Below are 57671 nucleotides of genomic sequence, written 5' to 3'. Positions count from 1 at the left end.
GTAGGATATTCTAAATGGAGAATATCATTCTCATTTATTGACTCGGGTGTGGCGCTGTGGAATTGACAGTCAACACCTTTGGCGGCGCACCAGACGCCAGTCTCCACAAAGGGAGGATAATTTGAACACATCTTCACGGATTCGCGGCGGAATTGGCGCGGATGAAGGCTATTGGGCAGCGCTGGAGCGCGGCGAGTTTGCGATTTCGCGGTGCAGTGGGTGCAACCGCTGGATGTGGCCTGCTCATTGGCGCTGCGGCGACTGCGGATCATGGGGCATCGTGTGGGAAGCGATCGAGCCGGTCGGCCGGATCTACACTTGGACGCGCAACCATGCGGTATCCGATGTTGTGCGCGAGCGCCGGGTGGATGTTCCGTTCGTCACGCTGCTGGTCGAACTGCCTCAGGCAGATGGCGCGCGCGTTGCCGGCATCCTGCATGGTGATGAATCGGGCTTGCGCATCGGCGCCCCGGTAAGCGGGATCATTCTTCCAGCAGACGAACGATCCAAGGGTTATGTCACCATGGCCTGGCAGATAATCGGAGACGCTGCATGAGCACCCCCAACCCGATGCGAGGATCGACGGCGATCGTCGGCATCGCCCAGACGCCCTATTACAAAAGGGGGACGTCGCCTGATCCCGAAATGAAGCTGGCACTGCGCGCAATCGTCGCTGCGTGTGATGATGCGGGCATCGATCCGGCCGATATCGATGGCTTCGTTTCCTATGGATCGGAACGCAATACCGCCCAGCAACTGCTGCCTGCCCTTGGCACGAAGTCGCTAAAATATGCAGCGCTTGCCTGGACACATGGTGGAGGCATTCCGGCTGCAATCGGCATCGCTGCACAGGCAATCATCGCTGGCCAAGCCGAAATTGTGGTTGTCTACCGGGCCATGGCCGAGGCGAGCAACCAGCGGTTGCAGGTCGCAGTGACGCAGGGCGATACGCCTGCACAGTTTCTGGTCAACGGCATCGACATGGTGCTGCAACGCTCTGCGATGCGCAGCCAGCGGATGATCGAGCATGACGGGGTGCCGCGCGAGACGCTGGAAGCGGTCGTCCGCGCCGGATATCACCATGCGCAGAACAACCCTGGTGCCGCAGGCTACGGCCAGCCGGTGGATCACGCAGCTTACGAAGCGTCACGCTGGATTTCCGAGCCATACCACCTGTTCGACTGCAGCCGGGAAAGCGACGGCGCAGCAGCGGTCATCCTGGTATCGGCAGAGCGGGCCAAGACGTTGCGACAGAAGCCCGCCTATCTGTTGGCGAGCGCCATGGGCGCATCGCGGACCGCCGGATCGCGCGAGGACAATCACGAGCCCTATACAAGCGTCGGCTTTATCGAGCTTGCCGAGCGGCTGTGGGCGCAGTCGGGCTACGGGCCTCAAGATGTCGATGTTGCGCAGATCTACGAAAACTTCAGCGGCATGGCCGTCGCCGCACTGATCGATCACGGCTTTTGTACGGCGGAGACCGCAGGGACGTTCATCCGGTTGGAAAATCTGATTGCGCCCAACGGCACGCTGCCGATCAATACGTCTGGCGGGAACATCGCCGATGGCTTCATCCACGGCATGGGTCTGGTGGTTGAGGCGGTTCGGCAGCTTCGGGGCACATCATGCAATCAGGTACCGGGCGCCAGGCTTTCGCTGATGGCAGGCGGCCCCGGCGATTCTGTCACCAGCACCGCACTTTTCGGCTCGGCCGACACTCTTTGACATGTCCGGGAACAAGACGATGGATGCAGAACATACCCCGATCACTCAGGTCCCTTCTCGGCGCATGCATACGCTGGAATCCCTGAATGAAAGCCAGATAGAAGCTATCCGCAAGATTCCGCCTTATGGAACCCAGCCACCGCCGGTTATGACGGTCCGCTATCCGGCTGCGCATTTTACGGAACGTGCGCGCTTCGAGCAGGAGCGCGACACAGTGTTTCGCAAGATGGCTGTGCCCATCATGCCATCAGCCAGAATCAGCCAGCCGGGCACCGCGATCACCCATCATGGCTATGGCATGGCACTGCTGCTGGTGCGTGACAAAGCGGGCACGCTGCGGGTGTTTTTGAACGCCTGCCAGCACAAGGGCGCAAAGCTGGTCGAAGGGTGCGCGCTGCAGAAGCTTTCGCGGATCACGTGCCCCTATCATTCCTGGACCTATGGGCTCGACGGCTCACTGATTGCCATTGCACGGCAGGATGCGTTCGAAGCGGTAAACAAGGCGGACTTCAACCTCGCCGAATTGCCGTCGCGTGAGTTCGGAGGGCTGATCTGGGCCTGTCTCGACCGTGACGCGGAGCCGGATTTTTCCGCTCTGGTGCCGGAGATCGAAGCCGATCTTGTCAGCCTCGATATCCCCACCGCTCATGTATACGGACATCGCGCCTTCAACCTCAAGGCAAACTGGAAGCTGGTGCTTGAGCCGTTCATGGAAAGCTACCACGTGCCGCGCCTGCACGCTGCGTCGATCGGATCACTGTTCGGCGACGTGACCCGCGTGATCGATCTGCTGGGGCCTCACCAGCGCAAGACCGCAGGCAAGGTCAACTTCCAGCCCGACATGGTCGACATACCAGGCGAGAACATCCACAAGACGGTCACTTTCGCCTATCAGCTGTTTCCCAATGCGGTGCTGATCACCAGCCCCTATTATATCAGCCTTATGATCCTGATGCCTGTCAGCGAGCGTGAAACAAATGTCGACTATTACATGCTGACGCTGGAGGCCCCGCAAACCGAAAAGGCCGAAGAAGTGGCTGCACGATCTTTGGAGCTGATTCTCAAGGTCTTTGGCGAAGAGGACTTCCGCGCTGCAGAGATTTCGCAGGAAGGCCTGGAGTCGAAGGCCCTGCGCTACATGACCTATGGCGGAATGGAGAACACCATCCCCATGTACTATAAGCAGCTCGATTCCTGTGTGGAGGCTTCATGACCAGCAATGGGCTGATGCATGACGGGCTGGCCTATTGGGCCAGGCGAGCCCCAGACAAGCCGGTCGCCATGTTCAACCAGACCGAGGCCATCGGATATGGTGACATGGCGCGCTGGAGCGACGGCATAGCGGAACATCTGGCAGAACTGGGGATCGCGGCCGGGGACGTCGTGGCCTTGGCTGGTGCAAATTCTATCGCTTGGATCGCGGGTGCCTTTGGCATCCTGAAGGCTGGTGGCATAATCGCGCCCTTCAATGACCGGCTGCTTGGCGAAGAGATGGCCTATCTTGCCAATCACAGCCAGGCACGACTGATTATCGCCGATGCGGATCGCACCGCGCGGCTTGCTGATGCCGGAGTGCAAACGCCGACACTCGCCATTGAAGGCCTTGACCGATTCCAACAGGGGGCTGCGCTTGGCTGGCGAGAGGTGCGCGTGACCTCCGATGATCCGGCCATGATCATCTTCACAAGCGGCAGTACTGCCCGTCCAAAAGGGGCGATGATGGGACATGGCAACTATCTCGCAAAGTTCATGGAGATGATGCTGCTGGATTCCCGGTTGGGCGCAGACACCCGCGCCATGATGCCGCTGGGGCTGCATTCCTCGCCCGGCCTTCCATGGGGAATCTTGTTCACCAGCACTCTGGGGGGGACACTGCATTTCACCAGCAAATATGATGCCGAGAACACGCTCAAGACGCTGGCAGAGCACAAGATCAACTTTTTCATCGGCGTGCCGATGATTTATGATCAGATTTCGAAACTCGAAGCGTTTGAGAAGGCAGACCTGTCTGCCCTTACCTTCGCACGCATAGGTGGCGCGACACCAGCAATTGAAACGCTGGAACGTTGGCGCGCCGCCGGCGTGATTGTCCGCCAGCTTTATGGCATGACCGAAGTGGGCGGAGGCGCCATCATTGCCAGTGAAGACGAGGCGCTAATCAACCCCTACTCTTGTGGGAGAGGCCTGGCCTTTTCCCGCTTCAGGATCGTGCGCAATGACGGAACCGAATGTGATCCGGGCGAGCCTGGACATATCCTGCTGCAGGGGCCTGGCCTGATGCTGGGCTACTGGCGCGATCCTGATGCTACAGCAGAGGCTTTGGCGGGGGGATGGATGCACACCGGCGATATCGGCACTGTAGACGCGGACGGTTATTTCAAATTTGTCGATCGTGCCAAAGAGATGATCAAGTCGGGCGGCTTCAATGTGTCGCCAGCCGAGATTGAATCGGTCCTGCTGACGCATCCGTCCGTCACCGAGGCGGCGGTCTTCGGCATCAAGGATCCCAAGTTTACGGAGGCCCCCTGCGCCTGCGTTTATCTATCCGAACCTGTCACCCCGAAAGACCTAATCGACCATTGCGCAACGCGGTTGGCTGGGTTCAAGCTGCCGCAGCACATCATCATGCTTGACGGTCCCTTGCCGCGGCTGGCGAATGAAAAGGTAGACAGGGTGCGCATCAAATCCCTTTATGGCGGCGGGCCGCCTTCGTCCGGAAGCGCTGGGTGATATCACTGCACTAAGGCGTCGATTGACCCTGCAAGGCACAATGGGCTAGCAACCGACTATGGCGAATGACACTGGCACTGAGAAACCGGTCAAAATGGTTGGTGCGGTGGTGCAGGCTTTCCGGGTTTTACGACTGCTTTCAACAAGCAATGTGCCCTTGGGGGTGACCGCTATTGCCCGCGATGCAAAAGTAAACCCTTCCACGGCATTCAATATACTGCGCACGCTTGTGGCAGAGAATGCCGTCGAGTTTGACGAGTTGAGCAAAACCTACAAAATCGGCAGAGGCCTGCTGGCCCTCAGCAGCAAACTCCTGGAAGAATCTATCGTTGACGAGATCCGTACGGAGCTAAATCGCCTGGCAACCGAGACAAATTGTCTGGTTGGGCTCTGGAAAGCTCATGATGGCAGGATGACATTGCTGGAACGCGCTGTGGGAGGACGCGCCATCCGGTTGGACATGGAGATCAAACAACGCCTTCCTTTCATGGCAGGCGCGGTTGGTCGGGCCTATGCTGCGCGGCTGAAAATGTCCGATTCTGAACTACGAAAACATTTCAACCAGTTGCGCTGGGAAGGCAATTTGGACGCAGACACTTACGTTAGCGAGGTCCGCTATGCAGAACGAACCGGGTATGCCATTGATAGGGAAGCCCTGTATCCCGGCGTAGTCACTGTGGCTACGGTACTGACAAACCACGAGGGCAAAGTAGTATTTGGTCTTACCGCAAGTGATATTGCTCATAACCTTGACGAAGCCAAGATCTGTGCGCTTGGCGAGGAAATGGCTGGGATTGGCCGTACCTTCTCGCTGATTTAACGGTCGCGTCCATCGCGAATCGCCTGCTGCTCGAACAACGTCGGCCAAGGTTTTTCAACGTTCTGTTTTTCCAACCTCGATGTTGCATCCAACACTTCTGAGTCCCCTTTCGGAAGCCCGGTTTGCGCATTTGTTGATCGCCTCGTTGTTTTTCTCTGAAAGCTGAGCAGCAGCTTGCAGGTTGCTCCACCGGCCAGGGTTGGCAACTGACATGAGCCGCTCCCCTGCGTCCCAGCCGTTGCGGCGCAATGCCGACATTGCCCGCTTTTCAGGCCACAGCCATCCTTCTGGCACAACCCAGTCGATCGCAGGCAGGATGATCGCCCCGCCCATCGTACCCATTACAAGAGCTAAGCCAGCAGCGCCGGCAAGCCATTGGTTCTGCCGCCGGACCGTTCGCACCGAACCGGTTATCCTGGTGAGCGCGCTGATCGCATTCTGGAGATTATTGTGGACGGCAGCCCGAGCCAGATCGGCATCCTTGCGCACCTGCCGACCCGCCGCCTCGATCTGCCGACCAATTATCTCGGGTGTCAGCGCCAGCGCGGGCTTCTGCGCCAACGCATCGATCGTCTCACGCAGGTCTTCGCAGCTCTGATGGATCAAGGCGAGGTCTTCGCTGTAATCGCGCCCAAGCAGATCCTGCTGCCGCTCAGCAAAGCCATCGACGGCAGCCGTGACGCCCGCCAACCGCCGGGCTACAGCGTCCAGCGCCTGCTCAATCGGGAATTCGTCGGGATTGGGATCAATATCGGCATCGTCCATCCCGCATGGCTACATCCCCATGCCGAGCCCGCGCGAGAGCCCGAGCGATTTCTGGAGGTCCTGAGACAGCGTTTTCGTGCTCATGGCGTCCAGCCCAAGTTGCGGACGCCGATTTGCCAGCACCGACTCAAGCTGAGGATCACGCTCCAACCCCTTCGCCATTCCGACCAGCGAGGCCCGCACCTTGTCCGAAGCAGCCGCGCTGCCACTCTTGCGAAACGCCCGGTACTGCTCGGACCGCCGCTGCCACTGATCGACAAAACTATCGGCCCGCCGCTCATTGGCGGCGGCAACGCGCTGCACCTCGATGCGCAACCGTGCCTGCTGCTCCATCGCCTGGATGGCACGGTCCGTGCGGCCCTTCACCACTTCGGGGATCAGGCTGAGATCCCGGTTCACCGCCTTGCGCAGATCGCCAAAGCTGTCCGGCCTCAACGCATTGAGCTCCGCCCCGGCTTTGTCCAGCGCTGTCCGCTGCGAGGCCAGCGGCTGAAGCCCCTTGTCGCGCATGGCGACAATGTCCTGCGCCACCCGCGCAAACCGCTGCACGGCCTTGTCGAACGCCTGACGATCATTGGGCATTTCCGGCAAGGCAACTTTCGTTCTTGCTTGCACGACCGGCACACGCTGCTCGGCGACTGATGCACCCTTGAGCAAATCGGCCAGATGGCCACTGCGGCTGACCTTCAGACCGGTGCGAACATCGCGCTGTGGCTGCGGAACCTCAGCGGTCTTCTCCGGCTGCCGCGCGTAATCGCTGGCCATATCCTTGCCCCGCTCGCGGCTGAGCGTGCGGGTGAGTGCCTTGCGATTGGCAAAGTCATCCTTGCCGTAATGCAGATCGATCTGGGTGCGGTGCCGCGACAGCGCAACATAGGCCCCATGGCTATCCATGCCGGGCGTCGCCAGCAGCTTGACCTGATCGACGGTCATGCCCTGTGCTTTGTGGATCGTGGCTGCATAGCCATGATCGAGATGCGCATAGTCCTTGAGGTCGAACGCCACCTCTTTGCCATCGTCCAACTTCACCGATATGCGCGGCGCGCTGACGTTCTCGACGGTACCCAGCGATCCGTTTTTCACGCCGAGCGAACGTTCGTTCTTCAGGAACATGACCCGGTCGCCATCGGCAAACTGCCGCTCGCCACGCTCGACCTTGAGCGCAACGTCCTCGCCAAGGTCACCGCTGGAGCGAACCTTCTCGCGCACGGCCTCATTGAGCGCCCTGACCTCTTCATTGGTGTGCGTCAGGATGATCCGGCTGGCGTCTGGTTTAGACTGCCGATCCCGATCCCAGGCGTCAACCAGATCGGCGCGCGCAGCTTCCCGCGTCTCGGCGACATGAACATGTCCAGCTTGCTCATAGCGACCAAGCGCTTCCCCGGTCCTGCCCGTGGCCAGCTCACGCGTCGCCTCGCGCTGCCAGTCGATCTGCTGCCGCCGGATCGATGCAATCTCCACCGCGCCATGGCGCTCAGCCGCAGCGCGGAACGCGGCGCCTGCCTCGATCGCCTGCAGCTGCTGCGGATCGCCCACCATCACGACCTTCGCGCCCTGCTGCTGCGCATGCGACACGACGCGCTCCATCTGCCGCGTCCCGAGCATGCCTGCCTCATCAATGACGAGCACGTGCCTGCTGGTCAGCAGCTCCCTGCCCTGCCCCCATTGATGCTCCAGGCTGGCGAGCGTGCGCGACGGGATGCGTGAGCCATGCTCCAGCCCTTCGGCTGCAATGCCGGAGAGCGCTGCACCCTGCACCGTATAGCCAGCGCGTACCCATGCCTCGCGCGCCACACCCAGCATCGCGCTTTTCCCCGTTCCGGCATATCCGATGACGTTGCTGACGCCCTTTGCCGATGTGACATGCTCCAACGCCCCGCGCTGCTCGGCGGACAGGTCCATTCCGCGCGCTTTTGCATTGGCGAGCGCCAACTCGCGATAGCGATCAGGAACAGCGTGGCTGCGCCGTGCTTCAAGCCTGATGGTCGCGCGCTCCAGCCGCTGTTCGGTCTCCCGCATATCGCGCGAGGTGAACCGGTCATTGCCCTTTCCGTCCCTGCCCAGCGCGATAAGCTCGGGCGCTTTCTTCACCGCCGACATCACAGCATCGAATTGCTCCTTGTCGGCGCTGTGCCGATGCGCGAACATCGCAAGGTCGCGCGTGGTGAACGTCGCCTGCTGATGGGTGATAGCGCTGAGCGCAATGTTCGGATCGGCGATGATCTTCTCGCCGTTCGAGCGCGCAATATCGGCATGCTCTGCCAACCGCTCGGGCGACAGCCCCTCGCCTGCCATGCGCGAGGCCGCAGCACCAATCTTTGACTGCGGCTCCAGGTCGATGCCCTGCGCTGCCAGCGAGCGGTGATCAATGCGCGCATCGATATCGAGCTCGGCCATGCGCTGGTTGGCATGCGTGGCCCATGCCTCGCGCCAGTGGGTCAAGAGCTCGGTACGGTTCCAGTCGCGCACCTTTGCGCCAAATGTCGCGCTCCCATCTTCGCCGACAACGATCTCGCGCATGGTCAGCATGACATGTGCATGCGGTTTCGCTTCGCCATCAGCGCCGATATCCCAATGCACATTGAGATCGGCGATCATGCCCCGATCGACAAACTCGGCGCGGACAAAGTCGCGGGCCAGCTCGATCGCTTGTGACTGTGTCATCTCCCTTGGCAGTGCGAACTCGATCTCGCGCGCCAGCTGCGCGTCCTTGCGCAGCTCTGCCGCTTCGACATCGTTCCAGAGCCGCTCGCGATCCTGCCAGGCGTCATCGGCCCCGTCGGGCAGCATGACTTCGCTGTGGACGACACCAGCCTTGTTGGTGAAGTCATGGGCCCGGCCCAGCCGGTCATCGTGCAGCCGCTCGCCAGCGCGATAGGCCGCAGCGGCGAGCGCAGACGATCCTGCAGCGCGGGAGATGGCTTTGGCCGAGAAGTGATAGATCGCCATGGCGACCATCCATTTACGCCAAAAGAGCGACGTCGGCACGACGTATAAGCGCGCCCTCCACCGTTCTGGTCGCGCTCGGGATGACGGGGTCTCACGATGACCCAGCCTGTTGTCTGCGGGAGATGGGAGGGATAGCTGGTTGGTCCTTCACCGACAACCGAAGGATGCCAGACATGCGAAAACCACGCGATTACGACGCCGAACTGCAAGCCCTCAACGACAAGGCAAAGCGGCTCAGGACCCGCAAGCAGACCCAGCTTGGTGAGCTTGTTATTGCGACGGGAGCCGATGCGCTGGGCACAGAGACACTGGCAGGCGTTCTGCTCGCCGCGATCGGCAATGACGATCCATCACGAAAGGAGGCCTGGCGCAAACGCGGCGCTGCGTTCTTTCAGGGCAGCACCAGCACTCGCGGATCAGCTGGCAAGGACACTGGCGGCGCACAAGCGATCGATCCAGACACGCAACCGGCTGCTGGCGCACCGGGCACGGCATGACATGCGAGACTGGCGGGTCAAACGGCGCGAACGGACACGGCAACTTATCCAGCTCGGCGGGCTCATCGCCAAGGCGGAGCTCATCGAACTCACCGATGACGACCGCGCCGTGATCCTCGGGCTGCTGATCGAAGCGGCGACGAAGCTCAAAGGCGACAACCGCCAACAGCAGCTGCTGTTGTGGCGGCGGCGAGGGTCACGAGCGTTCGCGCAAAACCAGTTGGCGGAAAGATCGTGATCGCGCATAGGCAGCAACGTGACGGGGGCAATCAACCAACTGGTGCTGAGTGTGCTTGCGCGTGCTCCGCAATGGGTGAGGCAGGATTTGCTGTCAGCCGACCCGATCGTACGTGCTCGCGCCGAAGAGACACTGGCGGCAATGATCTCCAGCGCGCTCGCCGAAAGTCAGGTGATACAAAGCAGCGACGACGCAGACCTTTCGGCAAGCTGACCTGCCTTAATTGCTGCCCGTCTTCTTGGGCCTGCCGCCGCGCCCGCTTTTGCCGAGCCCAAATTCCTTCGCCAGCGCGCTGCGCCGCGCGGTATAATTGGGCGAGACCATCGGGTAGTCTTTTGGCAGGTTCCACTTGGCGCGGTAATCGTCGGGCGTCATACCAAAGTTCACCCTAAGATAGCGCTTGAGCATCGTGACCTGCTTGCCGTCTTCGAGGCAGACGAGATAGTCGGGCTTGATCGACGCCCGGATCGAGACAGCTGGCTTCTGGTCCGGCTTCAGTTCCGGCTCTGCTTCCTGACCAAGGCCGGAAAGCGAATTATGAACGCTGCCGATAAGCCCAGCAACATCCGATATCGACACGCTGTTGTTGCTGACATGCGCAGCAACAATATCAGCCGTTAGAGCGACAAGCATTTCGGTGTCAGCCATCTTTAATCCTCTTCGATCAGAGGCTCATTCATTGGGCTTTTGTTCGAGCAATGCAATACGTTCCGAACAGATGGCATGCACCGCGCGGCCGAGCTCTTCGACACAGCCGCCAAGCCAGAGCAGTTCTTCTTCGGTGATGCGGTAATGCTTCGAGTAGCGCGCCTTCACATAGGCCTCTTTCAGCTTCTCGAACCGAGCGCGATCAATGCGCGTGTCGCGCGGCCAGGCATCGACCAGACGCATGTCGATGCGTTCGGCTTGAGTGCGAAGAAAGCCGAGATTATGGACGTAGGGCGTGTAAAAAGTGCAGACCAGCAATACGCAGTGGTAAAGACTTTCGGTGGCCTGATGCATCAGGAACGCAGCCTTTTTATTCCACTTCCGCTCAGTCGCGAGCCGAGACATTTCCAGAAATTGCTGACCGCCGGGTAGCCATTCATCATAATATTCCCGCGCCATCGCCAGCGCCTGCGCGGGAGTCTTGGGTTTGGGCGTATGCAGCGCTCGTTGGTCGGCCTCGTGCAGCGCGATGCCATCTTTGGCCACGTCCATAAAAAAGTAGCGCCCATGCGCCAGCCCGTCGTTTACCTCTTGCAGCGTGTGAACGATGAAGTTGACCGGCGTGTGCAGCGTCCGGTCGATGGCCAGCTCGCGGATCAACCGGTCCTCGAGCTTCAGCCAGTAATCGACACGCTCGGTCAGCCGCTTGTCGTTGACGATGATCAGCAGATCGAAGTCGGAGCGATATCCTTTTGCCGTGTGCGGCTCGTCAACCCAGCCGCCTCGTGCGTAGCTGCCGTAGAGGATCAGCTTCTCGATCCGGCCCTTCTTCTTCCACTGGTGCGTGGCAAGCGCCAGCGCATCCTCGAACTCTTCGAAGATGATCTGCTTCACGCGCTCAAGCTCGCGCTGCTTGTTGGCAGGAAGATGATCGATGTCGGTGCGCATGGCTCTGGTCACCCTGTAGGGATGGTTCGTGAATGGCAAGGCGGAAGCTGGCGTTCATCGCCAGAACTGCCACCACTTGTGGTGGCGTTCGTGCATGTGTCGGTCGAGGATGCGCAGGGCGCCTGCGAAGTGATGCTCGACTTCAGTGACGGTGATGCCGTGCATTGTTGCAAGCTCTGCATAGCTGAGCTCATCAACACGGATTCCAAGGAATATCTCACGCTGCATCGGCGACATGTTGTCAACGGCGCGCTCGGCGCGGCGCAGCTGCTGCCGTTCGGATCGGGTGAGACGCACGCTCATGCTGCGTCTCCCTTCAGGTTCAGCAGATAATCTGCGGCCTTGCTGGCTGCACTTGCGGCGCGGAAGATGGCCTTGTCATCTTCTCTGAGAACGGTGAGCCAGGAAGCGATGTAATCGCTGTGACGGACCGTGGGTGCAATGCCCAGCGATGCGCAGGTGAACGCGGCTGCCATCTCGGCGACAAGCTCTTCGCGAGCATAGGCCTGAGAACCGAAGCTACCCTTCTGATCACGGTCCAGCCGGCTGGCGTGGCCGGTCCAGTGACCGAGCTCATGCAAAGCTGTGCGGTACCAGTTGATGGGTTCATGATATGCGGCCTGCGGCGGCACCTGCACGAAGTCGTGCGCCGGGCTGTAGAACGCAGCATCGCCCCCGATGTTGAACGTTGCACCGCTAGCGGTAATGATCGCATCAGCTTCGTCGATGGCGAGCACCGGATCGGTCGCAACCGGCGGTGCGGTCATGTCCTCGGGCAGGCCTTCGCACTGGTCGATGTTGAACACCGTGAACCGCTTGAGGAAAGCAACGGTCCTGGCTTCGCGGTCTTCGCCGCGTGCCTGTTCGGCTTCGGCCTTGGGCGTGAAGCGTTCGGCATAGCAGACGGTCGTGCCCTTCTCGCCCTTGCGGACATTGCCGCCAGCGGCTTGTGCCTGCCGGTAGGTCAGCCAGCGCTGGGAACCATAACCCCTCATGACCACTTCGGCCCAGAGGATCAGGACATTGATGCCCGAGTAGCGCCGGTCGGTTGCTGCGTTGTGCGGCATGGTGCAGCCGCAGAGTGCTGTGTCCCAGGGCTGGACCCAGGGAAGCCGTCCCTGCTCGAGCTCGGCGATGATGCGCTGTGTGACCTCGGTATAGAGGCTGTTGCGTGTAGTAGTGTTTTCCATGGCCTTGTCTCCTTCCATCCGGCCCCGGCCCGGAAGGGACGCTGGGGGGCGGCGAAGAAGAGCTGGCAGCCACGCTGCAACGGACGGCGCGCATGCGACAAGCACCGCAACGCAGTGTAGGACCCGCAACGCGGGTTGCGCGCTGGCCTGGCGTGGCTAGAGGCGATTGACGGCCCCCGGTGTCCCGCCCGATCGGGGCAAACGCCGCCGCAAAGCGGCGTCCGCAGATGCGCTGCTGAATGCTGAAACATAGTGAGATGTCGTGAGCGGAAATATTCTGCTTACGCTGCCATTTCCCTCTGCAAGCCAGCAGCGCTCCCCTGCCCCATTGCCTGCGACATCACCGCAAGTGGTTCGATTGACGCGCAGCGGCACATCGCCAATCTGCGTCGCAGGCAGGGGCAGATCACATCACAGGATGGAGACAATGGCCATGGCATCCCATGCACCCGACAGGTTCCTTAGGCTTAACACCGTGCTCGATCGCACCGGGCTTTCACGCGCGACGCTTTACCGCAAGATCCAGGCGGGCACCTTCCCCAGGCAGGTCAAGCTTGCCGAGCGATGCTGCGGGTGGCGAGAATCGGCTGTCGAGGAATGGCTACGGAATCCGATGTTTTATGAGGTCAGCGATTGAGAGGGCCGAGCCGGCTGGGGCCTACAACGCTGGTGGAGGTTTGTCTGGACGGTGATCACTGTGAGGGGCTGAACCTATCTCGCGTACCAAGGCATTACAGAGGGCGATCGTTCCGGTAAGCCGCCAGTCAGCATTGCGTCCCGTTTCGCGCTTTCCAGTCAGTGTCAGCCGTTTCCTGAGGCCTGCCGTTCGTTGCTCGCAGTTGCTGGTCAGCCTGAAGGACCGGGTTTGGGACACCGCGTAATTGATTTAGCCACCCTCGTGCATGGTACGAAATCTCTTTGGCGCTTCAATGCAGGAGGGTGACCGATGTCGATTTATGCAGGATTGGACGTGAGTGACAAGACAACGCACATTTGCGTGGTCGATATCGAAGGTGGCGTTGTGCGGCGAGATGTTGTCGCGAGCGATCCCGATGCCTTGGCAAAGTGGCTCAACCGCCATTGCCCGAATCTCGCGCGCGTGGTCCTCGAGACGGGTACGCTATCGACGTTCCTGTACCACGGATTGGTCGAACGCGGCGTCACGGTCGAATGCATCTGTGCGCGGCATGCCAAGAGTGTCCTTTCCGCGCGGGTCAACAAAAGCGACGTCCACGATGCCGAAGGGCTCGCGCAGCTGGCCCGTACGGGCTGGTACAAACGCGTCCACATGAAGGCAGCAGCCACTCACATCGACAGAGCCGCGCTGCGCATCCGGTCGCAGCTGATCACATCGCGGACAGCGATGGCCAATCAGCTGCGCGGCCTCTTGAAACTGTTCGGTTTGCGCATGGGTACTGCCAGAACTTCAGGTCGGCGTGCCGAACGCCTGACTGCCTTTTATGCCCAGCGCCCAGATTTGAAGCCCCTGTTTGCACCGCTTATTGCGTCCATGGAGGCCATTGAGGAGCAACTGCGCGCATCCAATCGTTTGCTCAACGAGCGGGCAAAGACGGATGAGGTCTGCACCCGGCTGATGAGCGTCCCTGGCGTCGGACCGATTACTGCGCTCACTTTTACCTCGACCATCGAAGATCCGCACCGTTTTGCCCGAAGTGACGATGTCGGCGCCTATGCAGGGCTCGCGCCCCGACGTAATCAATCGGGGGAACGCGACCTGAGTGGCCACATCTCCAAGGCGGGCGACCCTATGTTGCGCAAGGCGCTTTATGAAGCCGCCAACGTCGCGCTTTCCCAGGTGAAGCGGCCATTCGCCCTTCAGGCTTGGGGTAGGAAAATGGCCGAAGCCAAAGGCGCCAAGCGTGCCAGAACGGCCGTTGCACGGAAGCTCGCCGCATTACTCCATACGCTTTGGTTGAACGAGACCGAGTTCCGCTGGGCCTGAACCCGGCGCCTCTCTTCCCGATCAGCCATGCCCCGGACGATCTCGTCAGCTAAGTAGAGGGTCAAACCTCGTTTGGGACTCAGAGACGTCCGCCTATTCCGCTCGGCCGCGATCATGAAGGCTCGGACAAAGTGCTGCATCAGCTGTCCGATGACCTCGAAGACAACCATTGGCGAACGGGAAAAAGGAAGAGCAATGCCAGAATCAATTAGACAACTTAGCGGTCATTCCCCTGCGGCGTGCCGAATGACTGAATTTGCCAACAGCTGACAATCACTCTCGTTTGGCTGGCACGACCTTGCGACAGCAACTGATTCTACCGCTGCATGCCCGATTACCCTAAAGCCCGATGGAACCTGTCTTGTCGGTTCGCAGTCTGAACAAATGCGAGGCGATGAAATTCCTCCCCGCGCCATGCAGTGCCGTCGCCATGCAGAATGCCTCCACGGCGCAACATCTGCCACATTTTCCAGTTGAACTCACTCCGCCGTCCATCCGCCATCGACGACGAGGCTTGTGCCCGTCACCAACGCCGATGCATCGGATGCCAGGAACAGGATCGCTCCCATCAGATCCTCGACGGTGCCGATGCGGCCGAGCTTGATCTTGCCGAGGACCGACCGGCGGAAGTCCTCGTTCCCGAACATCGGCCGGGTAAGCGGAGTGTCGATGAACGTGGGCGCTATGGTGTTCGACCGGATGCCATAAGATGCCAGGTCCAGCGCCATCGCCTTGTTCATGCCTTCCATCGCCCATTTCGACGCGCAATACAGCGATCGGTTTGGGCCACCGACATGCCCCATCTGGCTGCTCATATGGATTAGACTGCCGCGTACACGGGCGGCCATCATCCGTGCGACACAGGCCTGGGTGACGAAATATGCCGACTTCAGGTTGAGATCCAGCACCGCGTCATAGTCGACCTCGCTCACCTCCCATAATGGCTTGGGCCGGTTGGTCCCGGCGTTGTTGACCAGAATGTCGAACGCAGGCTGACCAGCAAAGAACGCTTCGACTGCTGCGATGTCGGTCACGTCGAGCACGGCGGCGTGCGCCAAAGGCCCGATCTGTGCTGCGGCAGCTTCGATCTCGTCAGAGCTGCGCGCCAGCAGCCATGTTTCCGCCCCTGCCTGCCCCAGCGCTGCGGCAGCCGCCAGGCCGATCCCTCGGCCCGCACCGGTGACGACAGCACGCCTGCCGTCGAGCCGGAAGCTGGGGGTGACAGGCAGAGTCATGCAACAGGCTCTGCGCGGCCAGCATATGGCACGTTGCGGCCACCGAAGCGCCGCACGCGGATGTTGGCCTGTTCGCCATGCCCGGCAAATCCTTCGAGCGCGCACAAGCGGCTGCAATATTCGCCGATCATTGCCGAGGCCTCATCAGTGAGCACCTTCTGATAGGTGCAGGTCTTCAGGAACTTGCCGACCCACAACCCGCCAGTATAGCGCGCTGCCTTCTTGGTGGGCAGGGTATGGTTGGTACCGATCACCTTGTCACCGAACGACACATTGGTGCGCTGACCCAGAAACAGCGCGCCGTAATTGGTCATGTTATCAAGGAAATAATCGGGGTTGGCGGTCATCACCTGGACATGCTCGGATGCGATCTCGTCGGCGATCCGGACCATCTCGGCATCGTCCTCGGCAACGATCACCTCGCCGAAGTTCTCCCAGGCGCGCCGGGCTATCTCCGCAGTGGGCAGTATCTGCAGCAGGCGCTCGATCTCGCGCATCGTCTCGAGCGCCAGTGTGCGGCTGGTCGTCAGCAGCACCGCCGGCGAATCAGGACCATGCTCGGCCTGGCCCAGCAGGTCGGTGGCCGCGAGTTCGGCATCGCAGCCGACCTCGTCGCAGATCACCAGGGTTTCGGTCGGCCCGGCAAACAGATCGATCCCGACGCGACCGAACAGCTGGCGCTTGGCTTCGGCGACAAAGGCATTGCCCGGGCCGACCAGCACATCGACGCCGGCGATGGACGCGGTACCGATGCCCATTGCGCCCACCGCCTGGATCCCGCCGAGGCAATAGATCTCGTCGGCCCCGGCCATGGCCTGCGCCGCGACGATGGCGGGCGCGGGCTTGCCGCCGAACGGCGGCGCGCAGGTGATGACCCGCTTCACACCTGCAACCTTCGCGGTGATCACGCTCATGTGTGCGGAGGCGAGCAGCGGATACTTGCCCCCCGGAACGTAGCAGCCTGCGCCGTTGACCGGCAGGTGCCTGTGCCCCAGCACCACGCCGGGCAGGGTCTCGACCTCGACGTCCTTCATGCTGTCGCGCTGGATCTGCGCGAAGTTGCGGACCTGGGTCTGGGCGAATTCGATGTCCTTGAGGTCCTGGCCGGTCAGTTGATCGATGCAGCCCTGGATTTCGTCTGGCGTCAGCCGGTAGCTGTCGCGGTCCCAGCCGTCGAACTTGATCGACAGATCACGCACTGCGTCGTCGCCGCGCGCCTCGATGTCGGCGAGGATCGCCTCAACCGCATCGCGCACCTTGCGATCCGCGGTGTCCTTAGCTTCGGCGGTCGCACCGCGCTTGAGATATTCTGCCATGGTCAGCTCCTGTCGGTAAGCGCAGCCATCCGGGCGAAAATATCGATGCCCATCTGCTGCAGAAGGTCGGGGATGTCGATCATCACCCAGTTTTCGGCGAGGCGGTCGCCGTCGCGCCGCCAGAAATCCATCACGCGCATCGTGACCTTGAGCCCGGTAGGCGCGAGGCCCAGCCAGCCTCCCCCGAGATGCGTGGCATGGATGCTCGGCCAGCCGGTCGATGCGATCAGATTGCCCTGCGCAAACCGCGCGCGGTGATTGCCGCCGACCCGGTCGGGGAACGCGGTGAGGAAGGGGTGCTGGTGCCCACGTTCGTAATCGCGGTGCCCCTGGAAGCTGCCGATCGGGTCGGGCCCGAACCACCAGAAGTCATCGTGCCAGAACGATGTCATGCCCATGCTGCCGAGCGAGCCATCGAAACGTTTAAGCCCGCCGATCATCGCCTCGACCATGTGCAGGCTCTTTGCCGTCTCTGCAGCATCGGATTCGGGCCAGAACGCCGTGCCGGTCGCGGGTGGGGGCGCCATCAGCGTGCTGCCGATCGCCGGGGCCAGCGGCCAGACCCCTGCCTGCATCATCAGCGAGGGCAGATCGAGCAGCACGAGCGTCTCGACCACCTGGTCGTGCTCGATCCGTTCGAAAACCCCGAAGCGCATATGTGCAATTCGCCCGGTCGCGGGGATGCCGAACAAGGGAGCCACGAAGCGTCCATGGACATGCCCGCTGAACGCCTGCCAGTGATTGCCTGCGAAATCACCACGCATCGCCAGTGCAGAGCGGATTGCGATATCCGGGAAGGCTACGGAAAGCGGCGCGATCAGCCGGGTTTCTGCCTGTTCGATCCCGTGGCAATCATCAATCGGATGCGCACAACGCAGCATATGCGCGGCATTCCAGTGTTCCTTGCGATTTCCAAACAAAACAGGTGCAACCATTTCGACATCCTCCGCCAACGGCTATTGACTGCGAATGCAACAGAAGGCAAGAGGGATCATGCACATCGGTTCACAACGATAACCAGCGGAAGCAGGACTACCATGACTTACGACGAAATTGAGGGGCGCATCGTGCGTTATGCCGACCTCAGGCCCTGCTACAATGCGTTCATCGACACCCGCTCGCCCGGTTCGCAGGCGAAGGAGAACTTCACCATCATCGGCCCCGGCGTTGCCGAGAACCCCGATCAGTTCGTGCACATCACCGAGGAGCACGGCTTCAACATCGGCGGTGCACGCCAGCCGCCCGAATGCGTCAATTCCCAGCACAGCCACAACACCGCCGAGGTGTTCGTGGTCCATACCGGCGACTGGCGCTTCGATCTGGGCGAGCACGGCGATGATGCGCAGATCGTGCTTTACCCCGGCGACGTCATTTCGATTCCCACCAAGATCTTTCGAGGTTTCACCAATGTCGGCACCGACACTGGGTTCCTTTGGGCCGTGCTGGGTGGAGACGATCCGGGCCGCGTCCTGTGGGCGCCGCAGGTGTTCGAGATGGCAAAGGACTATGGTCTCGTGCTGCTGGAGAACGGTCTGCTTGCCGATACCGCTGCAGGCGACGAGATCCCTCCCGACGTCCGTCCGATGCCGGTAACCAGCCGGCAACAGGTCGAAGCGTTGCACCGGGCAACGCCCGAGGAGGCGCAAAATCTCGTCGTGCGCGATGCACCGGGAGACATGGCAATCATTGGTCCGGGCGCGCCGTTCGACTGGCCGCACGGGTTCACAATGGACCGGATCGAGCTTGCGGGCGAACGGTATCTGAGTGACGGAGCAGCCGTGCTATTCGTACAGAGCGGAACGGTGCAGATTGCAGGCGCAGCGGGTTCCTCGGCGCTGCACCCGGGTGACACAATGACGGTACCAGCCGCCTTCGGCGACTATAGCCTGCACAGCGAGAGCGCGGTGGTGTTCAAGGTGCGCCGTAGCGCCTAGAGCATGATGACAGCCTAGCTACGGATGGCATCGCCCAGCGCGCGGGCACCATCGAGCAGGAATTCCTGATCCGAGCGAAGCAGAAACAGGCTGGCGCCCTGCCCCCGCCAGTGCGGTATGTCGGACGGGCGGGCGAGGAACATGCCCACGGTCCGGCCCGCGGCGCGCGCAGCGGCACAGATCTTCTCAACTGCTGCGACCACCACGGCGTCATCGGGTGTATCTGCATCGAGCGAAAGCGTCAGATCCGCGCGGCCGATGAACAGGGCGTCGATCCCTTCGACCGCAGCGATGGCATCGATATGGTCGAGCGCCTCGGCATCCTCGATCTGCGCGACGATCGCGACATCGCGCGCTGCATCGCGGTGCCTGGCCATGCCTTTGGTGGTGTAGCCCGCCGCGCGTGTGCTGCCGGCAAAGCCCCTGCCCCCCGGCCCGTAATGGCAGGCCCTCACGAGCGCCTCGGCCTCGGCTGCGGAACGGATATGCGGCGCCAATATGCCGTCTGCGCCGCAGTCAAGCGCATTGAGGATCTGCTCGGGGCTACCCGAGGCCGGGCGAACCAGTGCCGGCTTCCCGCCGGCGCGCGCTGCCATCAGGCACAGGTCGAGCGTGCCACGATCGAACGGCGCATGCTCGGCATCCAGCACCAGACAGTCGAGACCGGTCAGCGCCAGCACCTCGACGACATGCGGGTGGGGGGTCTTGACGAAGGTTCCGGCCAGAAGCTCGCCGGCGCGCAGCCGCTGCTTGAGGTTGCTCACAGCTTCGCACTCGCCAGCGCTGCGCCTTCGGCAAGGGTGGCAAGCTTGGCCCAGACGATGTCCGGATCGACCGCGCCGAAACCGGCAAAGGTCGAAAAGCCGCAGTCGGTCCCCGCGATCACGCGGTCCGCCCCGACGATGGCGACGAACTTTTCGATCCGCTCGGCCACGACGCGCGGGTGCTCGATGAAGTTGGTGGTCGAATCGATCACGCCCGGGATCAGAATCTTGTCGTCGGGTATGAGATCGCGCATCTCGGCAAAGAAATTCCAGTCGTGCTGGTGGCGCGGGTTGGAGGTTTCGAACAGCAGTCCTGCAGGCTTGGCCTTCATCAGCGTCGGCAGGATGACCCCCATCTCGACATCGCAGTGGTGCGGCCCTTCATAGTTGCCCCAGCACACATGCATCCGCACCTTGTCGGACGGTATGTTGCGCAGGGCATGGTTGAGCACCTCGACATGCTTGCCGATCAGATCAAGATAGGCCTCGTCGGGCTGATGCTTGTAGATCATGTGCCGTCCGAGCCCGAGGTCGGGGCTGTCGAGCTGGAGTGTCAGCCCGGCGGCCACGATCGCCTCGTACTCGGGCCGCATCGCCTCGGCCAGGGCCTCGAGATAGGCGTCCTGCGTGGCGTAAAATTCATTGGGCTGGAACAGCGCGATAACTCCGGGCGAAGCGGCATTCATGAACGCGCCGTGCGGATGGCTGTCGGCCATCGCCTTGCGCAAGTGCGCGATGTCTTCGTGCAGCGGATCGAGCGTGAGCGGCGTGACCTCGGCGACGCATTTGGGCCGGCGATAGCTCGGCGTCCCGCCACCCTTGGCCTGGCGTTCGAGAAAGCCCGGAAAGGCTTCGAGATCGGCGGGCGGATCGCGCGGGCTGTCGCCGTCGAAGCCGGTGATCCGGTCCTTGATATAGGTGGCATAGCTGATCTTGGACATCTCGCCGTCCGACACCAGATCTATCCCAGCCTTCACCTGCTGCGCGACCACGTTTGCGACGGCATCGCTGATGGTGGCCTCGAACACCGCCGCATCGACATCATCGCCGCGTTCCTTCGCAAAAATCAGATCCGCGACGGCCTTCGAACGTGGCAGCGACCCGACATGGGTGGTGAGAATGCGGTGTGTCATCGATCCAGCTCCTGTTGTTCTATCCAATGCAGCAGCGCGTTCGCAAACGCCCGCGGCTGTTCCAGCGGGAGCATGTGTCCCGAATGTGCGAAAATTTGCAGCTGGGCCTGCGGCGCACGCGCAGCCCAGTCGCGGTGCCACGCAGGCGGGCACAATGCGTCTTCCTCGCCGCAGCCCAGCAGCACCGGCACGCTCAGCGAACCCAGCACGGGGCGCAGGTCATCGCGCAGCCGCAGCGCCTCGCTTTGCGCGACGAAGACGTCCGAGCCGAGCGCCAGGCCCATGTCGCGCAGCAGCACGAGCAGCAGCACATCGCCCCGGTTACAGGCGGCGAGGTAATTGGGCTTGAGTTCCTCGACGATCACCCGCTCCAGATCGCCACCGCGGACCTGTGCCTGCTGCCGGATGCGCATCTGCGAGCGTTCGGGAAGATCGGCTCCGGCATTCAGCCCGGATAGCGCGAGACCCGTGATCCTCTCGGGTGCCTGGCGCGCCATTTCCAGCGCAACGATCGCCCCCATCGAGAACCCGACAGGGACCAGAGCGCCTTGCGAATCTGCAAGCGCGCGCGCCGCCATCGCGGAAATGCTGGCATCGCGCGTGGTGTCGGCATCGTGGATAGCTAGACGCTTGCGCCGGAGGGCTGACCGCAGGAACCCATCCGCTCCGTCCCACAGACGGTGGTCGCACATGTTTCCCGGTATCAGCACGATCGTGGGCAACATCATGCGATCCGGGGCTGCCAAGCAGCTTTGGCCAGCGCGGATTGTCCGCTAGCATCCGGGATGATCGTGAGGCCGCCCGCATCGCTGGCGGTGACCGCGTTGACAAACCCGGCATGGATGGCGGCGCGGACGTGCACGGCAAACAGCGCAATGACCGTATTTCCTGCCGAAAATGCGCGCAGGCAGATCGGGCGGGCATGCAAGGGTGCCATGCCATCGCTCGCGCGACAGCTGCGCGATACCGTTTGTCCTGCTTCGAGCAAAATGCCCGCATGCGCTGCGTCGAGCCGTGGATGATCTGATGCGGCAAACGCGACGCCGGCGCCCGCCTGCGCCAGATCGACATCGAACGGCACGCTAAGTTCAGGTTCGCGCGGCAGTACAGGATCGTCCCCCAGCCGCCACAGCCGCGCAACATGACCGCCCGCCAGATCGGCGACCAGAGCCCGGTCATCCCACAGCAGGGCGGCGTGTCCGGCGGTCTCGACATAGCGTGGCTCCGTCGCGATCGGAAAACTGCGGAAAGCCTGGGTGATGGCGTCGATCCCGTAAAGCTCGGTCCCGAAGGCCGAGGCACGGCAGGTCTGCAGCAGGAAATCGCCAGCGAATGCCCCGCCCGATGCCAGCGCACGCAGATTGGTCTCGGTGCTCATGCGCCCAGCCCTCCAAACACTTGCCGCAGGATCGCAAGTTCGTCGAACACCGTGGCGTCCTCGACGATCAGCCCGCCGCGCAGCCGGTAATGCGATACCGCGAGCACATAGACATCGCGCCCGGTCGCTGCGCCCCAGATGCCGTTGCTGCGGTGGGCCCCCGCAAGCGACCACCGCAGCGCGACCGCGATATCGCCATCGGGCAAGGGCCGTGCGGCGACATGATCGATGCTGAGCGCAACATCGTGCAGCGAAGCGGTCAGCTGGGTGATGCAGCCGATCCAGTATCCCCGGCCAAAGCCCGCGCGGTTGGACGGCCAGCGCATCTCCACCGATGGCGACAGTGCCTGCGCCGCATCGCCGTACAAGGCGTCGCGAAACGCCGTCTTCAACATCGCTGCGGGGCCGAAGGCCGGATGGTCCGCAGCAATCGCGCAATCCGTCTGGCTGCGGGTGCGCGCGATCGCCTCTGTCCGCCAACCGTGGCGGGCCGGATCACCCTCCCTGTCGGCCTCGGCCTGCGCCCGCGCGATGGCAAGCGGGTCGACGCCGACCTGCCACACTGCGCGCAGATTGTCGCGAACCAGCCATTCCTCGACGATGCGGTTCTCGCTGCAGGCGCAATCGGCAATGGTCATCACGCCATTGGCGTGCATCGTTGCCGGACCAAGCAGGGCATCGTCGCCAGAATGGGTCGAGCGGCTGACGATACGGTGCGAACTGTAGAGGCGACCGTCGTCATCTGCGCTCCAGATGACATCCTCGCCGATCAGCTTGCGGTCCGGGGTGGCAGACAACGTTGTGATGGTGTTCTGCACCACGGTCTCGACCCCGACCACCGGGCCCGCCAGCGTGTGCACAACGCAGTCCGCCCCGTAGTGCGTCCGGCACAGGCCGACATTCTTTTCCTCCCAGATCCGGTGGGTGCAACGGATGATGTAATCGACGAAATCGCGATACACCGGATCGAAACCGGGCAAGGCCTGGCGCTGCGGACCCGACGCGAGCAGATCGGCAATCGGCCGGCCCGCGGGCGAACGCACCTCTGACAGGGCATCCCAGCGCATCACGATGCGTACACCTGGACCAGCATGCCGAGTTCGTCGAAGATCAGCCATTCCTCGACAATCTTCCCGCCCTGGAAACGCAGGTGGCTCGACACCATCATGCTGAGCGGACGATCGGCCGGGCAATCGCCCATCACCCCGCCCGGTGCGCTCGCGCCTTCGAACACCCAGCGGATCGCGAGGATGACACCGTCGTTCTCCTCAGAATGGCATACATGCTGGACCCGCGCCGCGCCATTGGGGATCGATGCCTGAAGGCCGATCAGCAGGCTGCTGATCGCGCGCGCGCCACAGGCCTCCTGCCCGCCAGCAGCATGGATCACCGCTTCCGGGCCGTAATACCGGTCAAGCCAGTCGAAGCGCTTGAGATTCCACAGATCATGAATGAACGCGCGGGCCCAGCCCATTGCGGTGCCGGTTGGCTCGTCGAGGCGGGTTCGCGGCGGCATCTGGCTGGCCAGCGTCGCAGGCGCGGTCGTGATCCGTCCCTGGCCCTGGCTCGCCAGTTCGCGCGCCAGGATGTGGATATCGAAGCCGAGCTGGCGTACCGCGGCACCGCTGTCGCGCACCAGCCATTCGGTATGGATGCGGTTGTCCTTGCTGATGCAGTCGGCGACGAAATACCGCGCAGTGCGCTTGCCAGTGGCAGGCCCCCAACCGCTGCGGCCCAGATTGGTGGCGCGCGCAAATCCCAGATGCGAGGTGTAGAAGCCTACGTCCTCATCGCCGCTCCATGCGACGTTGAGATGCTGGGTGTCATATTCGGGATAGGCGTTGAGCGTCGCCAACGTGCCCGCAACCACCTCTTCCACCGACCGGCCGATGCCATAGGACGAATAGACCGTGCAGGCCCCATCATAGGTGTCATAGATCCGGCCGATCGCGCGATCGCTCCAGATTTCTTCGGTGATTTCGATGATATAGTCGACGATATCCGTATACTGCGGATCGAACCCGCGCATCGGTTGGGTGCGTTCGGCGGCTCGCGCGGCGTTGGCATCGATCTGGCGAATCCGGCGAACCGGCGGGCGTTCGGGAAGCTTGAAGGGCGCGTCGGTCACGTTGTCTTTTCCTTGCGAAATACGGTTTCGGGCAGCATCAGCCAGACTGCGCCGCCAAGCGTGAAGGCCACCGCCGACAGCAGCATGGCGCTTTCGAGGCCATAGCTGTCGGCGATCGCACCGGTGACGAGCGGCGAGGTCATTGAGATGATGCGACCCCAGTTGAAGATCGACATGGCGGAGGATCGCAGGTGCGCGGGGAACAGCTCGGACATCCAGGGAGCCCATGCGACCGATGCGGTGATCATGAAGCCCCACAAGGCCCCTCCCAGCTGAAGCGATCCCGCGTCTTTGAGCAGCGTGAGATACAGGACCACCGAGGCTCCGGCGATGAAGAAGCCGATCCCGCACAGCCGTCGGCCATAGCGGTCGCTGAACCAGCCCCAGAAAAAACCGCCCAGGACCGCTCCGATGAACTGCCAGTAGATGATCTTCGAGATGAGTTCCGGGCTGAACTGCTTGACGTCCTTCAGATAGGTCGTGACCCATCCGGCAAACGCCTGGTACCCGAAGAAGTTGAGGCTCGTCAGCAGGAAGAGCAGCAGCGTGGTGCGGATCAGCCCCTTCTGGAACAGATCCATGATCGGAAGCTTGCGCGACGGGATGCGATGCTCATCCGCGCCCCAGGCCAGCATCTTGCGGTCATCGGGAACGAAGACAAACACCAGAGGCGCAACGATCAGCGGGGGGATAGCGCCCCAGAGGAGCAGGCTGTGCCAGTCGGCCTGGCCGGTCTGCGTGCCATAGGCCCAGCCAAGCGCGACCACCGAAAGATTGTAGGTGCCCTGCCCGAGCGCCGATAGCTTGCCGCGCCAGGTGTTGGGGAAAAGCCCCATATAGGTCGCGATCAGCACCGGAAAGATCGCACCGAGGAAGAAACCCAGCAGCGCACGCTGTCCCAGCAGCTCGGCGTAGCTGCCGACCACGGTTCCAGCCGCACCCATCACCGCATAGCCGGCAATGACGAAAAACAGAGTCCTGCGCCGACCGAATCGATCTGCAACCTGTCCCAGTATGATCGCGCCAGCCAAGGCGCCCAGGCTTTGGGCCGTATAGGCCGACCCTGCCTGCGTAAGAGTAAGGTCAAGCGACGCGCGAATCTGCGGGCGCAGGACATCGACCGTGTTCCACGTCCACCCGTAGAAGAACTCTGCGATCATCAGGAATCCGAAAGCGAGCCATCGCCGCCATGCCGGGAGGTCTTCAGCCCGCATCATCACCATTGGCATTGCCCTCCCCGAATTTCGCCATGGTTGGTATCGCATGCAAACACATTAGTCCAACATTTCCGGGATGAAATCGCCATTTGTTACGCAAAAACCACATGACACGAAATTATTTTTGACTGCGATTGCAAAACTGAAATCGGTCACGTAAAAGCTGGAACGACAAAAACACTAAACATCACATTGATGGGGGAAATCATGCTGCACCGTGCCAGGGACGCCGTATCTGCAATCGCACTCGCAACCAGTCTGCTGGCTGCACCAGCCATCGCGCAGGAGGCAGGTCCCGATGACGCGGCAAGCACATCCGGCATCGGCGAGATCGTGGTCACTGCCCAACGGCGCGAAGAAAGCCTTCAGGACGTCCCGCTTTCGATCACCGCAGTCACCAGCGAGCAGCTGCGCGCCGCAAACGTGACCGACGTCACCCGCATCGAGCAGATCGCCCCGGGTGTCCGCATCGCCCGCTCGGGCTCCGATGCCCGTCCCGCGATCCGCGGTGTGGTGACAGAGGCGATCGGCGCGAACTCGGATCCGCGCATCGGCTTCTACGTCGACGACATCTACCAGTCGCGCACCAGCCAGGCGCTGGCCGCGTTCGTCGATCTGGAGCGCGTCGAAGTGCAGAAGGGTCCTCAGGGCACGCTTTACGGCCGCAACAGCTTCGGCGGCAATATCGCGATCTTCTCGGCGGTGCCCAAGGACGAATTCGGCGCTGGCCTCGACCTGCTCTATGGCAACTTCAACCGCGGCCGTATTGAGGGCTTCATCAACGTCCCGCTTGCCGACGATTTTGCGCTGCGCGTGGCGGGCAGCTACGAACGCCAGGACGGTTACGTCAAGAACACCTCGACCGGATCGGACCTCGGCGACGAGGATGCTGGCTTCGTCCGTGCCATCCTGCGCTATGCGCCCGTGGGCTCTGGCCTCGATATCCAGCTGCGCGGTTCCTATTACAAGCAGGGTGGCGCCGGTATCTCGGCATTCGGCTACAAGTCGATCGGTACATTGGTTGCACCGTCACTGGTCCGTGCGCCCGGCGGCACGATCACGCTCGGCAACGGCCGGGTGCTGACGTTTGCGCAAGGCTTCAACGGCCAGGTCTTCCCAACCTCGCTGGGCGTCGCCACCCCGGTTCCGTTCAACTCGCGCTTTCGCGACGGCATCCCCGATGTGAATGGCGCAGATGTCGGCGTGCCGATCGAAGCGAGCCCGTACCGGATCAACTTCGACGCGCGGGTGAAGCGCGACACCGAGCAGAAGCAATTCTCGGGCGTCATCAATTATGATTTCGGCCCGGTGACCGTCCGTTCGATCACCAGTTACACCGATTTCTTCGCCAATCGCCAGTCGGACAATGATTTCTCGTCCGCGCCGATTGCAATCGATTCGAACCTGACCCGGGTCGAGACGTTCACGCAGGAACTGCAGCTGCTCTCCAGCGATGCCTCCAGCCCGTTCCAGTGGATCATCGGCGGCTATTATTACGACGACAAGATCGAGGAGATTTTCTTCTCGGACAACTTCACCAATTATCCGGTCGCAGGGCAAACCGCGCTGTCGGCTTTCGGTACATCGTTCCTGCCGGGCGCCGCCGCCCCCAACAATTCGCGGCTCAGCGCTATCCGGTCCGACAACTTTGCACCGGTGCTGCTCAAGACCAAGTCCTATGCCGGCTTCGTCCAGGCGTCGTACACGCTGTTCGACAAGCTGCGGCTGACCGGGGGATATCGCTACACCAGCGACCAGAAGGATTATGCGGCCGGGATCACCTCGGGTGCCACAGGCGGCGGCTTCCTGGCCTATGACCTGCTCCAGCCGGTCAACTATGCCTGCCCGCCTGCCGGATCGACCACCGCACAGTTCGGCAACAACCCTGCATCTACCACCTCGACGGCCACCAACGCAGTCAATGCGCTGGGCATCCAGTGCGGATCGCGCAAGTTCAACTTTTCGACCTGGCGCGGTGCGGTCGACTTCCAGTTCACCCGCGACAACATGGTGTACGGCAGCGTTTCACGCGGGGTGCGCTCGGGCGGTTTCAACAACGTCCTGAACACCTTGACCGGATCGGTGCTGCCGTTCGAGCCCGAAGTTGTGACCGCTTATGAGCTGGGCACCAAGAACCGCTTCGCCAACGACCGGGTGCAGTTCAACGCAGCGTTCTTCTACAACGACTTCACCGATCTGCAGGTCCAGAATGCGCTACCTGCACCAAACGGCCTGACCACGGTGTCGATCATCACCAACGCCGGCAAGAGCCGTGCTTATGGTGTCGAGGTTGACGCGATCTTCAAGCCGGTTCCGCGCCTGACCTTCCAGGTGTCGTACAACTATCTCGACGCCAAGGACACCGACCTGGTCTTCGGCACCCAAGCCAATGGCCTGTGCAACGCGGGTGTGCTCTCGACCGGCGGCTGCGTCGCGGTTCCGGGCTATGCCAATGCGGCCGCCCCGACGACAGCTGAAATCGCTGCGGTGCAGGCGGCTTTGGCCGTCAACTCGATCGGCGTCGGTCCACAGGGTGCGGCGTTCCCCAACACCGTCAGCGATCCGGTCCGTTTCCGGCAGGTATTCCTGACCGCCGCCAACGGCCAGCAGATCCCGGCGACCCAGGTGTCGGGCGGCGTGACCTTGCCGGTCTACAACTATGTGCTCGGCGGCAAGGGCGCCGACGGCAGCAAGCTGGTGTCCGAAACTCCGCTGTCGCCCAAGCACGTCATCCAGCTGGGCATGGCCTACGACATCGACTTTGCAGGCGGCAGCCTAACCCCCAGCGTGCAGAGCTATTTCTCGTCGAGCTATATCAACACCCCGTTCACCACCGAATTCGGGCGGCAGAAGGCTTTTACCCGCACCGATCTGCGCATAAGCTGGCGCTCGGGCGATGAACGGATCAGCCTGCAGGCCTATGTCGAAAATCTCGAGAACGACGCGGTGCTGAACCGCGTGGCGTTCGGCGCCAACCGCAGTCTCAACGGCGTGTTTGGTTTGCCGCGGACCTACGGTATCAAGGCCGGATACCGCTTCTGAACCGGAAGCCCATTCCCCGGAACGCAGCCAGAGCCTGCGTTCCGGGACAACGGAGATGAACATGGCCAATGTTGTCCTGCATTCCACAGACAAGGACAATCCCCGCAAGATCACGCAGGTGCGGCATCAGGCGATCAACGATCTGCTGCAGCCCCGCGACTGGCGGGCGCAGCCTTTGGATGGATTTGACGAGGTCTATTCGGACATCGTCCATTACATCGCGTATTGCACCCACCGCATCTGGGCGGAAAAGTCGATCGGGCTGATCTACACGCATTACGACCCGGCCGTGGTCGTCATCACGCCTGCAGGGACGACCAATTCGGTCGAACAGGTCATGGCGAGCACGCTGTCGACGATGCAGGCGTTTCCCGATCGCGAAAGCCGGCTGGTCAACGTGGCGTGGACGGGCGATGCCCGCACCGGGTTCTACACCTCGCATCTGGGAATGAGCCAGATGACCAATCTGGGCCCGACCATCTACGGCCCGGCCACCGGCAAGCGCGTCAAGATCCGCCATTGTGCCGATTGCCGGATCAAGGACAACCGCATCTTCTACGAATGGCTGATACGCGACAATGGCGCGCTGGTCCGCCAGCTGGGCCACAACCCCCACGATATCGCGCGCAAGGCCGCCGAGGTCATCGACCGCAGCGGGCAGGCCCCGACCAACAGCGGAATGCCCGAGCGCACCCAGGGACAACGCTTGCCCGAACGCCTCGATCTGCCGTGCGATACGCCCGAGCAGAAGCTGCGGCACATGATCCACGATGTGTGGAACCAGCGGCTGCTCGATCGGCTGGCCAAGGCCTATACCCCAGACTGCGTCATCCACACCGCGCCAGGCCGCGAGCTTGAAGGCGTCAACGGCCTGACCTGGTGGGTGATCCGCATGCTCGCTGCGTTTCCCGACGCGGTGATGACGGTCGAGCATTATTGCGATGTCGAGGAAGCCGATGGCCGCATTGCTGCGGTGCGCTGGACGCTCAGCGGCACGCACCGCGGTGACGGTCTGTTCGGTCCGCCCACCGGCAAGCCCGCCACGATCATGGGAATCTCGCATTTTCGCTTCGATGGCGATCGCATCGCCGAGGAATGGACCGTGTTCGACGAGATCGCGGTGCTGGCGCAGTTGTACGCGCAGACCAACGTGCTTGCGGTGTGAGCGAGGCCAGGGGTGAATGGCGGCGGGGCTGGCGGGTCGTCCTCGGTTCGGCCCTCGCGCTCGGCACTGCGCTGCCAGTATGGAATTATGTCTCGAGCCTCTTCGTCGTCCACCTGACCGGAGAGTTCGGCTGGACCCGAGGCCAGCTAGCCAGCGCCACGTCGGCGGCTTTTATCGGCTCGCTGGCGGGGCCCTTCGTCGGCAAGCTTGCCGACAACATCGGGGTTCGCCCGGTGCTCGGGCTTGGGCTAATCGGCTATGCCTGCATGTTCCTGGCACTGGCGTTCCAGCCCGGAACGCTGCTCGCCTACACCATCATCATCATGTTTCACACGATGATCGGAATAGCCTGCGGCGGGGCGATCTTCAGCCGCGCGGTGGCAAGCTGGTTCGAGAACGGGCGCGGGTTCGCGCTCGGACTGACAATGACGGGCGTGCCCCTGTCCGCGGCGTTCATCGCACCTGCGGTGCAATGGATGATCGACAACAACGGCTGGCGATCGGGCTATATGCTGCTCGCCGGTCTCACACTGTGCCTTGGCTTGCCACTGGTGCTTGCGCTCGTGCGTGAACGCCCGCGCCCGCCCGAGGCCGCTTTCGAGCTCGGCGCGGATTGGGGGCAGATCATCCGCAGTCCGGGGTTCTGGCTGCTCGCGCTGTCGCTGCTGCCGGTCAATGCGGCGGGTACGGGGGTGATGAGCGCGATGGCTCCAATGCTGACCGATCAGGGCATCAGCGCTGCGACCGCCGCGCAATTGGTGGCGCTGTTTGCGGTGGCAGTGATCGTTGCGCGACTGGCGGCCGGCTGGTCGATCGACCGCTTCCCACCGCATATCGTCGCAGCGGTGGTGACCGCCGCACCTGCTCTGGGGTGCGTGTGCCTGTTCTATGCCGATGGCTCGGCCGCGTGGGCCACCGTTGCGCTGCTGCTCATAGGGGTCCAGCAGGGCGCGGAGATAGACCTGGTCGGTTATCTGCTCGCTCGGCTGTTCGGCATGCGCAATTTTGCCAGCGCTTATGGCGTGTGCGTGGCGTTCCTGGGCCTTTCGGGGGCGGCAGGCGTGGCCTGGTTCGGGCGCAGTTTCGATGCCTCCGGCAGCTATGGCTCGGTCGTGTTCGTGTCGATCTTTGCCTATCTGCTCGGCGCCGCGCTGTTGTATGCGCTGGGCAAGCGAGTGGCTCACCCCACCGGCTGAAGCCTTGCGGTTGCTCCTGGAATGAACTGGCCACCGAAACTACGCACTTCGGGCGGCAGTTCCGGGGTCTCGATCCGCTCGATCAGCATCTGCGCTGCCGCCTCGGTCATCCGGCGGACCGGCTGGCGGACCGTGGTGAGCTGGTAACCGCTCCACTGACCCGGGCCCACGCCGTCGAATCCGACGATCGAGATGTCGTTCGGAACGTCAAGTTTCAGATCACCACGTGCACCATCCACAGCGCCGATCGCCATCAGGTCGTTGGTGCACAGCACGGCATCGAGCCGTCCCTTCATGCGCTTGTGCAGCGCAATCAGCCCGGCCTTGCCGCTCTCATAATCGAATGCGCCGGTTACGACCTCGCACTCGAGCCCGCGCTCGCGGATCGCTGCGCTGGCGGCCGCGACACGGTCCCGGCTCACGGTGTTGTCCTGCGGCCCGGTGATCAGGCCGAAGCTGGAATGGCCCGCCTTGACCAGCTGATCGACCAGCTGCCGTTCCCCAGTGACCGGATCGCAGCACACGCTTGGAACAAGGCCGTTCTCGCCGACGCGGTTGTACAGCACCACCGGCACCCGGTTCTCTCGGAACTGCTCGAGCTGCTCGGGCAGTAACCGGGCGGCAGCAATCGCGCCGTCGACGCGGAACCGCCAGATCTGGTCGAGCAGCGCATCGACATCGCTTTCGGCGTCGAGCGTGAACAGCAGCACCCGGTAGTCGCGATCGGACAGCCGCCGCGTCAGTTCGGACAGAACCTCGGGATAGTGCAGGTTGGTCAGGTTGGAGATGATGACCGCAATCAGCCCGGACCGGCGCGTGATCAACCCCGATGCAAAGGCGTTCGGCTTGTAATTTAGCGCCTTTGCCGCGCTGAGAACCTTGGCACGGGTCGCCGGTGCAATACTTGAACCCGGCCTGAAGCATCGCGAGACAGCTGACTGCGAAACACCTGCAAGCTGGGCGACGTCATACGATGTCGGCGGACGGTTGGGCTCCCTCATGCGACGGTCATACAGCGCAAACTTCCCGGCATACAAGGCAGGTTATGGCGCCCGCCAAGGGTAATGATTCAATTATGCCCAAGCTTCCAGCGAAGAGACCTGCGGCCGACCGTTGAACGTTCTCCAGAAATATGGGCAGCCATCATGCTGGTTCAGCGGTAACGCCCACCTAGTCCACTGCCGTCGACCGCTTTTGGCGAGAACTGACATTCAGCGCCGCTAACGCCGAAGTCCGGCTCTGGGTCGAGGCTGTGTAAAAAGGCGAGAAAATGCTATGATCTCCTGAGTTCAGGAGGCTTTTGAGATGGGCCGTTTCGTTGAAGGTCAGGACTGCCGGCAAGACTTTCTGTTGCCAGCATCGCTCGATGACTATGTGTCTGAGGACAACCCCGTTCGGGTTATAGCGGCTTTCATCGACGAACTGGACCTGCATGCGTTGGGGTTTGCCGGTGCAACGCCTGCCCGCACGGGACGACCTTCCTACCATCCCTCGACGATGCTCAAGATCTACCTTTATGGCTACTTGAACCGGGTTCAGTCGAGCCGACGTCTCGAGCGCGAGACGCAGCGCAATATCGAACTGATGTGGCTGACCGGCAGGCTGGCGCCCGACTTCAAGACGATCGCCAACTTCCGGCGCGAGAACGGCCCGGCAATCCGGGCAACGTGCCACCAGTTCGTTATGCTGTGCCGCAGGCTTGGCTTGCTCACCCAGGCCGTTGTCGCTGTCGATGGCAGCAAGTTCAAAGCGGTAAACAACCGGGACCGCAACTACACGGTGCACAAGGCTGCGAAGCGGATCGAACAGGTCGAGGCGAGCATCGATCGCTATCTTGCCGCCCTTGATCGCGCCGACCGGGAAGGCAGCGATGTTCCCGAAGTTCGGGTCGACCAGATCCGCGAGAAGATCGCCGGCTTGCGACGTCAAATGCGGTTCCTGAGGGGGATGGCCGAACAGGTCGACAACGCTCCTGACCGTCAGGTATCGCTAACCGACCCTGATGCGCGTTCCATGAGCACGAGCGGCCGTGGAACCGGGATCGTCGGCTATAACGTCCAGGCGGTGGTCGATGCCGAAAACCACCTCGTCGTCGCGCACGAAGTGGTGAATGAAGGGCATGACCGAACGCAGCTCGCGCCGATGAGCCGCCAGGCGAAGGATGCTATCGGCGCCGACGAGATCACCGTCCTGGCAGACCGCGGGTATTACAATGCGGAGCAGGTACTGGAATGCGATGGCATCGGCATCCTGCCGTGCGTGCCCAAGACCGACACCTCGGGCAAAGCGCAGCGCGGCCTCTTCACGAAAGCCGACTATGTCTATGATGCGGATAAAGATCATTATACCTGCCCGGCAGGCGCGCAGCTCACGAGAACCTCGATACGCTCTGACCATCGCGGCGAGGAATACAAATATCGCAATCTCACCGCCTGCCATACGTGTGAGCTGAGACCGCGCTGCACACCCGAAAAGGCGAAGCGCATAAGGCGGTGGGCGAATGAAGCTGTGCTCGAGGCCATGCAGAAGCGGCTCGATCTGCTGCCCGAAGCCATGGCCATCCGTCGCCGAACCGTCGAACATGTCTTCGGCACGCTCAAATCATGGATGGGCAGTACGCACTTCCTCACCAGAACACTGAAAAACGTCAGAACCGAGATGAGCCTCAGCGTTCTCGCCTACAACATGAAGCGGATGATCAGGATGATGGGCGTCCCAGCGCTGCTTGAGGCGATCCGGACCTGAAAACAACATTATCGCCAGCTCTTCTCTCACCACGGAGAACCGGCTGCCACAACCTAACCCGGCGTTTTTACACAGCCTCGGTCGAGGGGTGCCGTTACCGAGTGGCAGATCGGACGGCCGCTTTCCATCGATCGCCCCCCAGAACCCGCCATTAAGCCATCGGCCCAGTTGCAGCTTTTAACCTCGAGCTGCCTGTGGAAAATTCGGACGTAAAACCTTTGCTCCGCCCTTGAGCTGATCGAGATGGTCGGACCAATGCTGCATCATACGCACCCGCTCTTCCCAATACTGCCCGCGCGTATAGGCCCTCCGCACGGCGTTAGCTTCTACGTGGGCAAGTTGCCGCTCAATGGCGTCACTGTTCCAGGTTCCCATTTCATTAAGCAATGTGGCTGCCATGGCGCGGAAGCCGTGAGCGGTCATTTCGTCCTTTGTGTAACCCATTCTGCGAAGCGCGCCGTTGATGGTGTTGTCCGACATGGGGCGGTTTACCGACCGCAACGACGGAAAAAGATAGATGCTGTATGCTGCGTCGTGCTCGATCTGGCGCAAGATTTCCAAAGCCTGGCGCGACAATGGCACGGCGTGGGGTCTGCGCATCTTCATCTTGTGCGCAGGGATCGTCCAAACCTTTCGGCCAAAATCGAACTCTGCCCATTCGGCATGGCGAAGCTCGCCGGGGCGGACAAAAACATGGGCGAGGAGCTGCATGGCGATCCGGGTCAGAACGTCGCCCTCATAGTCATCAATTGATCGCAGCAAAGCCCCTGCTTCGTTCGGCGTGGTGATCGCGGCGCGATGCACAACTTTCGGCGTCACCAGCGCCCCACGAAGATCAGCGCACACATCTCGCTCGGCCCGCGCAGTTGCGATGGCAAAGCGGAAAACCTGACTGCAGGTGGTTCGCACGCTGGTTGCGGTATAGTACCGCTTGGTCCGCTCAATTTTCTTGAGTGCAACCAGAACTTCATGGGCAGTGATCTTCGAGATGGGTCGCCGCCCGATGGCCGGAGTCACCAGACCAAGTTGCCACTCGTACTTCTTGATCGATGCAGCAGCTCTCCCCTCAAGCCTGACCTTCTCCAACCATTCGGCTGCCACCAACTCGAAGGAGTTGGACGCCGCAACGCTGTCGGCTATCTTGTCCAGCTTGGCCTGATCAACCGGATCGATGCCGTCAGCGATAAGGCGTCGCGCCTCAATGAGGCGCTGCCTTGCATCTGCCAGACTGACTTCCGGATATCGGCCAAAAGACACCGTCCGCTGGCTACCGAAATGACGGTAGTTCATGCGCCAGTATTTCGTACCGCTGGGCTTCACCAGCAGGTACATTCCGTCTCGATCAGACAGCTTGTAATCGATGGTTTTCGGCTTTGCGCGCGCAACTGAAGCCGCTGTAAGCCCGGGTTTTCTAGCACTTCCCGCCATTGTGATGGACCTTTCGCCAGCAAGTTTTGCTGCAGGTCCATCAAAAACCCCATCAAACGGCTAATGTGCAGGGGAACATTACTGGAACTGCTGGGAAAGCATATCACAAAAAAGCGCTAAAAAACAGCTGCTTAAGCGACGTTTTCGGACCTCCTGAGAGAGGCCTTGGAGCGGTAGAGGGAAACACGGCTCTAAGGTTATGATTTGAAATGGAAAAAAATTATCCAATTTCGATCAATTTAGAGCCCCGAGGGTGGCCCCAGAGCTGTTTTATGGCTCCGGTTAAACGCCGAAAGAGGGAATCTGAGACGTGTTAAGCACCACTGATTCGTCCTTAGCAACAACTTTTTCGAAGGCTGAATTTGAGTGACTCTGGCGGTTGCAGCCAGTCGGCTTTAGGGGTGGCTATGGAGATAGCGGACATCCTCGGCTCCGAAACTTGCCTTGTCGCCATCTTGAGTTACTCGTCCCGTTTTCACTTGCGTTGTCGTTATCGAACACCTTGCCTTTTCGATGCTAAACGAATGTGTAAGGAAAGCCCGACACAAGTCGCGGCTGCTGCTTTCCGAAAGCACGAGCGAGACACATGCGTCTCGTCAATGTCTGGCCGCGCGAGACGCGAGCCGACCGGGCGAACTTCGCGAATCCGATTGTACGAGACAACTGGCTGATCGACCTTGGTAAGTCACAGGATATCGTGACAGTATACCAGGCGTTGCGCTGATCAGCTGCATGGGCAAACCGCCACAAAGCGGGCGCTTGACCCAGCAAGTCTCAGCAAGGGAAACCGCCGTAGCGGATGACTGCCCCGCCGCGCGCGACAAGTTCACAGGACAGGTTGATGCCCTGGTTCGAACAGGATGCCAGCGTCCTGCCATAGCGGTCGGTTCCGGTGCGTACGCATGCGGTATCTCCTGTGCCGGTCAGCGCTTCGAGCATCGCCTTGCTCGCCAGCGGATCGCCCGCGACACACTCTCGCCCCTTGCGGCAATGGCCCGGCATTTCGGGAGCGTCGATCCCCACCAGCCGGATCCGTTCCTCGCCGCAGCGAAGCGTATCGCCATCGGTCACCGAGAGCGGCGTGCATACAAAGTCCCCCGTCTCTCGCAGCGACGGCGGCAGCGAAAGAGGCGGCGGCTGCAACGGCGACAGCGATTGCTCCTCGATGGGCGCAGTCCGCGTAAAGGTGAAGGTCGCGGCGCCAATGAACACGATACCCGCTGCGGTCAGGACGAGGGTGGGAATGATTCTTCCTGCCTTCTGTTTCTCCCGCCTGCGCCGGCCGCTGCGGCGTCGTGTCACGGCCTGCCGCCGAAGAGCGCCTGCCACCAGGGCCGGGGATCGGGAGCCGGGCGCGACCGCCGCGCTTGACGATCGCGTACAGCAGCACGCAGGCGCGCCAGCGCTTGCCCAAGCTCGTCCATTAGCGAACGCCCCCCGGCGAGGCGGCTTCCGCGGTCGAGCGGCGGAGGCGGATTTCGATGCGACGACGGCGCTGATCGCTCGCGCGCGCCGACCCATCGGCCATGCGGTCGACCGGCACGATCATCTGGGCACCAGAGAGCGGCAGGATTGCCGCGCGCGCGAGGCGCGGGTCGGCACGCAGCACCCGCACCACCGCAACAGCCCGCGCCATGGCAAGGCCCGCATTGTCGGTCGAGCGAAGCTCGGCGATAGGAAAGCGCCCTGCGGACGCTGCGACGAGGACTGCGTCGAGGTTGCTCTGGCCGACCATGGGAACTTCGTCGGTGTGCCCGATCACCTCAATCACATCGACGTCATAGTCGACGAGGTTGCGTGCGAGCATCGGCACGACCTTGGCGCTGAGATTGCGCTGGAACTCGGGACGAAGTGTCGCCTTGCCGCTGTCGAAATAATAGCCCCCTGCTTCGCTCAGGCTGACGAAAGGCGGCCATTCGCCGCGCCGCGAGCGATTGGCGTTAGCGGCGAGGTTGCGGGCATATTCGCGCGGATTGTCGACGCCGTCGCGTTCGGCCGCCTGCCGCACGTCGCGTCCGATCCCGGCATCGTCGAGGATCGACTGGCGCACCGCGCCGGGACCTTCGGTCTCGACCTGCTTTCGCACCTCGATGGCGCGGACCAATTCCTTGAAATATTCGTCGTGCGTCTTGGCTTGCGGATAAGAGCGCTGCAATTGCTCAACGAGACGCGACGCCCCACCCTTGTCGAGCGCGTCGATCTGCTGCTCGCGCGTTTGAAGCGCGGCGGCGAGCGCCATCAGCACCACGAAGATCAGGAGGATCATCACCTCGGCCACGGTCAAGCCTAGGATGAGGCCGCGCCGATATTGCTTGTCGTCCTGTCGCATGATGCCCTCTAGCGATCGGAAGCGGAAATCTGGGCGGTTAGTTCGTTCGTCATCTCGACGAGCGCGGACTGCACCTGTCCGACCTTGCTTCGCGATCGCTCGATCTCGACGTCGAGGGCCTCATTATGACGGCGCAGCGACGCAAGTTCGCGCGTGCGCGCCTCGTCGAGATCCTGCAGAAGACGGGCATGGCCTTCAGCATGGTCAGTGATGACACCCTGCCAGGTCGCCAGCGTCTTCGCGAGGACGGCGTCGAGCGCTTCGGCTTTTTTGAGCGGCGCTTCGCCGAGCGCCCCGAGACGCGCTTCGACCAGTGCATCGAAGCGCTCGGCCGCCTGCCCCAAGGCCGCGATCGTCGCGGCGACATTGCTGCCGATCCCCGCCAGCCGTTCGTCGCCGGCCGCCAGGCTTTCTTGGTGATCGCGCAAGGCCTCGGCCGAGGCGGACACTTGGCGCAGCGCATCGGCGGCGGCCGTGCCTGCGCGTTCGATCATATCGAGATTGTCGAATTGCGCCGAGGTCTTACCGGCGATGGCCCCGAGCATATCGGCATGGCCGTCGATCGCCTTCACCAGCCGACCGACCGAGGTCGTTGCCTTGCGAAGCTCGTCGACCGTCTCGGCCGATTGTTCGGTCAAGGTCGTTCTGGCGCCCTCTGCGGCACCGGTCACCGCCTCGCGCGCGCCGGCGGAAACGATCTCGATATCGCTCCGGACCTGGTCTCGAAGCTCGGTGAGATGCTGCTGCGTCTGGATCGCGAAGGTCTGGAAGGCGAGGAGGACGCCGTCGAGTTCGGCGCGCACCGACGCGGCGGTTTCGGTCAGCGCTATTCGGGCATTGTCTTCGGCGGCAGCGAGATCGGGCTGGCCCTGGCTGAAGAATACGCGCAACACGAGCCCCAGCACGGTCGAGACAAGCGCAACGCCAAAGCCCTGCACGATCGTCGTCGCGGTTCGCGCGGGATCGAATGTGAAGATCGCATAGGACAGGCTCGCCAGCGTGAAGACGAGTCCCAGATAATAGCAATTATCGCCGAGCTGGTCGGCACGAAGCTTGAGCTTGGGGCCAAGGCTGACGACGGCGGCATAAGCCAGCATGACCATCATCGCGCCGCCGGCGACCAAAATCGCGTCGACGCCGAAGCGCTTGGCGAGCCAGATCGCGACTGACCCGCCGGTCGCGAACAGGAGAAACGCCCAGCGATCGGCCCACTCGCGATCGCGAAGGCGATCGACCATATCCTGATATTGCCCGAACATTCACCCGCTCACATTATAGAGACGTTCGATCGCACCGCCCTGCTCGCCGATCGCCGCTTCCCACAATGCGGACAGCGCGCGGGGCTGGGTCGTCGAGGCATCGAGGCGCTGGAGCTGCCACAGTTCGACATCGACGCCGCGAAGGTCGGTTCGCACCCGGCGGAAGGCGTCAGAGCGAAGAAAGTCGTCGGACGCCGGTACTGTGTCATAGAAGCTGATGGCGTCCGTATTCTGTAAAAGGTCCGACGCGATGACGAGCCGCTTCGCGATGCCTTCGCGGCCCGCCTTCTGGAATTCGGTGAGCGCGACCGACTGGACCGATTCCATGATCGGCGATTCCGAAGCGCCATTCGCGCGAACGAGGCCCGCAAAGGCCCGGTCGAGAGGCTTGGAAAAACCACTCTCCCATTGCCGCTGGATTTTTGCGGGATTGCCCTTGATCTCGTCGGTGTCCTGCGCGGTGCCCGGGCTGCAGCGGGTGATGACGGGGGCCAGAAGGTTTGAGCCGGTCGAGTCCACACGCATGACGCTGAGCTGCCCATAGCGAGGAATGGAGTTTTTGAGACGTGCGAGCTGGTTCAGGAAATCCTGCTGCTGCGGGCGGTTCATGGGATCGGTAACATCGACGAGCAGGACGGTGATCGATGCGGGCTCCTCGGGACAGAGCGTCTCGGGATCGAGCGAGCGCTGGCCACTGATTGCGGAAAAATAGAAAGCGCCGAACGCGATGATCACCGCGCCGGCGATGCCAAATTGCAAAAGACCCTTGCGCCGCTCCTTCGCCAGACGCTCGTCGGCGCGCGATCTGCGAGGCCGCCGGCTGCTCATGCGTGAAGCCGCGCCTTCAGCGCCTCGAGCGTCTCGAAGCTCTGGACCCCCGCGAGATAGGTATCGGAGATGCCTCGCTGCGCGCTCGCGAGGATATGATCGCCACGCTCGACGTCGGCGGGCTTGATCGCCGCCTCGGGCGTCGGCGGGATCAGCGGCGGCGCGAGTGAAAAGCCGCTTTCGAAATGGGCCGGCGGGGGCGTTGATCGCGCCGCCCGGTTGCGATCGCGATAGATGGCGAGAAGCTGCCGACCCGCCTGTTCGAGCTCGGCATGGTAGCGGGCGAGGCGCTGCGCGAAGGCGTTGCGCCCGGTGACCGCCCGCGACTGGTCGGCAAGCTGCCGCGCGAGCCCGGTGCGGATATCGGTAAAACCTTCGCTTGCGTCGTCGTGGAGCGCGCGCAGTTCGTCCGAGGCGGCCTCGATTTCTCCGGCATAATCGGCGCATCGCCGCTCATGCTCGCGCCACACGTCGGCGTAACCGGGAAAGGGATCGCGCATCCGATAAGCGGCGATTGAGGCGATTATCGCGAAAATGATGCCGAGGATCAGCAGCCCCCAGGAATAGATGCTCGCCGGCAGCTGGGTCATCATGCCGACCGCGGCGAATTCAGGGGCCTCAACACCAGAGACCTTGGCGTCGCGATAATGGGCGGCGAAGAGGTTCCACAGGAGGAGGAACAGACCCCACACGGCGCTGAGCGCGACGAAGACCGGCCATGCTCGCGACCGCAGGTTCAGCTGCGGCAGGATATTGCGACCAGCGAACACCGCGACGCCGATATTGATGCCGCCGACGACAGCCGCAGCGCCGATCCCCCCGAGAAGCCCGAAATCGTCGTTCTGACGCAGCAGCATCGAGTTGGCGGCGGTCTCGACGATCCAGGTCAGGAGGATGGTGCCATAGGTGAGGACTAGCGAGGGAGAAAGATTGGCGGGCCGGTGAAGCTTGTGGTCGCGCTGGAAGGCCAGCAGCTGCCGATAGCTTTGCGCAACCGCGTCGCGCGCGGTCGTCAGGCGCATGGTCGCCTGCGCGACCTCGGCCTTGATCTGGCTCTCGGTCTGGATCGCCGAGGATTCGATGGTCGGCAGCTGGGTCAGCAGCGACAGGTTCGAGATACGCTGGTCGCAGGCGAGGAACCATCGATCGGCCTCGGCCGCCGCTTCCTGCCAGGCGCGCGATACCCGGTTCGAAATCTCCAGTTCGACCGCGTCCCTCCCCCCCGCATCGCTCGCAGGAAGATCCTGCGCGCCATTTTCGGCGCCGCGCTCCCCAAGCCGCAGGTCACTTGCAACGCCATTGACGTCGAAATGAAGGAAAGGATTGTCGATCGTCGCCTCGAAAGAGGTCGAACGCGCAAGCGCCTTTCTTATTGCCGATACCGCCCCCATCCCCCCGGAATGCCCTGCAACGCATCTTGATTCAAGACCATCCGGTCAATTCGGAGAAGATATTCGACGAACGCTCGAAGTCAGGGCCTTCTTTCCCCCACTAAATGACAGTAGGGAGGACGCGGGCAATTTATCTGGGGGTGTGCGTTTTGAAACTGAGCCGCTGGATCCTTTTCTATATCTTGTACTATATCATCTGCCTCATCGTGGCGGCGGTCGCTCTGGACCACCTGTCGGAGGGGATGCGGGCGTTTTTCATCCTTCTGATGCCGGTGGTCCTCGTCTGGTGGCAGGAGAGGCGCCGCAGCACAAAGACGTTGAAGCCTGCTCCCGCGCCCCTTGCCGCGACCGCTACGCCGGTCGGAACTCCGTCATTGGAGGAGAAGCCCGCCCTTCCCTACCTGCAGCAGGAAGCCTCGGCACGCACCGCGGGGGCCGCCATATTCACGCCCAGCCCCGTCCGGCCATCGCGGTCGCACCAAGGTTGGCTCATCGAGGGCCAAACGATCGTCATCGCGGGGCGCGACATCGGCGGCATGATCTATGTCGGCACGCCGCCGCAGCTGACGACGCGCGGTTTTGCCGAGAAATGCCGCGCCTATATCGACCCCGCCCTTTCCGTGGCGCCCGCCAGTACGGATCCGGCGGGTCACGGCCTATCCTATTGGCCGGGATATTCGACGATCTCGTCGGTCTGCCGGGCGAGCTATCTCGACTGGCTGGCGGGCGGCCGCTCCGACGGAACGGTAAATCCGGGTTATATGTTTCTTTATTTCTACGGGCTGGAACGGCGTTTCTTCATCGACGATCCTACGCCCGAGGAAAAGCAGCTTATCGTCGCCGAGGTCGAGCGGTTGAAATCGCTCTTCGCCGGCAATCACTCGGCGCAGCGCTATCTCGGTGAGTTCCTCGATCTCGCGCGCATTTCGGCGGCGGGCAAGCTCTCGACCGATGATGCGACGCTCCGGCAGTCGATTCTCGACAATCGCGGCTGGGATCTGCCGCTGACACTCAAGATTGCGATCGGCGGCGCGATCGCCAATGGCGATACGCTCAGCGCCGACTGGCTCTATGTCTGGTTCCTCTGCCATTATGAAAAACGCCTTCGAACGCCGGCGCAGCGCTGCGAACCCGAATTTCGCGCACTGTTCCGCCATAAGTTCGATATGCGATTTCCGGATGGCATGACGGTGACGAAACCGCGCACCAAGCTCGACTATCGCTACCAAGCCGCATCAGGCGAATTTGGCGGAAGTGTTAGGCTGTCGGCGAACGACAAGCCAATCCTAGACATTTCGGGCCTGCGCAAGCCGATCGAGATCGCCCAAGAGATCGCCAACGAGGCGATGGATGAACTCGACAAGCTAAGCCGCTATCTCGGTCGCAACCCGGAGGGCCGCGGCAGCCTCGAAGGGCATGCGCTTCTCCCCGCGAAGCTCCGCCCGCTCTTCCCGTCGAGTGAGATGGACGCGCTAAGGGACTGGATCGCGGCACGTATCGCCGAGGGCGGGCTCGTACCGGTCACCGGGCTTCTGGCGCGGCTAGAGGGTGCAAACAGCGAAACGGCCAGCAAACGGCAGCTCACCGGCGCGGCCGACGCGCTCGCCCGCCTCGGCTATGGCATGGCGCCCGACCCCCGCCATTCCTTGCGCGCGCCGAGGTTAGACGAACCCGTTGTCCTGTTCGATCTTGGCGACGCGATCGAACAACTCGAAAATGTTTCGGATGCCTATCTCTTGCTGCTCTTCGAGATCGCACTCGCAACCCTGATCGCCCAGTCGGACAAGAAACTTGTCGAAGCCGAACGGCGGAGTCTCAGGGCGAAAGTCTCGAACGCGGCGCTTATCAGCGACAGCGAGCGCCGCGCTCTCGCCGCCAATCTCGACTGGTATTTCGCGGTGCCGCCCGACATGGCGCTGCTGCGCGGGAAGCTCAAGCAGGTCGACGCCGAGCATCATGTGGCGCTGCGCGCGGCGCTGGTGACGATCGCGCATGCCGACAGCGTCATCCAGCCCGAGGAGGTCGCGACCATCGAGAAAGTCTATCTCGCGCTCGGCCTCGACCCCGGACTCGTCTATTCGGACCTCCATGCCGGCAGCGCCGACGACGGACCGGTGCGCGTCAAGGCGGCCGAGCCCGGAGCGCCGGGCGAGCTCATCCCAGGCGAGGCGGTCGTGAAGGGCGCGCGTCTCGATGCCCAGCGAATCGCAGCAATTCGGACCGACACCCAGCGCGTGTCGACGGTGCTCGGCGATATTTTCGCCGCCGAAGCCGACCACTCGCCCAATTCCCCCTCGCCGGTGGCCGCAGCGCAGTGGAGCGGACTGGATGCCCGGCACCAGCAGTTCGCCGAGCAGCTCGTCGCGCGCGCGCATTGGAACGAAGAGGATTTCGCACAGCTGGCGGGGGAGCATGGTCTCATGCCTTCAGGAGCGCTCGAGACGATCAACGAATGGTCATTCGACCGGTTCGAAGAGGCGCTTCTCGATGCATATGAGGGATACGATGTTGCGCAGGAGATCGCCGGGATCCTCCGCTCCAACGCTGTAAAGGAGATGAGCTGATGGCCGACCTCAAGCCGCGCGAGCGCGATGCAATCGTCCAGGCGCTGCGCGCGGGCGTCGTGCCCAAATTGGGTCTGCGTCATATCCAGGTCGGGCGCGCGCGCGAAATCGAGGAGCTGGTGCGCGACATCGACCGGATCGCCGACGGCGGATCGGCGATCCGTTTCATCATCGGCGAATATGGCTCGGGCAAGACCTTCTTCCTGAACCTTATTCGGCTGGTCGCGCTCGAAAAGGGACTCGTCGTGATGTTCGCCGATCTCGCCCCCGATCGCCGCATCCATGCGAGCGGCGGACAGGCGCGCGGTCTTTACGCGGAGATGGCGCGCAATCTCGCGACGCGCACCAAGCCCGACGGCGGCGCGCTCGCTAGCGTTGTTGAGCGCTTCGTCGCGAAGGCGCAGCAGGATGGCGAGGCCGAGGACCGCTCGGCGGGCGAGATGATCCGCGAGCGCCTCGCGCATCTCGAGGAGCTGACCGGCGGCTTCGATTTCGCCGAAGTGGTGCGGCGCTATTGGGAGGGGCATGACAGCGGTGACGAGGAGCTCAAATCCGCTGCGCTGCGCTGGCTGCGCGGCGAGTTTGCGACCCGGACCGATGCGAGGAAGGCACTCGGCGTGCGCACCATCGTGGACGACGCGAGCGTCTATGATCATCTCAAGCTGATGTCGGCCTTCGTTACGAGCGCGGGCTACAAGGGGTTGCTCGTCGGGCTCGACGAGATGGTCAATCTGTTCAAGCTCAGCAGCGCGCAGGCACGCAACGCCAATTATGAGCAAATCCTGCGCATCCTCAACGATGTGCTGCAAGGCAGTGCCGCGCATCTTGGCTTCCTCATGGGCGGCACCCCCGAGTTTCTGATGAACACGCGGCGCGGGCTTTACAGCTATGAGGCACTGCAATCGAGGCTTGCCGAAAACAGCTTTGCGCGAGATGGGCTGGTCGATCTCTCGGGCCCGGTCGTCCGCCTCGCCAATCTGACCCCCGAGGATCTGTTCGTGCTGCTCGCGAACATCCGCGAGATCATGCAGCCCGGCCCCGACCCATTGCCCGACGAAGCGCTCGAGGCCTTCATGGCGCATTGCTCCGACCGAATCGGCGAGGCCTATTTCCGGACCCCGCGCAACACCGTCACCGCCTTCGTCAATCTGCTCGCGGTGCTCGCGCAGAATCCGGGCGTCACCTGGCCGGATCTGGTCGAGGCGCTCGATATCGGCGCGGATGCGGGCGACGATATGAGCGATGTCGATGAGGCGATCGGGGCGGAGCCCGCCAGCGAGGAACTGGCCAGCTTTCGGCTGTGAAAGCGGCGTTCGACCGGCTGGCACGGCCGATCCAGAAATGGATCCGGGACCAGGGCTGGCGCGAGCTGCGCGAGATCCAGTCGCGCGCCGTGCATATCCTTCTGGAGTCGGACGCCGATGTCATCGTGGCCGCGAGCACCGCAGGCGGCAAGACCGAGGCGGCCTTCCTGCCGCTGCTTTCGCAACTGCTCGACGATCCGAGTGATGCACCGGGTTTCGACATCCTTTATATCGCACCGCTTAAGGCACTCATCACCGACCAGGCGCGCCGGCTGGGCGACATCTGCGACCAAGCCGGCATCGTTGTCACGCCCTGGCATGGCGATGTCTCGAGCGGGGTCAAGACGCGCGCGCTCAAATACCCCAAGGGCGTGCTGCTCATCACCCCGGAATCGCTGGAAGCCCTGTTCATCCGGCGCGGGCTCGAGATCGCGCGGCTTTTCGCATCGACGCGAGCCGTCGTGATCGACGAACTGCACAGCGTTCTCGACAGCGAGCGCGGTGTGCAGATGCGCTCGCTCCTCACGCGCCTCGAGCTTGTGCTCAAGCGTCCGATCCGCCGGATTGGTCTGTCGGCCACGCTCGGCGACATGGCGCTCGCCCGCCATTACCTACGGCCCGACCGGGCCGGTGCGGTCGAGCTGATCGAGGCCAAGGGCGGCGGCGCGGAGCTGCGACTCCAGCTGCGCGGCTATCTCCAAGGAAGCGACGAGGACAAGACGCCGCCGGTCACCGATGCGATCGCCAATCATCTTTTCGCCCATTTGAGAGGGAGCGACAATCTCGTCTTCGCTGGGTCGCGGCAAGCTGTCGAAATCTACGCCGACCGGCTTCGCTCGCTCTGCGAGGCGGCGCATCTGCCCCAGGAATTCTATCCGCATCACGCCAGCCTCGCGCGCGAGCACCGGGATTTTGTGGAGCGCCGCCTCAAGGATGGGGCACTGCCTACAACGGCGATCTGCACATCGACGCTCGAGCTCGGCATCGACATCGGCGATGTGGCCTGCGTCGCGCAGATCGGCGCGCCCTTCAGCGTGGCGTCCTGCCGACAACGGCTCGGGCGATCGGGACGACGCGAGGGAAGGCCCGCGGTTCTTCGTCAATATGCGGTAGAGGCCAAGGTTAGCGCGAAAAGCAATTTCTCCGACCGGCTACGGCTCGGCCTGCTGCGGTCGATCGCGGCGATCGAGCTGCTCCTCGAGGGCTGGTGCGAGCCCCCGCGGCGAGACACGCTGCATCTCTCGACGCTGGTACACCAGATACTCTCGCTCATCGCCGAACGGGGCGGCGCGCGCGCCGACCATCTGTATGCCATTCTTTGCCGCGAGGGACCGTTCAGGCAAGTCGAGCCGGCGGTCTTCGCCGATGTGTTGCGCGCCATGGGAGGCCCTGAGACCCGGCTTGTCGAACAGGCGGCGGGCGGTTTGCTTCTCCTCGGACCGGAGGGCGAAAAGCTCGTCGACCATTATAGTTTCTACGCGGTGTTTCAGACGCCGGAGGAGTATCGCCTCGTCGCCGCGGGACGCGAGCTCGGAACATTGCCGATCGACAATCTCGTCGCGCCGGGCATGTTGCTCATCTTTTCCGGTCGCCGGTGGCAGGTCCTCGAAGTTCATGACCGGGACCGGGTGATTCTCGTCGAGCCGGCAGCGGCGGGGGTCCCGCCGATATTCGGCGGCGACCCTGGGCATGTCCATGACAGAGTCATCGAGCGCTTGGTCTCGCTGCTCGAGAGCGACCATCTTCCCATCTATCTGGACGAGGGCGCCAGGGAGTTGCTCGCCGAGGCGCGCGCCAACTATGGGCGTCTCGATTTCGGGACGGCTCGGATCTCCTGGCTCGGCGAAAATGCCGCGATCCTTGCCACCCGCGCCGGAACGCTCAAGACGATGACGCTGGCGCTCGCCTTGCGCGGGCGCGGTTTCACCGTCCAGACGCACGATGGCTTTCTCGAAGTGTTCGGCAGCGAGACCGCTCCGCCGCTCGAAGAGGCGCTCGCCGCGCTCGCAGCAGGCCGGGAGGTCGACCTTTTCGTCCACAGCCCCAGCCTTCTCTTTGAGAAATTCCATCCTTATCTTACGGATCCCTTGCTGAAGCTAGACGCGTTGTCCGCCCGTCTCGACGCCGGAGCGCTTGCCGGCCTCTGCCGACAACTTCTCCATGTCCCGCAAGCAGAACCCGTCCAGACGGGTAGCGCCTAGCCCGTCGTCGCGATCCGAGTTCCGATCCCATAGGAACCCAGCGCGGAATCGGCGCCGCCGGGCCAATAGGATATCGGGCCGAAATTCTCGCGACGCTGGTCGATGCGTCCGAAGATCGGCGGTGGCCCCTGGGCGATCTCGATCCCGTCGAGGCGGCCAGCTGCTTCGATCGACCAATTGCGGGTATTGGAAGTTGCGCCAAACCGCGCACCGCGGGACCTGGCCGTTAGGAGAAATTCCGCTTTGCGGCGCGGACGGGGCTGTTCCAGACATTCCGACTTTTAAATCGCCGCTGCTTGTCAATCGCCACACCCGCGATTACACGCTGAGCCGTGACGAACCCTCTCGCTTCTGCCAAGGATCGCCTAACAGGCGCGCTCTGCGTTGCGCTCATGCTTTTCTATGCAGCGACAATTCCGGCCAAAGCGGCCAATCAGATTCAGCACGCTCCGGGCCTGATGACCGCGCACGACCATGATGCCCCGACCAGTTTCTCGGTCGATACCGTCCACGATAACGATGACGCGCACGCCGAGCATCATAAAGACACCTCAGGTAGCAAGGACGAGCCCGGCGATCGCGCCGGTGGCAGTCATCATCATCATGGCGACAGCGGACCCAATCTGCTCGTCCCCGAAGCCGCCGCGGGCCACGCCACGATTTTGCGTGTCAGCCTTCACCAGGCTATTCGCGAGCGACATATTGTCGGGCTGCGATCGCCCGGGCCCGAACGACCTCCCAGAAGCGTCACGCTGACCGTTTGAGTTCCCGTGCCCTCGCGGCGCGGGATGTTTTCACGCCTTTCAGCGAGGCCGTTATCTCATGTTTTCCTTTCCTCGTGCGCGCTCCGGCGCGCGTGCCGCGCGTAGAGCCATGCTCTGCGGGACGGTCCTGCTCGTCCTCGTGGCGCAGCCTGCATCGGCGCAAACTCTGGGTCTCGACGAAGCGCTGTCGCGCGTCGCAACGAGCGATCCCGCCATTGCCGCCAATGCCGCGCGTCTCGAAGCCGCCGACGCCGCCATATTGCAGGCCGACGTCCGTCCGCGCGATGTCGTCGGGGTCGACTTCGAGGATTTCGCGGGGACCGGGCCTTATTCGCCGCTGAACCGCCAGCAATTGACCGCATGGTACGAGCGGACCTGGGAACGCGGCGGCAAGCGCGCGGCGCGGATCGGTGCGGCGCGGGCCGATGTCGCGATCGTCGCGGCGCAGAACCGCGTCCGCTTTCTCGATCGCCTCGCGCGCGTGCAGGCGGCGTGGGTCGAGGCGCTGGCGGCCGAGGCCGCGATCCCGGTCGCCGAGGCGCGGCTTTCCGATCTCCAGCGCGTCGAACTCGATGTGGTGAAGCGCGTCACCGGCGCGCTCGATCCCTGGTTCGCGGCCGAGCGCGCGCGGACCAATGTCGCGCAGGCTGAAATCGCACTTGAGCAGGCGCGCGAAAGTGCACGGAACGCGCGCAATAATCTCGCGGCATGGTGGGGTGGAAGCGGCGACTTCAAGCTCGACCCCGCCATTTTCGAGACGCTCGATCTCGCCGTGCCGCCCAAGGAAAATTCGGCCGACGTCGCGATCCTCGCGGCCGAACTCGCGGCCGCCGACGCCAAGGTGAGGCTCGCCGAGACCGGCAATGTCGCCGATCCGAGCGGGCGGGTCGGCCTTCGCCACTTCGGCGACGGCAATGACCTCGCCATCATGGTCGGGGGCTCGATCCCGCTCGGCACCAAAAATGCCAATCGCGGCAATGTGACGCGGGCGCAGGCCGAGAAGCGCGCCATCGAAGCCGATGTCGCAGTGACGCGGGTCGAGATCGAGCGCGAGATCGGCAAGATTGTCGCGGATCGGCAGCTCATTGCGTCCGAGGTCAAGCGCATCGATGCCGAAGTGCTGCCCAGCGCGACGCGCGCGGTGCGGCTGATCCGCGACGGGCTGGCGCGCGGCGGCACGGCCTTCACCTTCCTCGAATTTTCGCAGGCACAAGCTGCGGCCTCCGACGCGCGCGCACGGCGGATCGAGCTGCTGCGCCGCTTTCACCTTCTCGGGGTTCGGCTCGACCGTTTGACCGGCCGCCACACACCCCTGCTTGCCAAAATGGAGACGATACGATGACCAAATATCTGCTCAGGGCGGCGTCGGTCATCGCCCTCGCTTTGCTCACTGGTTGCGGCGACAGCGGCACGGAGAACAAGGAAACCACAGCGGCGAAGGCCGGCGAATATGAGCGCGGCCCGCACCGCGGCCGGATGCTGCGCGACGGCGATTTTGCGCTGGAGGTCACCATTTTCGAAGATGGCGTCGATCCCGAATTTCGCGTTTACGCCTATCGGAACGACAAGCCGGTCAAACCCTCGGACGTCAAGCTGACGATCGAGCTCGGCCGCCTCGGCGGCAAGGTCGATCGCTTCAGCTTTACCCCGCAGGAGGATTTCCTGCGCGGCAGCGGGGTGGTCACCGAACCACACAGCTTCGACGTTCGCGTCGCGGCGTCGACAAGCGGCCGCAATCACAAATGGGCCTATCAATCCTATGAAGGTCGCACGGTGATCGCCCCCGAAGCCGCCAAGGCGGGCGGGGTCACGGTCGAGGCCGCAGGACCGGCAACAGTCAGCGACCTCATCGACATGGGCGGCCGGATCGAGATCACGCCCGAAGGAAAGGCTGACGTCCGCGCGCGGCTGCCAGGCCTGATCGTGTCGCTGAACGGCAAGCTCGGTCAGCAGGTGCGGCGGGGTCAGGTGCTCGCACGGGTGGAATCGAGCCATTCGCTCCAGATTTATACGGTGCCCGCCCCGATCAGCGGCACGATTGTCGAGAAAAATGTCAATGTCGGCGACACGACCGGCGACCGCGCGCTGTTCGTGATCGCCGACCCGACCAAGCTTCACGCCGAATTCTTCGTCTATCCGCGCGATGCCGAACGGGTGCGGGTCGGCCAGCCGGTGAGCCTCAAAAGCCTGTCGGGCGAAGCGCGCTTCCAGGCCGAGGTCGAAGCGGTGCTGCCGACGGCGGATGTCGCCAGCCAGACGATGCTCGCGCATGTTCATCTGCCACCGGTTGCATCGCGCGAGTTCCGGCCCGGCATGGGCGTGGAAGGCAGCTTTGCCGTGTCGCAAGCAAATGTCCCGCTCGCGGTGCGGACCAAGGCGATCCAGCGCTTCCGCGACTTCGAGGTCGTCTTTGCCAAGGTCGGCAACACCTATGAGGTACGGATGCTCGAAATCGGACGTCGGACCCCCGAGTGGACCGAAGTGCTCGGCGGACTCGCGCCGGGCGAGGTCTATGTCGTCGATGGCGCTTTCCTGATCCGCGCCGACATCGAGAAGTCGGGGGCCAGCCATGACCATTGATCCCGCCTCACCGGGTAAACTCCCTTTGCTTGAACGGCTGATCGCGGCCGCGATCCAGTTTCGCTGGGCAGTCCTTGCCGCCGTCCTGCTCGTTTGCGCGATTGGCATCTGGAGCTTTCAGCGCCTCCCGATCGATGCCACCCCCGACATCACCAACGTCCAGGTCCAGATCAATAGCGAAGCGGCGGGCTTTTCGCCGCTCGAAGCCGAGCAGCGCGTCACCTTCCCGGTCGAGACGGCCATCGCCGGCCTGCCGGGGCTGCAATACACCCGCTCGGTATCGCGCTATGGTCTCTCCCAGGTCACTGCGGTGTTCGAAGATGGCACGAGCATCTATTTCGCTCGCCAGCTCATCAACGAACGGCTGCAATCGGCACGCGAGCAACTCCCGCCCGGTGTCACCCCTGAAATGGGGCCGATCGCGACCGGGCTCGGCGAGATCTTCATGTATACGCTGGAGGCCGAGCCGGGGGCGAAGAAGCCCGATGGCAGTGCTTATACCCCCGAGGATTTGCGCACCTTGCAGGACTGGGTGATCCGGCCGCAGCTGCGCAACACGCCGGGGGTGACCGAGGTCAACAGCATCGGCGGCTTCGAGCGCCAATATCATGTGACCCCGATCCCGGCGCGGCTCTCGGCCTATGGACTGACACTCGGCGATGTCGTGCAGGCGCTCGAACGCAACAATGATAATCGCGGCGCGGGCTATGTCGAACGCCATGGCGAGCAATATCTCGTCCGCACGCCGGGACAGGCCGCCGGCATAGACGAACTCGGGATGATCATCGTCAGCAACCGGAACGGCGTGCCGATCCGCGTCGCCGACGTCGCCGACATCGGCATGGGCGAGGAACTGCGCACCGGCGCCGCGACCGAAAATGGCAAGGAGGTCGTGCTCGGCACGGTGTTCATGCTCGCGGGCGAGAACAGCCGCATCGTTGCGCGCGCCGCCGCCGAGCGGCTCGAAGAAGCGGCGAAGGCGTTGCCCGCCGGGGTCAAGGCAACTCCCATCTATGACCGCACCGATCTTGTCGAACGCGCGATCTGGACCGTCGAGAAGAATCTGATCGAAGGCGCGCTGCTCGTCATCGTCGTGCTGTTCCTGCTGCTCGGCAACGTCCGCGCCGCGTTGATCACGGCCGCGGTCATCCCGATCACGATGTTGATGACGATTACCGGGATGGTGCGCGGCGGGGTGTCCGGCAATTTGATGAGCCTCGGCGCGCTCGACTTCGGGCTGATCGTCGATGGCGCGGTCATCATTGTCGAAAACTGCCTCCGCCGCTTCGGCGAGGCACAGCACCGCCTCGGTCGCCTGCTCGACCGTGAGGAGCGCTTCAAGCTTGCCGCAACGGCAACGTCTGAGGTGATCCGCCCATCGCTGTTCGGGATGCTGATCATCGCGCTCGTCTATGTGCCGATCTTTGCGCTCACCGGGGTCGAGGGCAAGATGTTCCACCCGATGGCGATCACCGTCGTGATGGCGCTGACCGCGGCGCTGATCCTGTCGCTGACCTTCGTGCCCGCAGCCGTCGCGCTGTTCGTCACCGGCAAGGTCGAGGAGAAGGAAAGCCGGTTGATGGGCTGGGCGCGGCGCCTCTATGCGCCCGCGCTCGACAAGGCGATGCGGCTTCGGGCCGCGTTCGTTGCCGGCGCGGTTGCACTCGTCCTGATCTCCGGGTTCGCCGCAAGCCGGATGGGCTCGGAGTTCATCCCGAACCTCGACGAGGGCGATATCGCGCTCCACGCGCTTCGCATTCCCGGCACCAGCCTCAGTCAGGCCGTCGCGATGCAGGCCACGCTTGAAGCGCGGATCAAACAATTCCCCGAGGTTGACCGGGTGGTGGCGAAGATCGGCACGGCGGAAGTCGCGACCGATCCGATGCCCCCGTCGGTCGCCGACACCTTCATCATCATGAAGGATCGCGCCGACTGGCCTTATCCCCGAAAACCCAAGGCACAGCTGGTCCGCGAAATGCAGGCCGCCGTGGAGCAAATCCCGGGCAATAATTACGAGTTCACGCAGCCGATCCAGATGCGGTTCAACGAACTATTGTCCGGGGTGCGCGCCGACGTCGCGGTCAAAGTCTTCGGCGACGATCTCGATCGTTTGCTCGAAGTGGGCGAGCAGATCGAGGGCATCGCCGCCGGAGTTGCAGGCGCGCAGGATGTCGGACTCGAACAGGTGACCGGCCTGCCGACCTTGCAAATCACCCCCGACCGGAACGCGCTTGCCCGCTTTGGTCTCAACGTCGGCGACATCCAGGATGTCGTCGCGGTGTCGATCGGCGGGGTTCAGGCCGGGCAGATTTTCGAAGGCGATCGCCGTTTCCCGATCATCGTCCGCCTGCCTGAGAACGTCCGCGAGCGGGTTGACGAGATCGGGAGGTTACGCATCCCGCTTCCCGCCATCGGTCCGTCGGCCGACGTAACGATGGGAGCGGCGCCCGGTGCCGGGCTGCGCGGTTTCGTGCCGCTCGCCGATGTCGCGAAGGTCGAGGTCGTGATCGGCCCCAACCAGATCAGCCGCGAGGACGGCAAGCGCCGCGTCGTCGTGACCGCGAATGTGCGCGACCGCGATCTTGGCTCGTTCATCGAGGAGCTTCAGGCCAAGGTCGATGCCGAGGTCGAGGTGCCACCCGGATATTGGGTCGCTTATGGCGGCACGTTCGAGCAGCTGATCTCGGCGGCAAAGCGTCTGCAAGTCGTCGTACCCGCCGCGCTGCTGCTGATCTTCGGTCTCCTCTTCGCGCTCTTCCGCTCAGCCCGGGATGCGGCGGTCGTCTTTTCGGGGGTGCCGCTCGCGCTCACCGGAGGCGTCGCCGCGCTGCTCATCCGCGACATGCCGCTATCGATCTCGGCCGGGGTGGGCTTCATCGCACTTTCGGGCGTGGCGGTGCTCAACGGTGTCGTGATGCTCAGCTTCATCCGCCAGCTTCGCGAAGGCGGCAGCGGACTGGAGGAGGCAATCCGCGAGGGCGCACTGACGCGCCTTCGTCCGGTGCTGATGACCGCGCTGGTCGCGAGCCTCGGCTTCGTGCCGATGGCGTTCAACGTCGGCGCCGGCGCCGAGGTCCAAAGGCCGCTCGCGACCGTGGTGATCGGCGGCATCGTCTCCTCGACGATCCTGACCCTCCTCGTGCTGCCCGCGCTCTACCGCATGGTCCACGGACGCGGGGCGCAAAACCAGACAACCGAGCCCCCAGCGGCCCGGCCTTTACCGGCCTGACCGCTCGCCCCGCGCATCCTAGCGGTGCGCGGGGCACTCATAACCAAGGAGAGTATCCGCATGTTCATCCGAACGACCGCCCCGCCGGGCACCAATATTCAGAGGCTTCTGCTCGCGCTCAGCCTGATCCTACTAACGCTCGCCGCAGGCGCCGAGGCTTGGGCGCATAATGTCGCCGAGGGCGACAAGGGCTATATTCAGGAAAGCAGCGGCGTCCTGTTCTGGCCGTTCGTCTATTTGGGCGCCAAGCATATGGTCACCGGCTACGACCATCTGCTGTTCCTGTTCGGTGTCATCTTCTTCCTCTACCGGATGAAGGACATCGGCCTGTATGTAACGCTGTTCGCGATCGGCCATTCGACGACGATGCTGTTCGGCGTGCTCACCGGCATCAGCGCCAACGCCTATATCATCGACGCGATCATCGGCCTGTCGGTCGTCTATAAGGCGCTCGATAATCTTGGCGCGTTCCAGAGATGGTTCGGTTTTCAACCCAATACCAAGGCGGCGACGCTGGTCTTCGGCTTCTTTCACGGTTTTGGCCTCGCGACCAAGATCATCGAGTTCGAGATCGCGCAGGACGGCCTGATCCCCAACCTGCTCGCCTTCAACATCGGGGTCGAGATCGGGCAGTTGCTCGCGCTCGGCGCGATCCTCATCGTCATGGGCTTTTGGCGCCGGACGCCCAGCTTCATGCGCCACGCCTTCGCCGCCAACGTGCTGCTGATGACCGCAGGCTTCGTCCTCGTCGGCTACCAGCTTGCCGGTTACGTCATCAGCTAATCCAAAGGAAATCCGATATGTTCAATAGCCAGAAACCCCAAATCGATGACTTGCCAACCAGCCGCCAACTCGTCCGCGCGACCGCGCTCGCGGTGGTTGCCGCCGGCGCGATCCTCGTCGCGGTCGTGCTCCCCAGCGAATATGCGATCGATCCGACGGGCATTGGCCGCCAGCTTGGCCTGACCCAGATGGGCGAGATCAAGGCCCAGCTTGCCGAGGAAGCCGCAGCCGATGCCGCCGCCGGCGCCGCGCCCGCTGCCCCGGTTTCACAGGCTGCACCCGCAACGGTTGCGGCGGCGGGCGCGGGCGCCGCCACGCGCACGGATACGATGAAGGTGACCCTCGCGCCCGGCCAAGGGGCCGAGATCAAGGCGACAATGGCGAAAGACGCCCGGCTCACCTTTAACTGGTCGGTCGAAGGCGGCCGGGTCAATTTCGACACCCACGCCGATGCGCCCGGTATCGCCTATCACGGCTATGGCAAGGGCACGGGAACAGCCGGCGAGAGCGGCGAACTTGTTGCTGCTTTCGATGGCAAACACGGCTGGTTCTGGCGCAACAGATCCGACGGGCCGGTGACGATTACGCTGCGCACCGACGGCGCCTATAGCGACCTGCGCCGCGTCGTCTGACGAGGGGGCGACCTGACCTCCGGCCGGCGGCATCCGGCCGGAGGCACTTGCCGGGAATTTGATCATGCTCGACGTGCTCGCCAACCGCACCTACCGCCACCTCTTCATCGCGCAGATCATCGCGCTCGTCGGCACCGGCCTCGCGACCGTCGCGCTCGGGCTGCTTGCTTTCGAGATCGCTGGCGCCAACGCAGGCGCGGTGCTGGGAACGGCAATGGCAATCAAGATGGTCGCCTATATTGGCGTCGCGCCGGTGGTCGGCGCCTATGCGAGCCGCCTGCCGCGCAAGGCCTTTCTCGTCGCAATGGACGTCGTGCGCGGTCTGGTTGCGCTCACCCTCCCGTTCGTGGACGAAGTCTGGCAGATTTACCTGCTGATCTTCATCCTCCAGTCGGCGTCGGCCGGATTCACGCCGACCTTTCAGGCAACGATCCCCGACGTTCTTCCGGATGAAAAGGATTATACCAAGGCACTATCACTGTCGCGGCTCGCCTATGACATGGAGAGCCTCGCCAGCCCGGTGCTGGCGGCCGCCCTCCTCGGTATCATGAACTTTCACTGGCTGTTCTCGGGCACCGCGCTCGGCTTTGCCGCGTCAGCGCAGCTCGTGCTCTCGGTTACCCTGCCGCGTACCGCCGCGAAGACGCAGCCGGGCGGCATCTACGACAAGACCACGCGCGGCACCCACCAATATCTCAAAACCCCACGCCTGCGAGGGTTGCTCGCCGTGACACTCGCCGCCGCCGCGGCGAGCGCGATGGTCATCGTCAACACCCCGGTGCTCGTGCGCGGCGTGCTCGGCCTCGGGCAAAGCGAGGTTGCGATCACGCTCGCGGCCTTCGGCGGCGGCTCAATGATCGCGGCGCTGCTGCTGCCGCGCCTGCTCGACCGTTTCGCCGACCGCAGCATCATGATCGCGGCGGCCGCCTTCATGACCGCCGTTCTGGCCGTGCTAACGGCGTCATGGGCTGTCACCGACGCGTCGCGTCACTGGCCGATCATCCTTCTGGGTTGGTTTGCGCTGGGCCTCAGCTATGCGGCAAGCATCACGCCGGGAGGAAGGCTGCTACGCCGCTCGTCGGGCGCCGAGGATCGCCCCGCTTTGTTCGCGGCGCAATTTGCGCTCAGCCATGTGTGCTGGCTCATCGCCTATCCGCTCGCGGGCCAGGTCGGCGCCCGCGCCGGCATGGACGCGGCGCTCGGCGCGAGCGCGGCCCTCGCACTCGTGGGCACGCTGATCGCGATCCGGATATGGCCGAAGGGCGATCCCGACGTGCTGGCGCACAACCACGACGACCTGCCGCCCGATCATCCGCATTTGCGCGATGGTCATGTCGAAGGCGAGGCGCGTCATGCCTTCGTTATCGATGAACTCCATCCGCAATGGCCGGATCGGTAGTGCTCGCGAACTTCGGTGTCTGGCCGGTTGCGGTCGGGCAGCTTTCAAGCGGAGAGCCCAAACGAGCTGACGTTCGCGACCGGTGGCGCGAGGATTGCAACTAGCGAAGTGGACGCTGGCGCCGCGAGTTGCACGCCGCCGCGATTTGGGGCAGCGTTCGTTTATGCTCTCGTCGAAAATCGCTGTCAGGTCCATTATTGGCGGGCTGGTATTGCTCAGCGCGGCGCTTTGCTCTTGGTTCATCCTGCCGATTGCAACGGACGATGAACGATCGGTTCTGACAAAGATGGCCAGATCCGCGCCCGTGACTACCTGTGTCGCCGTCAAGACCGTGGAGCCTTCAGGCTACCATCCAAGATGGGCATACAATGCGGATGGTTCGCGAGCGGCGGAATTGGAGCGCGCCCAGTTGCAGTCCGGAGCTCGTAACGCATCCCTCAGCCTCGACGCAGCATCTACAATCGATAACCTGCTCAGATATGATTGCCTAGATAGGGCCAGCCTGTCGATACCCAGCTTCTTTGGCAATTTTGCGTTTGCGCAAATTACGGGCAAGCGAGAACGAACGACGGTCGCGTATCAAAAGGTCGATGGTCTTTGGGAGGTCGTGGGGCACTATACAGAGTTTCTCAACGCCATCGTTATCTAGCGCAGCTCATGCAGACCGCTGTGTCGCTTCCACGTTATCAATTGCGGACAGACCGTTCAGTGGTATGACAAGGGACAAATAGAGGAAAAGTTGTCGCATCAAAATGTATAACCGTTGCGTTACGATTCTCTGCCTGCTTACCTCGATAGTTCTCGCGGGCTGTGCGACGTCTAGCGCCGGCGACAGGTTCCGCCTTTCGGGCTGGGAGCTATCGAGAGCTTGGAGCGTGACCATGGGCCGAGCTCTTGCCGAGCCTCAACCAGAAGAAACGCACAAAGAATGGGAGCCGCCGCGCCGCTTTTCTGACGCTTCCTGCACATGGGTTAAGCCAAAGCAGGAAGCTGTTTGTCGTTATCGACGATACGAATGGCGCGGGACAGGCAGCATTGCGTAAGAAGCACAGCTCGCACGGACCGAAGACGGTTGGGGATTTCGATAACCGACAGGTCGTGCCGTCTGCCAAGCGGATCGGTGACGTCCGCTTCCCCACCCCATTCCGGCCGCGACGGCAACCTGAGTGGCGCCGGGCAATGCAACCGCTAGACTTGGCCGCTGCACTAACCGCTGCGCGGATTGGCTCTGACGTCGATGTAAAGCCGTCCAGC

General features: G+C 62.8%; 48 protein-coding genes and 1 pseudogene. 25 read left to right on the top strand and 24 right to left on the bottom strand.

What is annotated here, in order from left to right:
* Positions 1 to 46 precede the first annotated feature (46 nt).
* From ACK4R0_RS01285 to ACK4R0_RS01265, 5 genes are read left to right on the top strand one after another with little or no spacing between them, the layout of a single operon-like run.
* Positions 47 to 556: a Zn-ribbon domain-containing OB-fold protein gene (locus ACK4R0_RS01285; RefSeq protein WP_409670857.1), complete on the top strand. Its 510-nt coding sequence runs from the start codon at positions 47 to 49 to the stop codon at positions 554 to 556.
* Complete coding sequence (locus ACK4R0_RS01280; RefSeq protein WP_409669040.1) at positions 553 to 1725, top strand: thiolase C-terminal domain-containing protein; 1173 nt, start codon at positions 553 to 555, stop codon at positions 1723 to 1725. The genes ACK4R0_RS01285 and ACK4R0_RS01280 overlap by 4 nt, the downstream gene beginning before the upstream one ends.
* Positions 1726 to 1744: 19 nt before the next feature.
* Entirely contained in the window at positions 1745 to 2938 is a 1194-nt protein-coding gene (locus ACK4R0_RS01275) for an aromatic ring-hydroxylating oxygenase subunit alpha (RefSeq protein ID WP_409669037.1), read from the top strand.
* A complete protein-coding gene (locus tag ACK4R0_RS01270) occupies positions 2935 to 4455 on the top strand; it encodes a class I adenylate-forming enzyme family protein (RefSeq protein WP_409669034.1) in 1521 nt (506 codons plus the stop codon). The genes ACK4R0_RS01275 and ACK4R0_RS01270 overlap by 4 nt, the downstream gene beginning before the upstream one ends.
* A gap of 58 nt (positions 4456 to 4513) precedes the next feature.
* Positions 4514 to 5275 carry an IclR family transcriptional regulator gene (locus ACK4R0_RS01265; protein WP_409669031.1) on the top strand — a complete coding sequence of 254 codons (762 nt, stop codon included), beginning with the start codon at positions 4514 to 4516 and terminating at the stop codon, positions 5273 to 5275.
* Between the two features lie 54 nt (positions 5276 to 5329).
* Here ACK4R0_RS01265 and ACK4R0_RS01260 read toward each other — a convergent pair whose 3' ends face one another.
* Positions 5330 to 6040, bottom strand: a complete 711-nt coding sequence (locus ACK4R0_RS01260; RefSeq protein ID WP_409669028.1) for a DUF6118 family protein — start codon at positions 6038 to 6040, stop codon at positions 5330 to 5332.
* Between the two features lie 9 nt (positions 6041 to 6049).
* Positions 6050 to 8989: a Ti-type conjugative transfer relaxase TraA gene (traA, locus tag ACK4R0_RS01255; RefSeq protein ID WP_409669025.1), complete on the bottom strand. Its 2940-nt coding sequence runs from the start codon at positions 8987 to 8989 to the stop codon at positions 6050 to 6052.
* Positions 8990 to 9162: 173 nt separating this feature from the next.
* Here traA and ACK4R0_RS01250 point away from each other — a divergent pair, with 173 nt between their 5' ends.
* A complete protein-coding gene (locus ACK4R0_RS01250) occupies positions 9163 to 9486 on the top strand; it encodes a conjugal transfer protein TraD (RefSeq protein ID WP_409669023.1) in 324 nt (107 codons plus the stop codon).
* Position 9487: 1 nt separating this feature from the next.
* Entirely contained in the window at positions 9488 to 9724 is a 237-nt protein-coding gene (locus tag ACK4R0_RS01245) for a conjugal transfer protein TraD (protein WP_409669020.1), read from the top strand.
* Between the two features lie 219 nt (positions 9725 to 9943).
* On the opposite strand, the gene ACK4R0_RS01240 is transcribed toward ACK4R0_RS01245, so the two are convergent.
* Genes ACK4R0_RS01240 through ACK4R0_RS01225 form a run of 4 tightly spaced genes read right to left on the bottom strand, consistent with a single transcriptional unit; the run spans position 9944 to position 12510 of the window.
* A complete protein-coding gene (locus tag ACK4R0_RS01240; RefSeq protein ID WP_409669017.1) occupies positions 9944 to 10372 on the bottom strand; it encodes a MucR family transcriptional regulator in 429 nt (142 codons plus the stop codon).
* A gap of 24 nt (positions 10373 to 10396) precedes the next feature.
* The gene (locus ACK4R0_RS01235) at positions 10397 to 11320 is read right to left on the bottom strand and encodes a HEPN domain-containing protein (RefSeq protein WP_409669014.1); all 924 of its coding nucleotides are present in this window, start codon (positions 11318 to 11320) and stop codon (positions 10397 to 10399) included.
* Positions 11321 to 11374: 54 nt separating this feature from the next.
* Positions 11375 to 11623 carry an RNA polymerase sigma factor gene (locus ACK4R0_RS01230; RefSeq protein WP_409669012.1) on the bottom strand — a complete coding sequence of 83 codons (249 nt, stop codon included), beginning with the start codon at positions 11621 to 11623 and terminating at the stop codon, positions 11375 to 11377.
* Positions 11620 to 12510, bottom strand: a complete 891-nt coding sequence (locus ACK4R0_RS01225; RefSeq protein ID WP_409669009.1) for an ArdC family protein — start codon at positions 12508 to 12510, stop codon at positions 11620 to 11622. The genes ACK4R0_RS01230 and ACK4R0_RS01225 overlap by 4 nt, the downstream gene beginning before the upstream one ends.
* A gap of 433 nt (positions 12511 to 12943) precedes the next feature.
* Here ACK4R0_RS01225 and ACK4R0_RS01220 point away from each other — a divergent pair, with 433 nt between their 5' ends.
* Positions 12944 to 13147, top strand: a complete 204-nt coding sequence (locus ACK4R0_RS01220; RefSeq protein WP_409670854.1) for a helix-turn-helix transcriptional regulator — start codon at positions 12944 to 12946, stop codon at positions 13145 to 13147.
* Between the two features lie 309 nt (positions 13148 to 13456).
* On the top strand, positions 13457 to 14473 hold the full coding sequence (locus ACK4R0_RS01215) for an IS110 family transposase (protein ID WP_409669007.1): 1017 nt from the start codon (positions 13457 to 13459) through the stop codon (positions 14471 to 14473).
* Between the two features lie 479 nt (positions 14474 to 14952).
* On the opposite strand, the gene ACK4R0_RS01210 is transcribed toward ACK4R0_RS01215, so the two are convergent.
* From ACK4R0_RS01210 to ACK4R0_RS01200, 3 genes are read right to left on the bottom strand one after another with little or no spacing between them, the layout of a single operon-like run.
* Positions 14953 to 15708 carry an SDR family NAD(P)-dependent oxidoreductase gene (locus ACK4R0_RS01210; protein ID WP_409669004.1) on the bottom strand — a complete coding sequence of 252 codons (756 nt, stop codon included), beginning with the start codon at positions 15706 to 15708 and terminating at the stop codon, positions 14953 to 14955.
* Positions 15705 to 17024, bottom strand: a complete 1320-nt coding sequence (hisD, locus tag ACK4R0_RS01205) for a histidinol dehydrogenase (protein WP_409669001.1) — start codon at positions 17022 to 17024, stop codon at positions 15705 to 15707. The genes ACK4R0_RS01210 and hisD overlap by 4 nt, the downstream gene beginning before the upstream one ends.
* 2 nt (positions 17025 to 17026) lie before the next feature.
* Positions 17027 to 17905 (bottom strand): ester cyclase, encoded by an 879-nt coding sequence (locus ACK4R0_RS01200; RefSeq protein WP_409668998.1) that lies wholly within the window; start codon positions 17903 to 17905, stop codon positions 17027 to 17029.
* Between the two features lie 156 nt (positions 17906 to 18061).
* On the opposite strand from ACK4R0_RS01200, the gene ACK4R0_RS01195 reads away from it, so the two are divergent.
* Positions 18062 to 18958: a cupin domain-containing protein gene (locus ACK4R0_RS01195; protein WP_409668995.1), complete on the top strand. Its 897-nt coding sequence runs from the start codon at positions 18062 to 18064 to the stop codon at positions 18956 to 18958.
* A gap of 14 nt (positions 18959 to 18972) precedes the next feature.
* Here ACK4R0_RS01195 and ACK4R0_RS01190 read toward each other — a convergent pair whose 3' ends face one another.
* Genes ACK4R0_RS01190 through ACK4R0_RS01160 form a run of 7 tightly spaced genes read right to left on the bottom strand, consistent with a single transcriptional unit; the run spans position 18973 to position 25578 of the window.
* A complete protein-coding gene (locus ACK4R0_RS01190) occupies positions 18973 to 19722 on the bottom strand; it encodes an HpcH/HpaI aldolase family protein (protein WP_409668992.1) in 750 nt (249 codons plus the stop codon).
* Entirely contained in the window at positions 19719 to 20855 is a 1137-nt protein-coding gene (locus ACK4R0_RS01185) for a cobalamin-independent methionine synthase II family protein (RefSeq protein ID WP_409668989.1), read from the bottom strand. Before ACK4R0_RS01185 ends, ACK4R0_RS01190 begins: the two co-directional genes overlap by 4 nt.
* Positions 20852 to 21583 carry an alpha/beta fold hydrolase gene (locus tag ACK4R0_RS01180; RefSeq protein WP_409668986.1) on the bottom strand — a complete coding sequence of 244 codons (732 nt, stop codon included), beginning with the start codon at positions 21581 to 21583 and terminating at the stop codon, positions 20852 to 20854. The genes ACK4R0_RS01185 and ACK4R0_RS01180 overlap by 4 nt, the downstream gene beginning before the upstream one ends.
* Positions 21580 to 22233: a hypothetical protein gene (locus ACK4R0_RS01175; RefSeq protein WP_409668983.1), complete on the bottom strand. Its 654-nt coding sequence runs from the start codon at positions 22231 to 22233 to the stop codon at positions 21580 to 21582. Before ACK4R0_RS01175 ends, ACK4R0_RS01180 begins: the two co-directional genes overlap by 4 nt.
* Positions 22230 to 23300 carry an ester cyclase gene (locus ACK4R0_RS01170; protein WP_409668981.1) on the bottom strand — a complete coding sequence of 357 codons (1071 nt, stop codon included), beginning with the start codon at positions 23298 to 23300 and terminating at the stop codon, positions 22230 to 22232. The genes ACK4R0_RS01175 and ACK4R0_RS01170 overlap by 4 nt, the downstream gene beginning before the upstream one ends.
* Positions 23300 to 24361 (bottom strand): ester cyclase, encoded by a 1062-nt coding sequence (locus ACK4R0_RS01165; RefSeq protein ID WP_409668979.1) that lies wholly within the window; start codon positions 24359 to 24361, stop codon positions 23300 to 23302. Before ACK4R0_RS01165 ends, ACK4R0_RS01170 begins: the two co-directional genes overlap by 1 nt.
* A complete protein-coding gene (locus ACK4R0_RS01160; RefSeq protein ID WP_409668977.1) occupies positions 24358 to 25578 on the bottom strand; it encodes an MFS transporter in 1221 nt (406 codons plus the stop codon). Before ACK4R0_RS01160 ends, ACK4R0_RS01165 begins: the two co-directional genes overlap by 4 nt.
* Positions 25579 to 25785: 207 nt before the next feature.
* Between ACK4R0_RS01160 and ACK4R0_RS01155 the strand changes: the two genes are divergently transcribed.
* From ACK4R0_RS01155 to ACK4R0_RS01145, 3 genes are all read left to right on the top strand, one after another.
* Positions 25786 to 28620, top strand: coding sequence for a TonB-dependent receptor (locus tag ACK4R0_RS01155; RefSeq protein ID WP_409668974.1), 2835 nt, complete (start codon positions 25786 to 25788; stop codon positions 28618 to 28620).
* Positions 28621 to 28681: 61 nt separating this feature from the next.
* Entirely contained in the window at positions 28682 to 29785 is a 1104-nt protein-coding gene (locus ACK4R0_RS01150) for an ester cyclase (protein WP_409668972.1), read from the top strand.
* The gene (locus tag ACK4R0_RS01145) at positions 29782 to 30981 is read left to right on the top strand and encodes an MFS transporter (protein ID WP_409668969.1); all 1200 of its coding nucleotides are present in this window, start codon (positions 29782 to 29784) and stop codon (positions 30979 to 30981) included. The genes ACK4R0_RS01150 and ACK4R0_RS01145 overlap by 4 nt, the downstream gene beginning before the upstream one ends.
* On the opposite strand, the gene ACK4R0_RS01140 is transcribed toward ACK4R0_RS01145, so the two are convergent.
* Positions 30966 to 31805, bottom strand: coding sequence for a substrate-binding domain-containing protein (locus ACK4R0_RS01140; RefSeq protein ID WP_409670851.1), 840 nt, complete (start codon positions 31803 to 31805; stop codon positions 30966 to 30968). The genes ACK4R0_RS01145 and ACK4R0_RS01140 overlap by 16 nt on opposite strands.
* A 27-nt stretch (positions 31806 to 31832) precedes the next feature.
* Positions 31833 to 31982, bottom strand: a pseudogene (locus ACK4R0_RS01135) (LacI family DNA-binding transcriptional regulator); the annotation flags it as partial.
* 304 nt (positions 31983 to 32286) lie between these two features.
* On the opposite strand from ACK4R0_RS01135, the gene ACK4R0_RS01130 reads away from it, so the two are divergent.
* Positions 32287 to 33726: an IS1182 family transposase gene (locus tag ACK4R0_RS01130; RefSeq protein ID WP_409668966.1), complete on the top strand. Its 1440-nt coding sequence runs from the start codon at positions 32287 to 32289 to the stop codon at positions 33724 to 33726.
* A 177-nt stretch (positions 33727 to 33903) separates the two neighbouring features.
* On the opposite strand, the gene ACK4R0_RS01125 is transcribed toward ACK4R0_RS01130, so the two are convergent.
* From ACK4R0_RS01125 to ACK4R0_RS01100, 6 genes are all read right to left on the bottom strand, one after another.
* Positions 33904 to 35154 (bottom strand): tyrosine-type recombinase/integrase, encoded by a 1251-nt coding sequence (locus ACK4R0_RS01125; RefSeq protein ID WP_409668963.1) that lies wholly within the window; start codon positions 35152 to 35154, stop codon positions 33904 to 33906.
* Between the two features lie 774 nt (positions 35155 to 35928).
* Complete coding sequence (locus ACK4R0_RS01120; protein ID WP_409668960.1) at positions 35929 to 36366, bottom strand: thermonuclease family protein; 438 nt, start codon at positions 36364 to 36366, stop codon at positions 35929 to 35931.
* Positions 36367 to 36577: 211 nt separating this feature from the next.
* Complete coding sequence (locus ACK4R0_RS01115; RefSeq protein ID WP_409668957.1) at positions 36578 to 37483, bottom strand: hypothetical protein; 906 nt, start codon at positions 37481 to 37483, stop codon at positions 36578 to 36580.
* An 8-nt stretch (positions 37484 to 37491) separates the two neighbouring features.
* The gene (locus tag ACK4R0_RS01110; protein ID WP_409668954.1) at positions 37492 to 38589 is read right to left on the bottom strand and encodes a hypothetical protein; all 1098 of its coding nucleotides are present in this window, start codon (positions 38587 to 38589) and stop codon (positions 37492 to 37494) included.
* 153 nt (positions 38590 to 38742) lie between these two features.
* Positions 38743 to 39570, bottom strand: coding sequence for a hypothetical protein (locus ACK4R0_RS01105; protein ID WP_409668952.1), 828 nt, complete (start codon positions 39568 to 39570; stop codon positions 38743 to 38745).
* Positions 39567 to 40961 (bottom strand): hypothetical protein, encoded by a 1395-nt coding sequence (locus ACK4R0_RS01100; RefSeq protein WP_409668949.1) that lies wholly within the window; start codon positions 40959 to 40961, stop codon positions 39567 to 39569. Before ACK4R0_RS01100 ends, ACK4R0_RS01105 begins: the two co-directional genes overlap by 4 nt.
* Positions 40962 to 41143: 182 nt before the next feature.
* Here ACK4R0_RS01100 and ACK4R0_RS01095 point away from each other — a divergent pair, with 182 nt between their 5' ends.
* From ACK4R0_RS01095 to ACK4R0_RS01045, 11 genes are all read left to right on the top strand, one after another.
* Positions 41144 to 43525: a TerB N-terminal domain-containing protein gene (locus ACK4R0_RS01095; protein WP_409668946.1), complete on the top strand. Its 2382-nt coding sequence runs from the start codon at positions 41144 to 41146 to the stop codon at positions 43523 to 43525.
* Positions 43525 to 44829, top strand: coding sequence for an ATP-binding protein (locus tag ACK4R0_RS01090; protein WP_409668944.1), 1305 nt, complete (start codon positions 43525 to 43527; stop codon positions 44827 to 44829). Before ACK4R0_RS01095 ends, ACK4R0_RS01090 begins: the two co-directional genes overlap by 1 nt.
* Positions 44826 to 47030: a DEAD/DEAH box helicase gene (locus ACK4R0_RS01085; RefSeq protein ID WP_409668941.1), complete on the top strand. Its 2205-nt coding sequence runs from the start codon at positions 44826 to 44828 to the stop codon at positions 47028 to 47030. Before ACK4R0_RS01090 ends, ACK4R0_RS01085 begins: the two co-directional genes overlap by 4 nt.
* A gap of 392 nt (positions 47031 to 47422) precedes the next feature.
* Positions 47423 to 47794, top strand: a complete 372-nt coding sequence (locus ACK4R0_RS01080) for a hypothetical protein (protein ID WP_409668938.1) — start codon at positions 47423 to 47425, stop codon at positions 47792 to 47794.
* 139 nt (positions 47795 to 47933) lie between these two features.
* Positions 47934 to 49136, top strand: coding sequence for a TolC family protein (locus tag ACK4R0_RS01075; RefSeq protein WP_409668935.1), 1203 nt, complete (start codon positions 47934 to 47936; stop codon positions 49134 to 49136).
* Complete coding sequence (locus ACK4R0_RS01070) at positions 49133 to 50374, top strand: efflux RND transporter periplasmic adaptor subunit (protein WP_409668932.1); 1242 nt, start codon at positions 49133 to 49135, stop codon at positions 50372 to 50374. Before ACK4R0_RS01075 ends, ACK4R0_RS01070 begins: the two co-directional genes overlap by 4 nt.
* A 25-nt stretch (positions 50375 to 50399) precedes the next feature.
* Positions 50400 to 53603: an efflux RND transporter permease subunit gene (locus tag ACK4R0_RS01065; RefSeq protein WP_409670848.1), complete on the top strand. Its 3204-nt coding sequence runs from the start codon at positions 50400 to 50402 to the stop codon at positions 53601 to 53603.
* A gap of 60 nt (positions 53604 to 53663) precedes the next feature.
* Entirely contained in the window at positions 53664 to 54386 is a 723-nt protein-coding gene (locus ACK4R0_RS01060; RefSeq protein ID WP_409668929.1) for a HupE/UreJ family protein, read from the top strand.
* Between the two features lie 17 nt (positions 54387 to 54403).
* Entirely contained in the window at positions 54404 to 55018 is a 615-nt protein-coding gene (locus ACK4R0_RS01055) for a transmembrane anchor protein (protein ID WP_409668926.1), read from the top strand.
* Between the two features lie 64 nt (positions 55019 to 55082).
* Positions 55083 to 56417 carry an MFS transporter gene (locus ACK4R0_RS01050; protein ID WP_409668923.1) on the top strand — a complete coding sequence of 445 codons (1335 nt, stop codon included), beginning with the start codon at positions 55083 to 55085 and terminating at the stop codon, positions 56415 to 56417.
* Between the two features lie 163 nt (positions 56418 to 56580).
* Entirely contained in the window at positions 56581 to 57066 is a 486-nt protein-coding gene (locus ACK4R0_RS01045) for a hypothetical protein (RefSeq protein ID WP_409668921.1), read from the top strand.
* Positions 57067 to 57671: the final 605 nt, after the last annotated feature.

Origin of the sequence: Blastomonas sp., from assembly GCF_046294995.1 — a bacterium.
Lineage (GTDB): Bacteria > Pseudomonadota > Alphaproteobacteria > Sphingomonadales > Sphingomonadaceae > Blastomonas.
This window is presented reverse-complemented; position numbering and strand designations above follow the sequence as displayed.

Bases quoted from the DNA above. Each gene is read 5' to 3' on its own strand.
- ACK4R0_RS01280 (WP_409669040.1), top strand. From the start codon at position 553: ATGAGCACCCCCAACCCGATGCGAGGATCGACGGCGATCGTCGGCATC.
- ACK4R0_RS01275 (WP_409669037.1), top strand. From the start codon at position 1,745: ATGGATGCAGAACATACCCCGATCACTCAGGTCCCTTCTCGGCGCATG.
- ACK4R0_RS01270 (WP_409669034.1), top strand. From the start codon at position 2,935: ATGACCAGCAATGGGCTGATGCATGACGGGCTGGCCTATTGGGCCAGG.
- ACK4R0_RS01265 (WP_409669031.1), top strand. From the start codon at position 4,514: ATGGCGAATGACACTGGCACTGAGAAACCGGTCAAAATGGTTGGTGCG.
- ACK4R0_RS01260 (WP_409669028.1), bottom strand. From the start codon at position 6,040: ATGGACGATGCCGATATTGATCCCAATCCCGACGAATTCCCGATTGAG.
- traA (WP_409669025.1), bottom strand. From the start codon at position 8,989: ATGGCGATCTATCACTTCTCGGCCAAAGCCATCTCCCGCGCTGCAGGA.
- ACK4R0_RS01250 (WP_409669023.1), top strand. From the start codon at position 9,163: ATGCGAAAACCACGCGATTACGACGCCGAACTGCAAGCCCTCAACGAC.
- ACK4R0_RS01245 (WP_409669020.1), top strand. From the start codon at position 9,488: ATGCGAGACTGGCGGGTCAAACGGCGCGAACGGACACGGCAACTTATC.
- ACK4R0_RS01240 (WP_409669017.1), bottom strand. From the start codon at position 10,372: ATGGCTGACACCGAAATGCTTGTCGCTCTAACGGCTGATATTGTTGCT.
- ACK4R0_RS01235 (WP_409669014.1), bottom strand. From the start codon at position 11,320: ATGCGCACCGACATCGATCATCTTCCTGCCAACAAGCAGCGCGAGCTT.
- ACK4R0_RS01230 (WP_409669012.1), bottom strand. From the start codon at position 11,623: ATGAGCGTGCGTCTCACCCGATCCGAACGGCAGCAGCTGCGCCGCGCC.
- ACK4R0_RS01225 (WP_409669009.1), bottom strand. From the start codon at position 12,510: ATGGAAAACACTACTACACGCAACAGCCTCTATACCGAGGTCACACAG.
- ACK4R0_RS01220 (WP_409670854.1), top strand. From the start codon at position 12,944: ATGGCATCCCATGCACCCGACAGGTTCCTTAGGCTTAACACCGTGCTC.
- ACK4R0_RS01215 (WP_409669007.1), top strand. From the start codon at position 13,457: ATGTCGATTTATGCAGGATTGGACGTGAGTGACAAGACAACGCACATT.
- ACK4R0_RS01210 (WP_409669004.1), bottom strand. From the start codon at position 15,708: ATGACTCTGCCTGTCACCCCCAGCTTCCGGCTCGACGGCAGGCGTGCT.
- hisD (WP_409669001.1), bottom strand. From the start codon at position 17,024: ATGGCAGAATATCTCAAGCGCGGTGCGACCGCCGAAGCTAAGGACACC.
- ACK4R0_RS01200 (WP_409668998.1), bottom strand. From the start codon at position 17,905: ATGCTGCGTTGTGCGCATCCGATTGATGATTGCCACGGGATCGAACAG.
- ACK4R0_RS01195 (WP_409668995.1), top strand. From the start codon at position 18,062: ATGACTTACGACGAAATTGAGGGGCGCATCGTGCGTTATGCCGACCTC.
- ACK4R0_RS01185 (WP_409668989.1), bottom strand. From the start codon at position 20,855: ATGACACACCGCATTCTCACCACCCATGTCGGGTCGCTGCCACGTTCG.
- ACK4R0_RS01180 (WP_409668986.1), bottom strand. From the start codon at position 21,583: ATGATGTTGCCCACGATCGTGCTGATACCGGGAAACATGTGCGACCAC.
- ACK4R0_RS01175 (WP_409668983.1), bottom strand. From the start codon at position 22,233: ATGAGCACCGAGACCAATCTGCGTGCGCTGGCATCGGGCGGGGCATTC.
- ACK4R0_RS01170 (WP_409668981.1), bottom strand. From the start codon at position 23,300: ATGCGCTGGGATGCCCTGTCAGAGGTGCGTTCGCCCGCGGGCCGGCCG.
- ACK4R0_RS01160 (WP_409668977.1), bottom strand. From the start codon at position 25,578: ATGATGCGGGCTGAAGACCTCCCGGCATGGCGGCGATGGCTCGCTTTC.
- ACK4R0_RS01155 (WP_409668974.1), top strand. From the start codon at position 25,786: ATGCTGCACCGTGCCAGGGACGCCGTATCTGCAATCGCACTCGCAACC.
- ACK4R0_RS01150 (WP_409668972.1), top strand. From the start codon at position 28,682: ATGGCCAATGTTGTCCTGCATTCCACAGACAAGGACAATCCCCGCAAG.
- ACK4R0_RS01130 (WP_409668966.1), top strand. From the start codon at position 32,287: ATGGGCCGTTTCGTTGAAGGTCAGGACTGCCGGCAAGACTTTCTGTTG.
- ACK4R0_RS01125 (WP_409668963.1), bottom strand. From the start codon at position 35,154: ATGGCGGGAAGTGCTAGAAAACCCGGGCTTACAGCGGCTTCAGTTGCG.
- ACK4R0_RS01115 (WP_409668957.1), bottom strand. From the start codon at position 37,483: ATGCGACAGGACGACAAGCAATATCGGCGCGGCCTCATCCTAGGCTTG.
- ACK4R0_RS01110 (WP_409668954.1), bottom strand. From the start codon at position 38,589: ATGATGGTCATGCTGGCTTATGCCGCCGTCGTCAGCCTTGGCCCCAAG.
- ACK4R0_RS01105 (WP_409668952.1), bottom strand. From the start codon at position 39,570: ATGAGCAGCCGGCGGCCTCGCAGATCGCGCGCCGACGAGCGTCTGGCG.
- ACK4R0_RS01100 (WP_409668949.1), bottom strand. From the start codon at position 40,961: ATGGGGGCGGTATCGGCAATAAGAAAGGCGCTTGCGCGTTCGACCTCT.
- ACK4R0_RS01090 (WP_409668944.1), top strand. From the start codon at position 43,525: ATGGCCGACCTCAAGCCGCGCGAGCGCGATGCAATCGTCCAGGCGCTG.
- ACK4R0_RS01080 (WP_409668938.1), top strand. From the start codon at position 47,423: ATGCTTTTCTATGCAGCGACAATTCCGGCCAAAGCGGCCAATCAGATT.
- ACK4R0_RS01070 (WP_409668932.1), top strand. From the start codon at position 49,133: ATGACCAAATATCTGCTCAGGGCGGCGTCGGTCATCGCCCTCGCTTTG.
- ACK4R0_RS01060 (WP_409668929.1), top strand. From the start codon at position 53,664: ATGTTCATCCGAACGACCGCCCCGCCGGGCACCAATATTCAGAGGCTT.
- ACK4R0_RS01055 (WP_409668926.1), top strand. From the start codon at position 54,404: ATGTTCAATAGCCAGAAACCCCAAATCGATGACTTGCCAACCAGCCGC.
- ACK4R0_RS01050 (WP_409668923.1), top strand. From the start codon at position 55,083: ATGCTCGACGTGCTCGCCAACCGCACCTACCGCCACCTCTTCATCGCG.
- ACK4R0_RS01045 (WP_409668921.1), top strand. From the start codon at position 56,581: ATGCTCTCGTCGAAAATCGCTGTCAGGTCCATTATTGGCGGGCTGGTA.